Source organism: Glycomyces arizonensis DSM 44726 (genome assembly GCF_000482705.1).
GTDB lineage: Bacteria > Actinomycetota > Actinomycetes > Mycobacteriales > Micromonosporaceae > Glycomyces > Glycomyces arizonensis.
This window is the reverse complement of the sequence record NZ_AXWO01000002.1, coordinates 340,138-382,299: the sequence shown is the minus strand read 5'-3', so window position 1 is coordinate 382,299 and position 42,162 is coordinate 340,138. Positions and strand designations below refer to the sequence as shown.

Here is a 42,162-nt window from a genome sequence, read left to right as displayed (position 1 = left end):
ATCGGTGACAAGGGCTTCGACGGCCGCGAATGGCACCAAGCGATGAACGAGCTGAAGATCGTCTTCGCCCGCCCCGACAAGAAGAACGAACCGTTCAAACACGGCAGCCTCGGCGGTGTCCGACAACGCATCGAGGCGATCATCGACACATTGAAAGACCAGCTCACCCTCGAAGACCACGGCGGGCGCACCACCGAAGGCGTCTTCGCTCGCGTTGCCGCCCGCATCCTCGCCCTGACCGCCGCCATCTGGAACAACTGGAGGACCGGACAACCGGTCCTCCGCTCCCTCACGGCCTACGACCATTAGGAATCAATCATCTAGGCGCTCACGGCCTCCCGCTCAGTGCCCGCCTCGGCGGCGCGGGCGGTCTCGGCGCGGTCGAGGCGCCACACGGCGATCGACCCGCCGCCGGCCACCGCCGCCACGAACAGGACGAACGTCAGCGTGTACGGCCACGCCGGGGCGGCGTCGTCGGCGTTCTGCACCAGCGCGCGCTCCTCGCCGGCGGCCCACCAGATCGCCTGGCGGATCAGCTGGAGGAAGTCGCGCTCGCCCCAGCTCTCGTGGTCGCCGCCCGCCACGGAGTAGAAGACCTTCAGGTCCTTGGAGTTCCACGCCGCCGGGTCGCCGGAGTCGAGGGTCGCCAGGATGTTCTGGCCGGTCTCGCTGGGCTCGGGATCGAAGTAGTACCAGCGCTCGGTCAGCTTCAGTTCCTCGTCGAGGCCGTCGGTGATCGGCGAGCCGTCGTTGAAGCTGATGGGCTTCTCGGTGGCCGGCTCGATCGGCTCGCCGGTCGCCGTCGCGCCGAGCGTCTCGCCCCACCACGCCCAGTCCGGTTCGGTGACGGCGGCCGAATGCGTGGCGACGAGCCCGCCGCCGCCCTCGACGAAGTCCTGGAGCGCCGCCTCCTGGCCCGCGTCGAAGACGTCGCCCTCGGTGTCCAGGAGCATGACGACGTCGACGCCGGAGAGGTCCTCGACGTCGGACGGCTCGCCCTCGACCAGCTCGAAGTTCCAGCGCCGCGCCTCCATGGCGAGGCGTTCGAGCGCGAACTCGACGGTCTCGTCGTCGCTGTGGCCGGCGGTCAGCGCCAGCACTCGCGGCTCGTCGGCGGCGTGGGCGGCCGAGGCGGGGGCCAAGGCGGACGCGCCGGCCAGCATGACGACCAGGGACAGTCGCAGCAGGGTTCTCACGCGCCCACCTTATCGGGCCGCGACCCTCATCACTTGTAGAGGGCTTTGGCCAGCCGCCGCTGGGCGAACCACGTCCCGGCGACCGCGAGGGCCACGAGGTACAGCACGTTCACCACCATCATCGGGCTGAAGTCGCCCAGGCTGAGGCCGCGCACCAGCTCGATCCCGTGGTACAGCGGCATGACGTAGACGATCGGCTGCGCGAAGCCCGGGTAGGCCTCCACCGGCGTGAACGTCCCGCCGAACAGGAACATCGCGAACACCACGGCCATCATCCAGTCGAAGTCGGTCCACTCGCGGAAGAACGTCGCCAGGGTCAGGCCGATCCCCGAGAAGGCCAGCGCGATGAACACGCTGGCGGGCACGGCCAGCAGCGACCACCACGAGTCGAGGAGCCCGAAGGCGCCCATGGCGATCACGAACATGCCCACGTAGATGCCGCCGCGGATGAGCGCCCACCACACCTCGCCGAGCGCGACGTCGCCGGGCCGCATCGGGGTGTTGAGGATGCCGTCGTAGACCTTCATCCACTTGAACTTCGCGAACACGTTGATGGACGTCTCCAGCAAGGTCCCCATCATGGCCGCGTTGGCCAGGATCGCGGGCGCCACGTACGAGGTGTAGGAGATGACGGTGCCGTCGGGCAGGGTGATGTCGCCGACCATGGAGCCCACGCCGAAGCCGAACGCGAACAGGAACAGCAGCGACTCGACGCCACCGGAGACCACCAGGACCCAGGCGCGGCGCATGGCCACCCAGTTGCGGGCGAGCATGGAGCCCGAGGGCTCGAGGCGGGCCCGGACGAGGCCGTAGGAGATGACGGACACTGATGCTCCTAGAAGGACAGGCGTCGGACGATGACGCGCCTGGCGGCGAACCAGCCGCCGACGGCGAGCAGGGCGAGATAGGCGATGTGGGCGGCCGGCGGCAGCGCGGGCGCGACACCGGCGGTGGCCGCTCTGGCCAGCTCGGTGCCGTGCCACAGCGGGGAGACCCACACCAGCGGCTGGAGGAAGCCCGGCATCTGCTCGGCCGGGAAGAACACGCCCGAGAACAGCGTGATCGGCATGATCGCGAAGCGGAAGACCGCGTTGAGCATCGCGTCGTTCTTCAGGCTGGAGCACCAGGCGAACAGCCACGGCGCGATCGACGCCGAGACGAGCACCGAGGCGACCACGGCCAGCACCGCCCACGCCGAGGCGTAGACGCCGAAGAACGCGAGCACGACCGCCACGAGCGTGCAGGCGGTGAGCGGGCGGAAGGCCACCGCGTACAAAAGGTGCCCGTTGAGCATGTCGACCGGGCGCAGCGGCGTGGCCCGCTGGGCGAGGTAGGCCCCGCCCCACTCCTGGTAGCCGCCGAAGACGGGATAGACCATGTCGTTGCCGAGCATCATGACCGCCACCGAGCAGATCAGGCCCGGGGCGATGAACTCGGCGTAGGTGATCCCGCCGGTGGCGTCCGAGTCGATGTAGGAGCCGACGCCGATCCCGATGCTGATCATGTAGAGGATCGGCAGGAGCACCGAGGAGAACACGGTGCCGTGCCAGATGTGGCGGTACAGGGCCCATTGGAGCCCGAAGGCCCGCCAGGCCGCGGCGGTGGCCGTCATGCCTCGTCCTCCACCAGGGCCCGGCCGGTCAGGCGCAGGAAGACGTCTTCGAGGGTGGCGCGGCGGTCGAGCATCGAGGTGGGGCGGATCTCGCGGGCCTCAAGTGCGGCGGCGGTGTCGTCGGCGTCGTCGGTGTAGACGAGGATCCGGTCGGGCAGCGGCTCGATCTGGCCGCCGATGCCGTCGAGGCCGCGGGCGATCTCGGCGAGAGCGGTCGTGTGCTTGCCGCCGAAGCGCAGCTCCACGACCTCCTTGGTGACGTAGGTGTCGATGAGCTCGCGCGGGGAGCCCTGGGCGATGATCCGGCCCTCGTCCATGACCACGAGCCGGTCGCACAGCTGCTCGGCCTCGTCCATGTAGTGGGTGGTCAGCAGGATCGAGACGCCCTGCTGCTTGAGCTGGAACAGGCGCTCCCAGACGAGGTGGCGGGCCTGCGGGTCGAGTCCGGTGGTGGGCTCGTCGAGGATCACCAGGTCGGGGGCGTTGATGAGCGACCTGGCGATGGCCAGGCGGCGCTGCATGCCGCCGGAGAGGTCGTTGACCTGGTCGCCGGAGCGGGCGGTCAGCTGCACGAACTCGAGCAGCTCGGCGGCCTTGGCCCGGGCCTCCTTGCGCTTGATGCCGAAGTACCCGGCGTAGACGGTGAGGTTCTCGAACACCGTGAGCATCGTGTCGAGCGTGTTGTCCTGGGGGACGACGCCGAGGCGGGCGCGGATGGCCGGGCCGTCGGTGTGCGGGTCGCGGTCGAAGACCTCGAGGTGGCCGCCGCTGGGCTCGGAGACGCAGCCGATCATCCGCATCGTGGTGGACTTGCCGGCGCCGTTCGCGCCGAGGAAGCCGAAGGCCTCCCCCCGCTGGATCTCGAAGTCGACGCCCCTGACGGCCTCGTGGTCCCCGTACCGTTTGCGGAGGTCGCGCGCACGCACCAAGATCTCGTTTTCTAGCGGCATGCGTCGAGCCTAGAGCGAGGCGCCGACATTCGGCGACCCGATTTCCCGACATCACAGCTAGCACATCGGAGTCCGGAAACCGGCGCGACACGCCGGGGGGTGGGGTTAGCACTACCCCGATTGACGGGCCAGCGGTAGCGACAGGACAGTGCCCGTCAGGGCAGGCTTAAAGGAGCGAAACCAGATGTCTCGGAATCGACACGGCCGATCGCACCCTGTTATGACGTCCTTCGGTCTGGGAACGCTGAACACCACGTGCGATCACTCGACTGAACAATGGGAGTGCCAATGCCAACCGCATTGACCGAACGACCCGCCAAAACCGGCAGTGACTTCGCCGAGCTGAACCGCCGCATCAACGAAGCCGGCCTCATGCGCCGCCGCCCCCGCTATTACGTGCTCCGGTTCAGCCTCATCGGCGCCCTGTACGTCGGCACCTGGGTGAGCTTCGCGCTCATCGGCGACACCTGGCTCCAGATGCTCACCGCCGTCGTCCTCGCCGTCGTCAGCGCCCAGGTGGCGCTGCTGGGCCACGACATCGCGCACCGGCAGGTCTTCCGCACCCGCACTCCCTCCGAGCGCACCGGGTTCTTCACCGGCAACCTCGCCAACGGCATGGGCTACGGCTGGTGGAACGACAAGCACACCCGCCACCACGCCAACCCCAACCACGAGGAGCTCGACCCCGACGTCTCCCCGGGCCTGTTCGTCTGGTCCAAGCGCCAAGCGGGCATCGCCCAGGGGATCGACCGGTTCTTCGGCAAGTACCAGGCGCAGCTGTTCTTCCCGATCCTCACCCTGGAGGGCCTCAACCTCAACTGGTCGGGCATCAAATCCGTCCTCAAGCCGGGCCTGAAGCACCGGGCGCTGGAGGCGTCGCTGCTGGCGGTCCACTTCATCGCGTACACGGCAGGCGTGTTCCTGGTGCTCTCGCCGGGCAAGGCGATCGTGTTCATCCTCGTGCACAAGGCCCTGTGGGGCCTGTACATGGGCTCGATCTTCGCGCCGAACCACAAGGGCATGCCGACCTTCGCCGGCAAGCAGGAACTGGACTTCCTGCGCAAGCAGGTCCTGACGTCGCGGAACGTGCGCGGCGGCCGAGTGATCGACGCGGCCATGGGCGGCCTGAACTACCAGATCGAGCACCACCTGTTCCCGGGCATGCCCTCGCCGCACCTGGGCAAGGCCCAGCCGATCGTGCGCGAGTTCTGCGAGGAGAAGGGCATCCCCTACCACGAGACCGGCCTGATCCGGTCCTGGAAGGAAGCCCTCACCGAACTCCACCGCAACGGGGAACCGCTCCGGAACCCGCAACCGGCCAAGGCGCTGTGACGGACACCGATCGCGAGGAAGGCCGCCCACGGCACATGGGCGGCCTTCCTCGGTTTCACGGCTTCGGCGCGTTTCAGAGGCTGCCTCGAGGCGCGACCCATTCGGTCGGCTGACCGGTGACCGCGGCGATCCTGTCGTAATCGGAGTCGTAGTGCAGCATGGTTGCCCCGGCGAGTTCGGCCGTGGCCGCGATGAACAGGTCGGGCAGGGAGAAGTGGCGGTGCTGCGCCTTCTCCGCCAGAGCTGTGTGGACTTCCAAGGCCCTGTCCATCGACGCTTCGGTGACGGGCAGCCATCGAGCTGCGATCAGCGAACGCTGCAGCGACTTGTAAGACCGCTTGTCCTGGGCGTTGTTGAGGACTTCCGCGACCACCATGTGACAGGTGGCGACTCTGCCGGCGAGCCAGAGCTCGTCGACCCGTCGACGCACCGTCTCGTTCAATATCCGGTGGACCCAGGCCGAAGTGTCGAGCAGGTAGATCTCCGCCGACACTACGACTCCTCGGCTTCCGCCGCTTCCCGCCTGGCGCGCTCGGCCAACCCACCGAGATCTCGCCCGCCGTTGAACCGAAACGACCGTTCACTCCCAGAGAGGTCGAGCTCGACTGAGTCGAGCTCTGCGATCGCCTCTCGCACCTTCGCGCGCTCGGCCGCGAGCCGCAGTGCCTCGTTCAGCGTCGCCACCTTCGTGTCCGTGTGAAGCTCTCGCTGGGCGCCCGCCAGCAACTCCTCATCGATATCCACGGTAAACCTCGTCATGAGCCGATCATACACCAAATGATGTCGACCATCAGCACCATATTTCGATCATTCACGCACCAATATCCGGCAGAAGTGGTGCGTCCTTCGCATGGCGGCGAGCGTCGCTATTCCACGGCGTTCGCGGCCTGGTCACGCAGCGAGCGCGCGTGCTGCTCCAGGCCCATGAGCTTGCCGAACAGGCTCATGTACTCGTCCTTGTCGGTGCTCGGGTTGATCCGCTGCAGGCGGCGCTTGAGGTCGTCGACCTCGGCCTCGACGACCGGGCGCTGGATGCGGGCGAGCAAGGTGCGCACATAGACCGCGTCGGGTTCGCGGTCGAGCCGCAGCTCCTCCACGGCCAGCTCGTTCACCAGCGCCTGCGCCGCGATCTCGGTGCAGGCGCCGGACACGGCGGCGATCCAGTTCGCCCCCGCGGCGGCCTTCGCCGCTCCCCCGGCGGCCTCGACCGCCTCGCGCACCGCCCGGTAGTTCGGGTCGCTGTACGGCGTGGCGTCGACGACGTCGAAGTACGGCCCGGCCACCTGCGGGGCCTGGAGCGCCAGCTTGAGCACTTCGCGCTGGGCGCGCAGCTGCGTCGAGTCGGCGTCGCGGCTGCGCCTGGGGGCGGGCACCTGCTCGGCGGGCCGGTCGGCCCCGGCCCCCGCGACGGCGCGGCGCAGTTCGGCCTTCTCCTTGCCCAGGCGCCCGGCGTAGTCGCCGATGTACTCGTCGACCAGGCCGCGGTCCTTGACGCGGGCCAGGAGCGGTGCGATGGCGCGGGTGGCGTGGAGGCGGCCTTCGGCGGTGTCGAGGTCGTGCTTGGCGATCTCGCGGTCGAGCGCGAACTGGACCAGCGGCGTGTGCCGCTCGATGAGCTCGCGCACCGCCGCGTCGCCGCGGTGCTGGCGCAGCTCGCACGGGTCCTGGCCGTCGGGGGTGACGGCGATGTAGGTCTGGGAGACGAACCGCTGCTCCTCGTCGAAGGCCTTGAGCGCGGCCCGCTGCCCGGCCTCGTCGCCGTCGAAGGTGAAGACGATGCGCCCGTTCGCGCTCTCGGAGTCGAACAGGAACCGCCGCAGGATGCGGATGTGCTCGGCGCCGAACGCGGTGCCGCAGGTGGCGACCGCGACCGGGACTCCGGCGAGGTGGCAGGCCATGACGTCGGTGTAGCCCTCGACGATGACCACGCGCCCGGTCTTGGCGATCTCCCTGCGCGCCAGGTCGATGCCGTACAGCACTTGGGACTTCTTGTAGAGCGGCGTCTCGGGCGTGTTGAGGTACTTCGGGCCCTGGTCGTCCTCGAAGAGCTTGCGGGCGCCGAAGCCGATCGTCGAGCCGGAGGAGTCGCGGATGGGCCAGACGAGGCGGCGGCGGAAGCGGTCGATGAGGTTGCCGGTGCGGCTGGGCTTGGCCAGGCCCGCGCCGGTCAGTTCCTCGGCGGTGAAGCCTTTGGCGCGCAGGTGCTTCGTGAGGGCGTCCCAGGCGTCGGGGGCGTAGCCGCAGCCGAAGGTGGCGGCGGCGTCGCGGTCGAAGCCGCGGTCGGCGAGGAAGCGGCGGGCGATCTGCGCTTCGGGCTCGACCAGCTGGCCGGTGTAGAAGAGGGCCGCGGCGGTGTGGGCTTCGAGCAGCCGCTGCTTGAGGCCGGGCTGGCCGGAGGGGCCGCGCCGGACGCGGCCGTCGATGTCCTCATAGGTCAGTTTGAGGCCGGCGCGGGCCGCGAGGCGCTCGATGGCCTCGACGAAGGTGAGCCCGTCGAGCTCGGTGAGGAACGTGATGGCGTCACCGCCGACGCCGCAGCCGAAGCAGTGGTAGACGCCGCGCGCGGGCGTGACGTTGAAACTCGGCGAGCGCTCGTCGTGGAACGGGCACAGCCCCTTGAGATTGCCGCCACCGGCGTTGCGCAGTGTGACTCGCTCCCCGATCACCTCGGCGATGTCGACGCGTTCGCGCACCAGCTGGATGTCAGCGTCTCGGATCCGGCCCGCCACTATTCACCTCACTTCGAAGACTCCACCATTCTGCCCCCTGGCGCCGACGCTTCGGCCGCCGCCGCCGAACCGTGTGAGACTCGCGGCCGCAAGGCATGAGTGATCGTCATGTCACGGAACGCTTTCAGAGCGTCATGCGCCGTGCCGTGCCCATGACCGCATGCCGCAGAACGCTTCCGGCAGGCCGAGGCGCCCTACCATGTTCCTCAGTCGATGGTGTGCCGACCACGCCGCGCGGTTGCACAGCTCAATCCGCTAGAGTCGCCTATCATGCCGGACCCAACGCCCGAGCAGCCGCCCTCCTGGCCTCCGGCCAGCGAACCGGCGGCCACACCCACCAATCCTCCCCGCATCACCGCGCGCGGGGTGGGGCATCTGCCTTCCGCTCTGCCGGAAGACGATCCGGTGGAGGCTGCCGCTCACGAACCCGCGCCGACGTCCGGCGACTTCGCCGACCTCACCGCGGACGCGCCGCTGCCGAACCGGACTCCCGACCTCCCTCCCCCTCCCCCGCCGGTCGAACCCGAGGTGCCGCGCCAGCAGCAGTGGGGCGAGGCGCCGGACATGAGCGGCGAGTGGCCGCCGCGGGAGAACCAGGACTGGATCAGCCAGCAGGCCCGCAACGGCGGCTGGAACAGCGCCCAGAGCTCCCCGGGCGCCCCGCCGTGGCCCGGACCGGCGGTCGCCGAGCCGGAGCCCCCGGCACCGGCCGAGCAGTCGTACCAGCCGAACCCGAACGCCGCGCCGTACGGCTCCGAGCCGTACCAGGCCGCCGGGTCCGCGGCCGAGACCTTCGCGCCCGATCCGTACCAGACGGGCACCTACCAGGGCGGGCGGCAGGACCAGTACCGCGGCGCGCAGCAGGCCGACCCGTACGGGGCCGACCCGTACCAGGCGTCGCCGCAGGCCCCCGCGCCCCCGATATCCGAGCCTCCCCCGCCCGAGCCTGCCGCGGCCGAACCCGAGCCGCCGCGCTCGCAGACCAAGCCCGCGCCGCCGACGCACGCGGGCGTCCGCTACGCGATCTACGGCATCGGCGGGATCATCACCCTCGGCCTCATCATCGCCATCGTCATCATGCTCGGCGGGCCGCCCGCCAGCGAACCGTCGGATGACGGCGAGGACGACGGCGGCGGCGAGACCTCCAGCGATGGCAAGGCGAGCAGCGAGGGCCTCGACGCCGAGCGCTACGCCGAGCTGGCCGGTGCCGTGGGCACCGCCGAGTGGTTCGAGTACCGCTACGGCACGCCCGGCGAGAACGGCGCCTCCGAGGAGGTCCCGGCCGTCGAAGGCGACGCCGTCACCGCCGAGCCGCTGTTCGGCGACGCCGACCGCAGCGTCCAGGGCCAGCTCGCCTACCTCGCCGACGACGCCGAGCTCTCCGGGATCGACCACGTCTCCGTCCTGGAGTCCACCGACGACGCGCTGGGCATCGCCCCGCGCCCGGGGGGCCGGTTCTCCGAGGAGGGCGTCCCCGAGCTCGAGCTCACCGACGGCTCCACCGCGGACTGCGTCGCGGGCCTCGGCGGCGAGCTCGGCGCGCCGGTCGCCTTGGCGCGCCCCGAGCAGAGCGGCGAGATCAACGCGCACGCCGTCATCGCCTTCTCCAGCGGCATCCTCGCCACCACGGGCATCAGCGGCGCGCAGGGCGGCACCTGCCTCCAGCTGCCCGAGGGCCTGGTCCCGACCGACGTGGCCCTGACCGACGGCAACGAGCTCGCGCTCGTCACCACGTGGAACCCGGCGGACCAGACCGGCGCGCTGGTCGTGGTGGCGCTGGCCGACAAGGCCGGGTCCTACAACTCGAGCTGGTCCGAGCCCTATCCGGGGCTGCCGAACCCGGGGCACTTCGGGACGGCCGAGGTCGTCGGGCAGGTCGCGCTGCCGCTGACCGCGCCCACCTCGGTGGACGCCTGGTCGGACTCGTCCGGTTCGATGGACACCGGCCGGACCACCGTCGAGGAGGACGCGCACGCCGACACCGTGGCCACCGCCGCTTATGCGCTGATCGGCTCGCTCAGCGAGAGCGAGGCCGTCACGGTCGACCTGACCGCCGTCCTCACCGGCCTGGCCGCGAAGCACATCGAGGGCGCCGAGTTCGCCTTCGAGGCCGCCGCCTCCGAGCCCGTCGCCTTCGAGGGCGGCGTGGCGGACGTGGCCGTGAACGGCGAGACCTTCGCCGTGGCGACCGGCGACGGCGTCGTCCACGAGCTCGACGCCGCACTGTCCGAGACCGCCGCCGTCGAGGTCGGCCCGAACCCGACCTGCCTGGTGGTGGGGGCGCAGAGCGGGCAGTTCATCGCGACGAGCCGCGGGGATTCGGCGGTGCGCTGGGTCTCGGGCGGCGAGGTCGTCAATGAGCTGACCGACGCGCGCCTGACCGACGCGGTCTGCGCCTCCGAGACGCCGGCGCTCGACGTCCAGGGGTATGCGGGCAACGCCACGGTCCTGCTCGTCTCCGACTTCGAGGGCAAGGCGCTCCACACGTATCTGGTCGGGAAGGCGGCGCTCCCGAGCGGCGCCGAGGTCGGCGGCGAGGGCTTCGCCTACGGCGGCGCTTACACCGTCCAGGGGCGGCCGTTCGACGCCTCGGTGACACTCGACTTGGAGTAGGCAGCGCACACCAAGCGGAAACGAGACCGGTCGACGCCTCGATCGCCCTCGACTTGGAGCGGGCGGGGCTCGCGGGGATAATCGACCGGTGACCAAGCAGCTCTCACTCGCGGGCAAGCCCGTGGATCCGCCGGTGGTGCTGGCCCCGATGGCCGGCATCACCAACCTGCCGTTCCGCAAACTCTGCCGCGAGCAGGGCGCCGGGATCTACGTGTGCGAGATGATCACCGCCGCCGCGCTCGTCGAGCGCAACCCGAAGACGATGCGGCTCATCGAGTTCGACGCCGAGGAGGAGACGCGGAGTCTCCAGCTGTACGGCGTGGACCCGGACGGGATGCGCCGGGCCGTCGCGATGGTGGCCGAGGAGGACCTGGCCGACCACATCGACCTGAACTTCGGGTGCCCGGTGCCGAAGGTCACCCGCCGCGGCGGGGGTTCGGCGCTGCCGTGGAAGCGGGAGCTGTTCCGCCAGATCGTGACCGCCGCCGTCGACACCGCCGCGCAGGCGGGGATCCCGGTCACGGTGAAGATGCGCAAGGGCATCGACGACGAGCACCTCACGTACGTCGACGCGGGGAGGATCGCCGAGGACGCCGGGGTGGCGTGGGTGGCGCTGCACGGCCGCACGGCCGCCGAGCGGTACTCGGGCACCGCCGACTGGGAGGCCGTCGCCTCGCTGAAGGCGGCGCTGGAGATTCCGGTGCTCGGCAACGGCGACATCTGGGAGGCCGACGACGCACTGCGTCTGGTCGAGGAGTCCGGCTGCGACGGCGTCGTGGTCGGGCGCGGGTGCCTGGGGCGGCCGTGGCTGTTCGGGGACCTGGAGGCGGCCTTCAGGGGCCGTTCCGCGGCCGGCGGGCAGGGGCGTGAGGGCGGCTTCGAGCGGCGGCTGCCGACGCTCGGCGAGGTCGCGCAGGTCATGTCCAGGCACGCGGCGCTGCTGGTGGACTGGATCGCCTCTGCCGAGACGTACGAGACCAGGCGCAACATCCCGGCCGAGGAGCACGGCTGCAAGGAGTTCCGCAAGCACGTGGCGTGGTACCTCAAGGGCTTCCCGGTGGGCGGGGAGCTGCGGCGGTCGCTGGCGATGGTCTCGAGCCTGGCCGAGCTCGACGACCTGCTCGGCAAGCTCGACGCCGACGCGCCGTTCCCCGAGTCGGCGCTGGGCAAGCCGCGGGGCCGCACGAACAGCCCCGGGAAGGTGACGCTGCCGGAGGGCTGGCTGGACGACCGCGACGACTGCACCGTTCCGGAGGGAGCGGAGCTCGACACTTCCGGCGGCTAAAGAGCCTATAGGCTATAGAATATAGGGTATATTCTGCATGCAGACGCGAAAAAGGGAGCCTCCGGTGCCGGGAGGCTCCCTTCGTCCTTGTCGGCTGCGGCGCCCTACTCCTTGGGCGTCTTGCCGTACTTCTTGTAGAACTTCGCGACGCGGCCCTCGTCGTCCAGGACGCGGCTCTTGCCGGTCCAGAACGGGTGCGAGGCCGAGGAGATCTGGACGTCGACCACCGGGTAGGTGTTGCCGTCCTCCCACTCGGTCGTCTCGTCCGACGTGAGGGTCGACCTGGTCAGGAAGGAGTAGTCGGCGCCCTTGTCGCGGAAGACGACATAGCCGTAGTCCGGGTGAATGTCCTGCTTCATGGTGTCAGTTCCCCACCTTGGCGATGCTTGGACGGTCGGGCGGGCGATCGGCGAAGCGGCCCGCTTCCGGCCCTGGTTCTGGTCCTCGATCTGAGCAACCCGCCGACGCCCCGGAAAATTCCCGCCCGGCCCGCTCGGCGTCCGGCCGGAGGCTCGCGGCGGCCCCGACCCCCGCCCTGGGCGGCCCGTCCTCCGTGTCCGGTTTCCGCGCACGGAGTGCTTCGGCCCGGGATTCCCCCACCACTTACAGGTGAATCGGGGTGTCGCATGTGCGACTCAGAGAGATCGATCACATGAGTGAATTGCCGGTTATATGGAAATCCTCCTGGTAGACGGCGCCCCCAAGCGACCCCGCCGCGCAAAACGCGGTACATGACCATCGCACGGGAGCGCTACCCTGGTCGATGCGAGTGCGCTGTGAGACTGCTCTCAAGCCCGAAACCATACGAGCATCTCCTGCGTTTAGCTCGTTAAACGAACGGAGCATGACAGCTAATGGCCCAGCAAGTGGAGACCGTCTCTATCAAGACGGCAGAAGAGGACCTGCCCGGCGAGCAACCCTCGCCCGAGATTCCGACCAGCCCCGCATCGCTGTGGGCGTCGGAGAGCAAGGCTCACTACTCCATCACGCACACCGGTGAATGCGACACCCACGCCTGGATCGACTGCGACTGCGTCATTCACATCGACTGAGTGGCGCCGGCCGGCGGCCCTCATTGGGCGGCACGGGCGCGAACGGGCCGCCCGCGCCCCTCACTCGACTTCCAGCATCGCGCGGCAGGCCTGGTCCGCCTCGGACCCCCGCGTGAGGGTCACGCCGCCGTCCGCGTCGAACTCGGCATAGGTCCCCTCCATCCAGATGCCGCAGCTCAGCGTGGTCCGCCGCTCGCCGCCGTCCGCCCCGGTGACCACGGCCGCCACCTCGACCGAGCCGGGCTGCGTGGTGAACAGTGCGAAGGACTGCTCGACATCGCCCGTCGTGTAGGTGTACCTCGCGCTCACCTTCGGATACGCCGTGATCTCCCACGACGCGTCGTCCGGGATCGCGATGCGGTCGTCCTCCGGCGGCGGCCCGAACGGGCAGCCCTCGACGTGCGCATGCGGCGCGCAGTAGTCGAGGTACTCCCGGACCGCCTCGTCGAGGACCTCCCGCCCCGTCGCCGACACCTGCGGCCACGCCGCCGGAAGCCAGTGGCTCGCGTAGTCGCCGCCGAGCGCGATGAACTGGTCGCCGAGCGCCAGGACCGGGTACAGGCCGAGGTCCAGGGTCACCGGCTGCGACTCGTCCAGCTCGTACAGGCCGGGGAACAGCAGCACGTGCGTCTCAAAGCCCAAGTCGGCGGTGTACCCGTTGAGCTCGAGCTCCCGGAAGCCGCTGATGTCGTAGCTGGCGTGTCCGAGCGCGTTGACGATGACCGGGCCGCCCTCGCCGAGGGACACCTCGTATCGGTAGCCGAGCCGCGTGCCGTCGTACGCCTCGATCTCGGCGTACACCTCCGCCGTGGCGTCCGGCTCCTCACCCGATATGCCCTTTCGCGGGTGCTCGTCGTAGGCGACCTGGGCGACCTCGACGATGTCCCAGCGGCCGTCGAGGGCCTCCGGAACGAGGAACTGCTCCGAGCCGCCGGTCTCCCCGGCCAGCGCGAGCGCGGCATCCACATCGCCCGCCCGAACGGCCTCCAGAAAGGACCTGACGGCCTCCTCGCCGGCCGGTTCGCGGTCGGGCAGCCACTTGGCCGCCGCCACGCCTCCGGCGGCGAGCATGACGAGGGCGGCGGTGAAGGCCAAGGCGGCGTTGGGGATGCGGCGTCGCGGCGGAGTCCTCTCCGGTTCGATCTCACCGTCGAGGTCGATGGTGATCTCCGCATCCGGCTCGGGCACCGGGGCGTGCGACACCATGACTCCCTGGGATCAGACTGATACCGTTGAGAACACCAGTGTAGCGTTCTCACGAAGGACCCCCTCTATGCGCCCGATTCGCTGGATCGCCGACAACGCGCACTCGCTGCGCGGGTTCGCCGCTCGAGTGCACCGCCGCACCGAGCATCTCCCCCGGCTGCCGTTCGGGGTCGCCCTCGGCGCGGCGATCCTGTTGCTGGTCGTGGCGATCGAGACGGGGCCGGACCGGGACTCGGCCGTCACCGAGGTCGACGAATTGTCCCTTTTGGATGGCGATGAGGAGTCCCAGCGCTTCGAGAGCGAGTACTCCACGGTTCCCGCCTCGCTCGAGATCGTCGAGTTCGGCTTCGGGAGGGTGACCGACCCGCAGGGCGTGGAGCGCCTGGGGCTCGGGGCGGTCATCCGGAATCCGCAGGACTCCATAGTCATGCCGAGCACGCTCGCGGTGGTGGGCACCGACGAGGAGGGGGCGACGTTCACGCTCGAGCGGGTCTACCTCGATTTCATCCCGGCGGGGGCATCGGTGCCGGTGGGCTACATGCTGCTGGCGCGGGCCGGCGACATCGACGAGAGCACGCTCGACCTCGTGGCCGAGGACGTCTACATGTGGGACCCTCCGGCGGGGACCTCGAGCGCCGGGTCGAATCTGTACTCGATCGAGGAGCGGTCGCGCGGCCGCGCGGAGATCGACATGGTGGACGTCGAGCCGCTGTTCAGCCCCGAGGGGTACCGGATCACCTACCGGGTCGAGGCGGCCGAGGACTTCGGTTACCAGGAGACGCTGAAGATCGCGATCGTGTTCCGCGACGGCGAGGGCGCGATCATCGGCGGCATGCCGGGGTGGGGCGACCCGTTCGGCGGCGGCGACATGGTCGGGTACCGGTCGGTCCCTCCGGGCATCTCGATCCAGTACCTCGATCTGCCCCTGGAGTACATACCGGACGGGGCCGACCTCAATCGGATCGAGATCGGCCCCGGGGTCTAGGGCCTGTCCTGTGAATCAGGGCGAGGCGGTATCCGAGTCCATTTGTTCGCTCGCAGTGCCAATTTATGGCTCGCAAGCTTCGCCAAGGGCGCGGAGGGGCGCCCAGATCCCGGTGTTGGATCTGGGCGCCCCGACAACGCAGCCTTTATGCAGAGCGAGCACAGCGAGCGCGATCTCGGGTGGGGGCGGGCGACGGGCGGGACAAATGGGCCGGATACCGCCCGGTCTGATTCACAGGACAGGCCCTAGTTCAGCGGGACAACGCTATGCCCCTCGCGGTCGCCGTATGAGCGGCCGAGCCGCTACAGCCGCTCGAGGAGGTACCGCTCGACCTGGTCGAGGGCCACGCGCTCCTGCTTCATCGAGTCGCGGTCGCGGATGGTCACGGCCTGGTCTTCGAGCGTGTCGAAGTCGACGGTGACGCAGTACGGCGTGCCGATCTCGTCCGCGCGGCGGTAGCGGCGCCCGATCGCGCCGGCGTCGTCGAAGTCGACGTTCCAGCGGGTGCGCAGCCGCGCCGCGAGGTCCTTGGCCTTCGGCGAGAGGTTCTCGTTGCGGCTCAAGGGCAGCACGGCGGCCTTCACGGGCGCCAGGCGCGGGTCGAACCGGAGCACGGTGCGCTTGTCGACCCCGCCCTTGGTGTTCGGCGCCTCGTCGACGTCGTAGGCCTCGAGCAGGAACGCCAGCACCGAGCGGGTCAGACCGGCGGCGGGCTCGATGACGTACGGCGTCCAGCGCTCGCCCTTGGCCTGGTCGAAGTACGACAGGTCGGCGCCCGAGTGGGACGCGTGGGTCGACAGGTCGAAGTCGGTCCGGTTCGCGATGCCCTCCAGCTCGCCGAACTCGCCGCCGCCGAAGCGGAAGCGGTACTCGATGTCGACGGTGCGCTTCGAGTAGTGGCTGAGCTTGTCCTTCGGGTGCTCGTAGCGGCGCAGGTTCTCCTCGGCCAGGCCGAGGTCGACGTACCAGTTCCAGCGCTCCTGGAGCCAGTACTCGTGCCATTCCTCGTCGGTGCCCGGCTCGACGAAGAACTCCATCTCCATCTGCTCGAACTCGCGGGTGCGGAAGATGAAGTTGCCCGGCGTGATCTCGTTGCGGAACGACTTGCCGACCTGCGCGATGCCGAACGGCGGCTTCTTGCGGGCCGCGGTCATGACGTTCGTGAAGTTCACGAAGATGCCCTGGGCGGTCTCGGGGCGCAGGAAGTGCTCGTTCTCGGAGTCCTCGGTCGCGCCGAGGTAGGTCTTCATCAGGCCGTTGAACATGCGCGGCTCGGTGAAGGAGCCGCGGGCGCCGCAGTTGGGGCAGGCGAGGTCGTGCAGGCCGCCCTCGGGCTCGCGGCCGTCGTGCTTCTCCTGGTAGGCCTCGACGAGGTGGTCGGCGCGGAAGCGCTTGTGGCACGACTGGCACTCGGTGAGCGGGTCGGTGAACTCCTTGACGTGGCCGCTGGCCTCCCACACCTGGGAGTTGAGGACGACGGCCGAGTCGAGGCCGACCACGTCGTCACGCCGGCGCACCATCGCGTTCCACCATTCGCGGCGGATGTTCTCCTTGAGCTCCACGCCGAGCGGACCGTAGTCCCAAGCCGAGCGGGTGCCTCCGTAGATCTCCGAGCTGGGGAAGACGAAGCCACGGCGTTTGCACAGGCTGATGAGTGCGTCGGTGCGGTCTTGGGACACGATGATTCCTCTCGATCCGGCTGGCGGTCGGTGAGACTCGAATAAGTTCTCAGAACAGATGGTGTTCTCGGCCGATGCACGGCCGCAAGCGCTTTTGACTCGGCGGGGCCGAGAGTGCGTACGGGCCGCGGATCAGACCTGCCAAGGCTGGCCCGGTGGCCGGTTGATCCGGTTCGCAGCGGGCAAGAGCCGCCGCGGCCACCGCTGGACAAGCCTACCTCGCAGGGGCCGGGCGCCTGCTGGCTCCCCTCTCGGCAGGGCCCGGTGCGGGTCGGGCGGGCGCGGGGCGCTCCGAACCGAACCGCCTATCGATCGCCCTGCTTCAGGTCCGCCAGGTGCTGCTCGAAGCCCTCGCGGGCCTCGGTGAACTCCGGGGCGGCCAGCCAGCCGAGGGCCTCCTCCCCCACGCCGATCGCGCCGGGCACGTCGCCGAGCTCGGCGAGCAGCCACATCGTCTGGTGCGCGGTCAGACTCGCCCGCTCCAGCAGCAGCGGCCCGTCGCGGAAGACGGCGAGCGCGCGGCGCTGGAGGTCGAGCACCGGCTCGGCCTCGTCGCGGCGCAGCCCCGGTTCCCCGGCCTGGCTCTCCAGGAACTGGAAGGTCAGCTGGGCGTGCTGGCGGTAGGTCTCGCCGAGTTCGAACCGGCAGGTCTCCTTGACCTGGTCGATCACCTCGGGGTCGGAACGGACGGACTGAAGGCGCGCGGCGAGCTGGGCCATGGTCTGGAGCCCTTCGCCGAAGGCGGCGTCCCCGGCGACGGTGCGCAGCAGCCAGACCTTGGCGCGGCTCACGCGGGTCCAGGACGTGAGGTCGCCGAGCTCGTCGGCCGCGGCGGCGGCGCGCGTGTAGACCTCGAGGGCGTGGTCGTGCTCGCCGAGCTTCTCGAGCAGTTCGCCGGTGAGGAACAGCGTGTCGGCGTACAGACGGGCCGTGTAGTCGTCCTCGGCGGTCTCCATGAGCGCGAGGGCGGCCAGGCCGTGCTCGACGGCCTGCCTGGTGTCGTCGATGCGGTCGTAGGACTCGGCGAGGTTGAACCGCACGTTGCACACCCGCCACAGGTCGCTCCCGGGCAGGTCGGCGAGGGCGGCTTCGAGGACGGGCACGGCCTCGGCGCGGCGGTCCTGCTCGACGAGGGCGACGCCCATGAGGTGGCGGGCGATGGCCGCGGGGATGGTCATGCCCGCGGCGTCGCAGTGGACCGACGCCTTGAGCGCGTGCTCGTAGGTGCCGCGGTGGTCGCCCAGGCGCATGTTGAACTCGGCGGCCTGGAGGTGGAGCTTCGCGGCGATGGCGTGGCCGGGGTCGGCGTCGAGCGCGGCGATGCCTTCGCGGGTGGCCTCCAGGGCGGCCTCGAACTCGCCGGCGAGGGCGAGCTGGTCGGCCAGGTCGGCGTCGGCGCGGGCGACGGCCCATCCGGCCTCGGCGGCCTGGGCGATGCGGAGCCCGGCGCGCAGCAGCGCGGTCTTGGTCGCGGCGTCGTCGGTCAGGCGGGCGCGCAGGTCGGCGAGGTCGCAGCGGCGGATGAGCGCGTAGCGGCGCTCGGGGAAGGCGGCCAGTTCGTCGTCGAGGGCGCGGGCGCGCTCGTCGAGGCCGGCCGGGACGGGGCCGTCCCCGGCGGCGATGTGCTCCGCGCGGAGGGCGAGCACCCGGCTGGTGTGGAAGCTGCGGTCGTCGATGCGCTGCTCCTCGCGCAGGCGGCGGGCGGCGCCTTCGATGTCGGCCGCTCCGGCGCTCACGCGCTCGGGTTCGGTCTCGGCCAGGTGCAGCAGCGCGAACGCGTCGGCGACGAGGGCGCGGCCGGGCTGCCCGGCGAGGCCGAACAGCTCGGAGGCGCGCGCGAGCCCGGCGAGGATCTCGACGGTGTCGTCGGACTCGGCCGACTGGGCGTGGGCGATCTCGGCGCGGTGCTCGGCGATGAGTTCGATGCCGAGGGAGTCGGCGATGGCGCCGACGCGCAGCCAGGCCTTCCAGACGTCGGGCGAACAGCCGTCGTAGGCCGCATAGGCGGCGTCGATGGCCTTGTCGAGGTCGGGGCCCTCGACCTGCTCGGGGGCGACCGGCGGGGCGGGCTCCTTCGGCTGGAACTCCTTGAGGCCCAGGTGGACCGGCTCGGGGTAGGGCGTGGAGCCGATGACGCAGGCGGACATGCTGGAGTGGTGGTCGTTGCCGTTGCGGGCGTCGAACTTGGCGACGATGGCGGCCCGTTCGGCCTCGGCCCAGTCGTGGAGGTCGTCGGCGGTCCAGTCGCGGCCGCCGGGGCCGGGCATGGCGGTGTCGGCGAAGCCGAGGGCCCGCAGGCGGCGGCAGGTGAGGACGGTGACCTCCAGCAGCCGCTGGCGTTCGCTGACGCCGAGGTCGAGGTCGAAGAAGCGGGCGTGGTCGGCGAGGATCTCGACGGCGCGGGCCTCGTTGCCGGTGAGGGCGCAGAACTCGACGTGCAGGGCGATCATCGGGACCATGTCCTCCTTGCCCTTGCACATCATGTAGCCGCGCAGGTGGTTGGCGCGGGCCTCGTCTGGCCTGCCGAGTTCGACGAGCGGGATGAGGGACAGCGCGAGGGCGTAGTGGGGCTCGTGGGCGCAGCTGTACTCGCCGGCGAGGACGGGTTCGAGCATCTCCATCGCGGCGTCGGCGCTGTCCTCCTCGGCGTAGAAGACGATGGTGGCCAGGGAGGTGTACTGGCATGCGGCGCAGTCGGACATGTCGTCCTCCTCGGCTTCGCCGAGGGCCTCGATGGCGGTGGCGACGCGGTCGTAGTCGCCGATGTGGAAGGCCAGCTGCATGTCGTAGGCGGCGGGGGCGTGCATCGAGTAGCCGGCCTCGGCGTAGCGGGTGCGCATCTCGGAGAGCCAGTGCTCGATGGACTCCAGCGGCACGTCGGGCTGCTCGATCATCTTGTCGACGATCCACTTGAACGTCCAGTACAGCGAGCGGGTCAGGTAGGCGTCGAAGTGCTCGGGGCTGGTGTCGAAGTTGCGCAGCAGGCGCGCGAAGGGGATGAGGATGCGGGTGGAGTCGCGGGAGAACTCGTAGGCGTCGACGAGGCCGTTGAGCGCGTAGTTGACCAGTTCGGGGTCGCCGACGGCGTCGGCGGCCTCCACGGCCCGCTCCAGGGCCGCGACCTTCGCCTCACTCGCCTCTTCGAAGCGTGCCTCGTTGAGCAGTCGCCAGATCTCATCGGGGTCGGGAGTCGACATGGCCAGTCCTTAGTGACAGTGACAGTGACGTGTGCGGGAGGGTTGGTGTCCGGTCGGGTGCGGGTTCAGGGCGCCGCCGCTTCGCGGCGTGCGCGGACGGGTTCGGATCGGGTTCCCCGCTTCCTGGCGGGGAGGCTCGCGGCGGGTGCGGACGGGCTCGCGTTCAGGCCTCTACTCCTTCGTAACATGCTCGAGCAGGTTCATGAACGAGCGGTTGAGCAGCGCGGTGTCGGCCGCGCGCAGCGGGCGGTGGCTCATCAGGAGCGCCTGCCCGTAGAGCGATTCGACCGCCGTCCCGGCCAGTTCGGGGTCGCCGATGGCGCTGACGCGGCGGACGGTGGGGTTGCGGTGGTTGAGGACGAGCTGGGCGCGCGGGGCGTGCTGCTTGATGGAGGCGAGGATGCCGCCCCACAGGTCGTCGGCCTCGGCCTCGGCCTCGGCCCTCTGGCGTTCGCGGCGGGCCTCCCTGTCGTCGAGCAGGAGCGCGGGCACGGAGACGGGGTTGAACTCGCGGACCACGACGTCGACGTCGACCGCGTCGAGGTGGGCGCGGGCGGCGCCCAGGAAGGCCTGGAGGGACAGCTCGGTCTCGACCGGGAGCGCGTCGAGGGTCGCGGAGATGACGCCGGGCTGGAGGGACTCGACCTTGACCTGCGGGTCGAGGCGCGGGAGCGCCTGGACGAGCTCGGCGTCGTAGGTGTAGCCGCCGTTGACCACGCCGATGCCCTGGGCGGCGGCGATCTGGGCGACCTGGCGGTACTCGTCGACGGTGGCGGCGAGGTAGACCGGCCGGTGGGCGCGGGCGAAGTCGACGAGGTTCGCGCGGCCGTCGGTGGTCTCGAAGCGCAGCCACGGGAGCATGGCCTCCAGCAGGTCGGGGTCGTGGCGGGCGAGCGCCTTGACGCCGAGTTCGTGGACGGCGAGGAAGGCCTCCAGGCGCGCCGGGTCGGCCGAGGCGAGGCGGGCGAGCCAGTCGCGGATCTGGGCGCCGACGGCGTCGCGGGCGACGGCGAGGGCCTCGTCGTCGTAGAGGGACTCGCGGCTGGCGGTGGGGCGCAGCGCGTCGGTGTCGACGACGCAGCGGACGAAGAAGGCCCATTCGGGGACGAGGTTGTCGGCGGTGTCGGTCAGGAGCATCCGCTTGAGGTGGACGCGGTGGGCCGGGCGCGCGGACGGGGAGGTCGCGTGCGGCAGGACGAACGCGGCGCCTTTGATGCCCGCCAGGGGGACGTCGAGGTCGATGATGTCGAGCGGGGCGAAGCCGAGCGTCGCCTCGCAGTAGGCGTTGAGCGCGAGGCGGCGGGCCGTCGCGGTGGGCCAGGTGCGTTCCCACAGCGGCGGCGTGTCGGTGACTCGCACGGTCCGGCCGCCGCCTTCGACGGTGATGTCGACCGGCAGGAGCGAGCCGTATTCGCGGGCGAGCTCGGCGACCTTGCCGGGTTCGAGCCAGGCCTCGCCGGGCCGGGCGGTCAGTTCGACGACGGTGCCGGCCTCGGGCCCTTCGGCGGCGGGCAGTTCGGTGACGGTGTAGGAGCCGTCGTCGCGCGCCGACCAGCGCACGGCGGCGGCGCCGCGTTCGCGGGCCGAGCGGGAGGTGACGGTGATGACCGAGGCGACGGTGAAGCACGCGAGGAGGCCGATGCCGAACTGGCCGAGGAAGTCCCGGCGGGCCCCCTCGATCTCCTCGTCGCGTTTGGACGATCCGCCGATGGTGGCGAGCAGCTTGTGGACCTCGGCGACGGTCAGCCCCACGCCGGGGTCGGTGATCGTCAGGCGCTGCCCGTCGGTGGCGATGCGGACGGAGCCGGGGGCGTCGGGCTCGAAGGCTCGGCGCGCCGTGATGGCGTCGACGGCGTTCTGGAGGAGCTCTCGGACATACACTCTCGGAGACGAGTACAGGTGGTGGGACAGCAGGTCCACCAGGCCCCGCAGATCCACTTGGAACGTGTGGGAGGAGGTGGGCGTTATGTCAGACACGGTGCGTCCTGCTTCGCTCGGAGGTCTCTCGGCGTGAGTCAGACTAGCAAACGCGCGCACCACCGCCCGGTTGTCGACATCCGCTAGCCTGGGCATGCCGAACAGCCCGTACGCATAAGGAAACAGGGGCGAATCCGCGCCCGTGGAAGCCACGCATCGCGAGCGATCCATACACGCAAGGACACAAGTATGACGTTCCCACCCCAGCAGCCCCCGCCGCCCAACGGATACCGGCCGGGTTCTCCGCCGCCTCCGGCGATGGGCCCCGGCGGCGCCTACGGTCCGGCGGGGCAGCCGGGTTCACCGCCGCCCCAGACGATGGGGCCCGGCGGCGCCTACGGTCCGGCCGGCGGTCCGGCGGGGCAGCCGGTCCCCGGCCAGATGCCGCCGCCTTCGATGACGATGAGCAAGCCCGGCACGATCACCGGGATCCAGGCGATCCTGTGGATCTTCCTCGCGATCGGCGCGGTCGGCGACGTCTTCACGATCATCAACATGATCGACCTCTTCCAGCCGCTGATGCTGATCCCACTGGCGTACGCGCTGTACACGACGATCCAGTCGGTGCTGACGCCCGTCCACATCGCGCGCGGCAAGCGCTGGGCGTGGATCTGGAACCTGGTGTCGGCCATCCTCGGGCTGCTCTTCGCGTGCGTGGGCATCGTCTTCGGGATCATCTTCATCGACACGACGGTGATACCGCTGCTGTTCGGGCTCGTGTTCGCCGCGCTCGACGGCACACTGCTGGGGCTGCTGTGCTCCAAGTCGGCGCGGCAGTGGATCCTCATGCACCGCATACAGCGGGGCGAGGTGCAGGTGGCGGGCATGCCGGGGGCCATGGGCGGCATGCAGGGCGCGGTGGGCGCCCCGCAGCCGGAGCGCCCGGCGACCAGGCCCGGCGCCGCGACCTTCGCCGTCATCGTCGTGTGGCTGTTCGCGGCGCTGTGCGCGTGGGGCGCGTGGACGCTCATCGACCGGGCGATGGACATGGACGCCAGATACGAGTTCATGTCGCTGCCGGGGGCGTTCCTCGACCACCGGAACCTCTGGTGGGTGGGCATCCCGACCGTCATGCACGTGGTACTGCTGATCTGCGCCGTCATCTGCGCGCCCGGGTTGATGAAGGGCGCCGCCGGGGCCCGGATCTTCGGTGTCGTCTGGTCGATCGGCGCGGTCCTCATGGCGGGGTTCCTGCTCGTGCTCGTGTTCCTCGATTACCGCGACAACAGCGAATTCCTCCTGCCGTGGGCGCCGAACCCCTATCCGATGATGTTCGCCCGCCAAGGGGCCCTCCAGGTCTTGGCGATCGCCATCCTCGTGCTCATGCTGGTGCCGGGCGTCAAGAAGTGGACGCCGCGCAAGCCTCCGATGGCGATTGTCATGACCGTTCCCATGGGGCAGCCGGGCATGGGCACGCAGGCGCCGCAGGGTTACGCGCCGCAGCAGCCGCAGCAGGGCTATCCGCAGCAGCCGCAGTATTAGTAAGGAACGATTGGCGCCGCGCTCATCGCAAGGGGTGGGCGCGGTTTCGGCCGTCGTGGACTCGCGACCGCGCGAACCGCGGCACCGATCGCTATCCGTCGGTGAGGTCCCAGCCGCAGATGCTGGTGTCGACGGACTCGGTGCTCTGCTCGATGAGGATGCGGAGCTCCATAGTCGACCCGTCGGCGAGCTCGACCGGCACGTACGCCCCGCTCATCCCGTCGCGGGCATGCTGGACCTCGGCGCCGTCGGACGCCCAGGAGTCCCATTCCTCGATGTAGTCCTCGACCGGCTGCTCCTGCAACTTGGGGCACAGCAGTTCGTGGGCGTCGTCCCACTGCTCGTTGGCGACGTCGTACATGAAGGTCTGGGCCGTGTCCTCCACCTTCTCCAGGTAGGACTCGGTCAGGGTGTTGAGCGAGAGGGACAGCGCGACCACCACGGCGATGACGATGAGCAGGCCGCCGCCGATGCCGACCGACAGCTTGGCGGCGAGCCTGCCGCCGTTGCGCTCGGCGGGCGGGGCCGCGAACGGCACCGCGATGCCCTCCAGCGTCGAGCGGTGCTCGGGCTGCGAGGGCGGCGGCGGGTCCTGGCTCGTCGTGGTGGGCGGCAGCGCCAGCGTCTCCTCGGTGCGGGGCGGCTCGGTGGGCGGCCGCTCCTCGCGCGGCGGCTCGGGGGCGTCCGGTTCGCCGCGATCGGGCTCGGCCGCGCCTTCGAGGATCGGCGCGGCCCCCGGGTCGGGGGCGACCTGGATCGGGGCGGCGGGGTGGACGGGCACCGGCTCGACGACCGGTTCGGGCCCGCGCGGCTCGGGCTGCGGCACGTCCTCGGCCGGGGGGCGGTCGGGGCGGTCGCTCATCGCGAGGCCTCCTGTCGGGCGGTCTGGGGGTCGTCGGACCGGTCCGAGCCGGTCCGGGCCGGCTCGCCGCCGGGCGCGCACTCGGCGAACACCTCGAAGCCCGAGGCCTCCGGCAGGGCGCGCGACAGCAGCGGGGTGGACATCTTCACCTGGTAGCTCGACAGCGCGCGGCGGTAGGCGCCGATGCCGATCCACTCGGTCCACAGCATCCAGGTCGCGTCCTCGTCGACGGCGTGGCCGAGGCCGCCGCGGACATACCCGTCGCACGACGCCAGCGCCGCCAGTGCGGCCTCGGCGTCGCGGGAGAAGTCTTCCGTTTCGCTTTGGTCGACGGCGAAACGATACAGAACCAGCATCGCTCTAAGCCTACTTCGAGCATGTCGCGCACAGGCCGTGGAGTTCGAGCGTGTGTCCGACGTCGGTGAAGCCGTGCTCGGAGGCGACCTTGTTGGCCCAGCGCTCCACGGTCGGACCGGCGACCTCGACGGTCCTGCCGCAGCTGCGGCACACCAGGTGGTGGTGGTGTTCCTCGGCCGAGCACAGCCGGTACAGGTGGTCGCCGCCGGGCAGGCGCATGACGTCGACGACGTCGGCGTCGGCGAACGCCTGGAGGGTGCGGTAGACGGTGGTCAGCCCGATCTTGGACCCGGCGTCGCGCAGGATCGCGTGGAGGTCCTGGGCGCTGCGGAAGGCGTCGTCGGCTTCGAGCAGCTCGAGGATCGCGGTCCGCTGCTTGGTGGACCGCGCCATGTTCTCGGCCGGCGGCTTGGCTGCCACTGCGATTCCCTCCCGTGAGTGATTGACGGCGTCGGCCCGGGGCCGGCGCAGGACTCCCAAGTTACCGCTCCTCCCGGGCACGGTCGGCGGTGCCGGTCCGGAACGGATCCGGGGCTCCCGAATCACCGTTCGCTCCGGACGTGGTCGACCACACCGGTGCGGAGCGGAGCCGGGGCTTCCGGATCACCGCTCCTCCCGGGCGTGGTTGACCGCGTCCGTGACGATGTGGGCGATGTGGTCGTCGATAAGACTGTACGAGATCTCCCTGCCCGATCGGGTCCCGCGCACGATGCCCGCCCCTCGCAGGACCCGCAGGTGCTGGGAGACCAGCGGCTGGGTGACGCCGAGGACCTCCACGATCCGGTGCACGTACTTCGGCCCCTCGGCCAGCTCCATCACGATCGCGATGCGCAGCGGCGCGGCGAGCGCGCGCAGCAGCTCGCCCGCCTGCTCGTAGTCGGCGGGCGTGGACTCGGTGAGCTCGGTTTCAGTGCGCACCCCGCAAAAATATCGCGTCCCCAGTGGTCGGGGCGGTCCAGGTGTCGTCTCCCCCACGCCGCGTCATCCCTTCGGCGTCGCCTGCGGGCCGCCCGAGGCCTCGGTTCGCGGCAGCTCGACTTCGAGCGGCTCGCCTTCGGGCGGCAGGTGCCCCCGCCTGGTGCGGCGGAGGCCGCGCGCGAGCGAGGCGACGGCGGCGGTGGCGACGAAGCAGGCCACGCCGATGAGCACGATCGTGGCTCCGGGCGGGACGTCCTGGACGGCCGAGGCGAGGATGCCGGCCCCGGCGATGAGGAACCCGGCGGCCATGCCGCCGTACATGGTGGCGCGGAACGAGCGCGTGAACTGCTGGACGGTGACCACGGGGATGACGAGCAGGGCGCTGACCAGGAGCAGGCCGACCGCGCGCATCGAGACGGAGACGACGACGGCGGTGGTCATGAGCAGCAGCAGGTTGAGCCCGGCGACGGGGAGCCCGGCGACGCGGGCGTACTGCTCGTCGGTGGCGACGGCCGACATCCACGGCCTGAGCACCAGCATGAGCAGCGCGACGGCGGCGCCGCCGACCGCGATGGTCCAGACCTCGTCCCACCCGGCGGTGAGCAGGGAGCCGAACAGGTACTGCTGGAGGTTGGCGACGCCCTTGTCGGAGGCGATGCCGGTGAGGTAGACGCCCCCGGCGATGCCGCCGTAGAACATCATGGCCAGCGCGACGTCCCCGGAGGTCTTGGAGTGGCTGCGCAGCAGCTCCATGGCGATCGAGGCGACGACGGTGGTGGCGAGGGTCGTCCACATGGGCGATCCGCCGGTGAGGAAGCCGATGGCGACACCGGTCAGCGCGATGTGGCCGAGCCCGTCGCCGATGAGCGCGAGGCGCTTCTGCACGAGGAAGACGCCGACGGCGGGCGCGCACAGGCCGACGACGAGCGCGCTGATGAGGGCGCGCTGCATGAACTCGTAGCTGAAGATCGACATGTCCAGGCTCATCTGCTGCCCCAAGGATCGAGGACGGGCTTGTGGGGGCTCACTTGCCGCCCCAGAGGTCGTCGGTGCTCTCGCCGTTGGAGTGCGGATGCGCGTGCTGGTGGCGGGGGTCGGCGTGCTCGCCTACCGGGCGCGGGGGCGCGCCGTCGTGGACGAGGCGGCCGTCGGCGAGGACGACGGCGCGGTCGAGCCGGTGGGTGAGCGGGCCGAGCTCGTGGGTGACGAGCAGGACCGCGCACCCGGCGTCGATGCGGTCGGCGACGACCGCGGCGAGCGCGGCCTGGGTCTGGGCGTCGACGCCGACGGTGGGCTCGTCCATGATGAGCACGTCGGGCTCGGTGGCGAGGGCGCGGGCGATGAGGACGCGCTGCTGCTGGCCGCCGGAGAGGGTGTCAACTGCGCAGTGGGCGTGGTCGGCGAGGCCGACTTCGTCGAGGCTCTGGGCGACGGCGTCGCGGTCGCCTCGGCGCTGCGGCAGGCCGAGGAGGCGGTGGCCGAGGCGTCCTTGGGCGACGACCTCGGCGGCGGTGGCGGGGACGCCGGAGGCGGCGCCGGTGCGCTGGGGGACGTAGCCGATGCGCTTCCAGTCGCGGAAGCGGCGCTGCGGGACGCCGAACAGCTCGATCGCTCCGGAGGCGAGGGGCACCAGGCCGACGACGGCCTTGATGAGCGTGGACTTGCCTGAGCCGTTGGCGCCCATGACGGCGACGGCCTCGCCTGGTTCGACGGCGAGGTCGACGCCGCGGACGACGGCGCGGCCGCCGTAGGAGACGGTCGCGCCGCGGGTTGCTATGACGGGCATTGGTTCATTCTCGCTCAGGACGAGCCGAGCGCCACCCGCAGCGCTGCGAGGTTGTCGCGCATGACGCTGAAGTAGTCGGCGTCGGCGTCGTCTTCGGTCAGGCCTTCGATGGGGTTGAGGACGGCGGTCTGGACGCCGGTCTCGTCGGCGAGGGTCTGGGCGATGTCGGGCGAGACGAGGGTCTCGAAGAAGATCGTGGTGACCTGGTGGGTCTCGACGAATTCGGCGATCTCGGCCATGCGCTGGGTGTCGGGCTCCTGGTCGGGGCTCACGCCGGAGATGGCGATCTGGTGGAGCCCGTAGCGGTCGGCGAGGTAGCCGAAGGCGGCGTGGGAGGTGACGATGTCGTCGGAGGTGCGGTCCGCGAGCCCCTCGGTGAACTCGGCGTCGAGCTCGGTGAGCGCGGTGGTGAAGTCCTCGGCTCCGGCGGCGTAGGCGTCGGCGCCCGCCTCGTCGATGTCGGCGAGGCCGTCGGCGATGGCCTCGCCGACGGTGGCGTAGCGGAGGGGGTCGAGCCAGACGTGGGGGTCGGTGCCCTCGGTCGTGTGCTCGTGGTCGTGGTGCTCGCCCTCGGCGTGGTCCTCTTCGGCGTGCCCTTCCTCGGCGTGGTCGTGGTCTTCGAGGTTCTCGGTGTCCTCGCTGTAGTCGAGGAGGTCCACGGCGGAGCCGATTTCGAGGGCCTTGTCGGCGGCGTACTCGCTGACGGCCTGGTCGAATTCGGGCATGAAGCCTTCGAGGTAGACGATGTAGTCGGCCTCTTCGATGGCGGCGATGTCGCTGGGGGCGAGTTCGAGGTCGTGGGGCTCTTGTCCGGCGGGGGTCAGGTTGGTGACGGTGACGCCGTCGCCGCCGACCTGTTCGGCGGCGAAGGCCAGGGGGTAGAAGGCCGCGACGACGTCGAGGCCGTCTCCGGAGGAGGCGGTGTCGTCGCCGCAGGCGGCGAGGGTGGCCGCGGCGAGCAGCCCGGCTGCGGGCACTGTGAGCATTGTTCGGCGCATAGCGGAAACCTTGCCCAGAGATGACAATCATTGTCAACATCTAATGTGTGGGGGTTGCCAGTGCTCGCGGCGCTCACCAGGGCAGACGTCGGCGGCTGGACTGGGCGCGAGCGGCGCGCATGACCGGTATCACTGAAATTGATTACCAACAGCATCGATCGCGACGGTTGGCTCCGCTGCCGGGCGTCACTGATACTCGTGCTCAGGGGCCGCGATCGGCGTTGTGGATTCCACCTCGATGTACGGGATGAGCTCCCCGTTGATCGCGTCGCGGCCCTGCCGCGGCGAGTAGGCGCCGACGACCTCCACCCACTGGTCGGGCTCCAGGTCTTCCGAAAGGTCGCCATCGAGACCGATCTTGACCGGCCGGGCGTCGGCGGCGCAGCAGGAGACGACCATGCGGGCCAGCAGCGGCTCGCCGTCGCCGTAGAGGATGAATCCGCTCAGCTCGACGCGGTGGCCTTCGAGGGTGCGGCCGTCGTCGAAGATCGCGCGGGCGGCGTAGTCGAGCAGCGCCAGCGGGACGGGGTCGGCGTCGTCGGGCAGCTCGGGGTAGGCCGAGCGGTGCTCCTCGGCGCTGACGGCGGTGCCGCTGTGCTCGGCGTCGTAGGAGCCGAGCGCGCCGGGGGCCACCAGGAGCATCCCGGCGACCGGCGCGAGCAGCAGCCAGGCGACCTGGGGCTCACGATGGCCGTGGTCGGCCTCGGGACGCTCGCGCCACAGGTCCCGGACCGTCACCGCGGCGACGGCGAGCAGGGCGAGACCGGCCGGGACGATCAGCCAGAACGCGGAGGGCTTGACGTAGTCGAGGTAGTCGCCGGTGAAGGCCAGGCGGAGCAGGCCGCCGCCGAGCAGGAGCAGGACCACCGCTTGGGCGTCGCGTCTCACAGCAGCACCATCCCGGTGGCGGCGGCCGCGGCGAGGGCCGCGGCGAACACGGCGGGCGCGAACCTGGCGGCGAAGCCGCGCCCGAAGGTCGCCGCGTGCATCGCCGCGAGCTTGACGTCGATGAACGGGCCGACGACCATGAACGCCAGCTTCGCGGTCGGCGAGAACTGGGTGAGCGAGGCGGCCACGAACGCGTCGGCCTCCGAGCACATCGAGACCAGGACCGCCAGGACGGCGAGCGCGAGCACGCCGAGGACCGGGTGCTCGGCGAGCGGCGTCAGCCAGGCCTCGGGGATCAGCGTGTTCAGCGTCGCCGCGATCGCCGCCCCGATGACGAGGTAGCCGCCCGCGTGGAAGAAGTCGTGGCGCACGCCCGACCAGAACGCCGGCCACGGGCCGGCGTCGTGGTGGCGGTGGGCGGGCAGTCGCAGCCACTCGGTCCTGCCGAGCCTGACCCACAGCCAGCCGATGGCGACCGCCGCGCCGAGCGAGGCGGCGAGGCGGGCCCCGACCATCTCGGGCTGTCCGGGGAAGGCGGCGAAGGTGGAGACGACCACGATCGGGTTGACCGCCGGGGAGGCGAGCATGAACGTCAGGGCCGCGGCGGGGGCCACGCCGCGTCGCACGAGGGCCCCGGCGACGGGCACCGAGGCGCATTCGCAGCCGGGCAGGACCGCGCCGCAGACGCCCGCGACCGGCACGGCCACGGCGGTGCGGCGCGGGAGGACGCGGTGGAAGAACCCGGCGGGGACGAACGCCGCGATCGCCGAGGAGAGCACGACGCCCAGCGTCAGGAACGGGATCGCCTGGACCATGACGGCGACGAACCTGGCGATCCAGGCCCGCGCGGCGGGCTCGCCGAACAGCGCGGTGAGGCCGGGGCGGGCGGCGAGCCCGAAGACGAGGAGCAGTGCGAGGGCCTCGATGGAGGTCGGACGGCGGCGGGGCCGAGGGGGCGCGCTCTCGGCGCTGCGCTCGGCGACGTCTTGGCTCACACCGACCATTCTGCGGCATGGGGCGGGCCCGACCTCGCAGGCCGCGGGCGGGGCCGCGCTGGTGTGTCAGTTGTGATTACCCTGTCCCCGTGCAAGCTTCCTCCCCCAACTCGACGCCGTCGCCGCGGACCGGCGGCATGACCGTGCCGGGCGCCTGCCGCGCGGTGCTGCGCTCGGGCCGCTTCCAGCTCCTGTCGATGTCGGTGATCGTGCTCAACGGGGCGGTGCTGGGCGCGATGACGTTCGACGCGGCGAGAGCGGCGATCGGCCCGGCGCTCGAATGGATCGACCACGCCTGCCTGGTGTTCTTCACCTTCGAGGTGACGGTGGGACTGGTCTCGTTCGGTCGCAGGCCGTGGCGGTTCTTCCGCGAGGGCTGGAACGTGTTCGACTTCGCGATCGTGGCGGCCTCGTTCCTGCCGGGCCTGCGGGAGAACGTGACGATCCTGCGGCTGCTGCGGCTGGCCCGGGTGGTGCGGATCGTCAGGTCGATGCCGTCGCTGCGGATCATCCTGGTGGCCATGGGCAAGGCGCTGCCCAAGTCCGCCGGGGTGTTCGCGCTGACCGGCGTGTTCATGTACCTGTGGGCGATGATCGGCTGGATCGCCTTCGGCGCCGACGGCCGAGTCGGTCTGGAGCACTTCGATTCGGTGGGCACGACGCTGCTGGTGCTGCTCCAGGTGCTGACCTTCGACAACCTCGGGGACATCATCCGAGACGCCATGGTGCTCAACCCGTGGACGCTTCCCTATTTCATCGTCTTCCTGCTGTTCGCCGCGTTCGTGCTGATGAACGTCCTCATCGGCGTCGTGCTGGCCTCGATGGAGGAGGCGCAGCGGCTCGACGACGAGGACGGCCAGGTCTCGGCCGACACGGCGCTGCTGCTGCAGCGGATCGACAAGTTGCAGGCCGCAGTGGATGAGTTGGCGGAGCGGCGCGCCGAGGCCAGGGAGTTCACGCCGTTCAGGGACCGGCAGCGGCGCGCCGAGGAGGCATCGGAGCAGGAGGCCCATCAACAGGCCAAGGCCAACTGACGCGGCCCGGCGAGCCGGGGCATCCGACACCGGCCGACCGATTCATGGCCTCCCCGCTCGGAGCCCCGACACAACCTCCCCTCAGGCCACGGGGTTCGGCTCGGCTCCGCCGAAGCGGCGGTCGCGCCTGGCGTACATCTCGCAGGCCCGCCACAGGTGGCGCCGGTCGAAGTCGGGCCACAGGATGTCCATGTAGACCAGTTCGGCGTAGGCCGACTGCCAGAGCAGGAAGTTCGAGGTGCGCTGCTCCCCCGAGGGCCGCAGGAACAGGTCGACGTCGGGCAGGTCGGGGTTGTAGAGGTAGCGCGCGAACGTCTTCTCCGTCACCCGGTCGGGGTTGACCTTGCCGGCCTTGACGTCCCGTGCCAGCGCAGCCGCCGCGTCGGCGATCTCGGCCCGGCCGCCGTAGTTCACGCAGAACTGGAGCGTGATCTTGTCGTTGTGCTTCGACATCTCCTCGGCCACTTCGAGCTCGGCGATGACGCTCTTCCACAGCTTCGGGCGGCGCCCGGCCCAGCGGATGCGCACGCCCATCGCGTTCAGCTCGTCGCGGCGGCGGTGGATCACGTCGCGGTTGAAGCCCATGAGCCAACGCACCTCGTCGGGGCTGCGCCGCCAGTTCTCGGTGGAGAAGGCATAGGCCGACAGCGTCTCGACGCCCATCTCGATCGCGCCTTCGATGACATCGAACAGCGAGGCCTCGCCTCTGGCGTGGCCCTCGGTCCGCTTGAGGCCGCGTTCCTTGGCCCAGCGGCCGTTGCCGTCCATGACGATCGCGACGTGCCGCGGGACGAACTCGCGCGGCAGCGGGGGCGGGGTCGCACCGGACGGGTGCGGCTTGGGCGGCTCGTAGGTGCGGCTCACAGGTCCTCCATCGGTTCCGGCGGGACTCGATACTAATCGCGGCCCCACGGAGGGCGGCTCCCCTGTCCGGCACGCGTGACACGCCACGGCACACGAAATGATCGGAGCCATTTCAAATCTTTTGTATGCTCGGCGCATGCTAGAGAGCTATACTGCATCCATGAAGAACATACAGGTCAAAGAGGTACCGGACGACGTACACCGCGTCTGGCGGCAGCGGGCCGCCCTGGAAGGCATGTCCTTGCAGGAGTTCCTGCTGCGCAAGCTCATCGCTGAGGCGCGGCGGCCCACCGCCGCCGAGCTGTTCGAGCGGATCGAGCACCGCGGCGGCATCGACATGAGCGGCGAGGAAGCCGCCGAATTCATCCGAGAGGACCGCGACTCCCGATGATCGTCCTCGATTCCTCAGTTCTCGTCGAAATGCTGATCGGTGGGCACGAGCGCGCCTCCCTGCTGCGCCGCAAACTCATCGAGACTCCGGCCATGGCCCCCTACCACATCGACCTCGAGGTGTTCTCGGCGTTGCGCCGGTATGAGCGCCTCGGTCGGCTCAGCAAAGACCGCGGGGCCATGGCCGTCGTCGACCTTGGGGACTTCCCGATCGAGCGGGTGCCTCACCGGCAGTTCCGCCAACGAATCTGGGAGCTCCGCCACAACATGACCCCGTACGACGCGGTGTATGTCGCACTGGCCGAACTGTTCGATGCGCCGCTTTGGACCTTTGACAAGCGGCTGGCGAACGCCCCGGGTGCGCGCTGCGAGATAGTGGTGCCCTCGGTGTGAGTCAGCGCACCAGGGCCTGTTTGGGAACCCCGAACGGGCGCTAGTGCGGCACGTACTTGAGCGTCCGCAACGGGCGCTCGGAGTGCCATTGGAAGTGCGCGGCGATGAGTCCGGCCGCTTCGGCGCGCTCCCGGCCGTCGGCGCCGACCGCGTGGCTCCAGTCGCCGACCTCCAGCGCGCGCATGAGCTCGATCGACGAGGGCGCGGGCGCCGACGCGCCGCCGGGGCGGCAGTCGCGGCACACCGCGCCGCCCGCGGCGACGGCGAACGCCCGGTGGTCGCCGTCCTTCCCGCAGCTGGCGCATTCGTTCAGCGACGGCGCCCAGCCGGCGCTCTTCATGCCGCGCAGCAGGTAGGAGTCCATGATCAGCACGGCGGGCAGGTCGGTCTCGGCCAGGGCGCGGAACGCGCCGAGCGTCAGCTGGAAGACCTCCAGGTCGGCCTGGTGGTCTTCGGGCACGAGCCGCTCGGCGGCCTCGGCGATGACGCACGCGGCGGTGTAGGAGGCCCAGTCGGCGCTGATCGCGCCGCCGGAGAGGTGCATGCCGACGGCCTGGGTGACAGTGTGGAGCTCGCCGCGGCCCTCGATGAGCTGGAGGTCGACGTGCCCGAAGGGGGCGAGTCGGGCGCCGAACTTCGAGGAGGTGCGCCGCAGGCCCTTGGCGACGGCGCGGAAGCGGCCGTGGCGGCGGCCCAGGAGCGAGACGATCGAGTCGGCCTCGCCGAGTTTGAAGGTGCGCAGCACCACCGCGTCGTCGCGAAAGAGCTTCCTGGTACTGACCCCCACGCCGTAACTCTAACCGGCCCCACCGACCGTCCGCCGCGGCCGCGTGCGCGCCGAAATCGGATTGAAGCATTTGCCTCGCGCTCGCTATGCTCCCGCCCATGCGCATCCTCTCCGTCAACGTCGGCAAGCCTCGGGACAACCCGTGGAAGGACGACGCCGAGTTCACGGGCATCGACAAGCGGCCGGTCGCCGGGCCGGTCGCGGTGACCGCGCCGGGCCCGAAGGGCGACGGCAGCGTGGGGCTGGCCGGGGACCGCGTCGGCGATGTGCAGAACCACGGCGGCACCGAGCAGGCGGTGTACGCCTATTCGCGCGAGGACTACGGCCACTTCGAGGCGCTGCTCGGCTATGACCTGCGGGCCGGGATGTTCGGCGAGAACCTCACCGTCGAGGGCCATGACCTGAGCGAGGCGAGGATCGGCGAGCGCTGGAGCGGCGATGGCGGCCTGCTCTTGGAGGTCACGTGCCCGCGGATCCCATGCAACACGTTCCGCGGCTGGATGGCCGTGCGAGGCTGGTTGAAGACGTTCACGCGGGAGGCCAGGCCCGGCGCGTATCTGAGCGTGGTCGAGCCTGGGACGGTGGAGCAGGGCGGCGAGCTGGACGTGGTCGAGCGCCCGGACCACGACGTGACGGTCGCGATGTTCTTCAAGGCGGCCATGGGCGAGCGGGACCTGATCCCGAGAGTGCTGGAGGCCCCGTCCCTGGCCCCCGCGGATGCGGCCTTCCTCCGCTCCCGCGGATAACGAACGGCCCCGGCTCGGGAGCCAGGGCCGCCATGGAATCAGTTCATTCCGGGGGACGCCGTCGGGAGGCCCTGCTCCTCGGCGATCTTGAGCATGCGCCGGTCGTAACTGACCAGGACGGTCAGGTAATCAGCGATGCTGAGCGCCGTCGCGACGTGGATCGCGTCAAGGGTGCGGATGTTTCCGGGAATCTGCGCGGCGAGGTCTCTGATCTCCTCTGACAAAGTGAGTTCACCGTAGAAGGACTCGAGTTCCTCCATCAGTCTCGGGTACTGGCCGTGCTGAAGCGCGCCGCGCACCGTCTCCGTGAACCCGATGGTGCTCGTCCCGATCGGGACATTGGGATGCGACTCGATGAACTCGAGCAGTTCGTCGACCGGATCGCGCTCGACCACGAGCGAGATCAGAGCGCTCGAATCCATGTAAATCACGTTCGGGCTCCTCGCCGGCGATCTCTCGGAGGCGGGCGTCGCGCTCGGCGCCATCGTCCCGCATATCGAGGATCGTCTGGATCGGGCTGCCCTCGTGGTCGGTCTTGTGCCTCCGGATGCTGCGGATATCACTCGAGGTGAATCGCGTCAGGCGGAGCCGTCCTTCGGAGACGAGCTTCGCGTACTTCCCCATCGGTCCCGCCGCGGGCGTCACGATCGCGATCGGCTCGCCGCGTTTCGTCACTGTCATCGATTCGCCTCTTTCCGCCAACGCGAAGAACGCGCTCGGGTTACGTGAGAATTCACGTACTGTCACTTCACTCATGCTTTCCACCTCCCCAGTTCGAATCATGTACGTACAAGATCGTACCACATCGTTGTCAACGATCGACTTCAAGGGGTGATGATTCCGGTTCGCGCTTTCGGAAGTGGCGGTTGGCGCTCGGGGTGAACATCAGGGCGGTCGCCGCGAGGACCGCCGCTATGTGGGTCAGGCGGACCGCCAGGAAGGCTCCGCTGAGGTCGCCGTCGGAGCCGAAGGCCTGCGTGAAGCTCTCGCCTCCGGCCATCGCCGCCGCCGCGGACACGACCATCGAGGCCAGGCCGATCACCGACAGCAGGATCACGAGGCTGGTGCGGGCCCAGCGGCGCCCCTGGGAGAAGGCGAGGATCAGCAGCGCCGCCCCGGTGTAGACGAGGGCGCGCAGCCCGATGTTGGCCCAGACCCCGGCCTCCAGGGCGCCGTCGATCGCGATCTCGGTGACGGCCAGGCTCGTCTCGGTGACGCCCGCGGCCACCGCGACCGCCCACAGCAGTGCCGACCACTTGACAGTTGCGGATTCGTTCATGCCCTCAACGCTATGGTTGGGGCCCAAGCGGAACCATCCTGCGAGCGTCCGTCTTCGAAGTAGTGCAGGCACTACCCCGGCCGCGTCACCGCTCGGAGGCGGCCGCGAGTCTGCGGCGGCCGAGGTGGTCGGCCGCCCGGATCGGCTCGGGAAGGCGGTAGTCGGGGGCCAGTTCGAGGACGAGCTCGCGCGCGGTGTCCAATGTGCACCGGTGCCCCACCGAGACGTAGACCGGTTTGACCTCCTCGCGGGTCCGCAGCGCGCAGCCGATGACCTCCTCGCCGCCGTGGATCGGGCTCCAGTCGCCGCGCCTGGGCCCCGGCGGCGCCACCGAGACGTGCGGCGGGTTCTTCGCCACGCCGATCGAGGGCACGTCGAGGACCACGCCGAGGTGGCAGGCCAGGCCGAAGCGCCTGGGGTGGGCGAGCCCGTAGCCGTCGCAGACGAAGACGTCCGGGGCGACGCTCAGGGCCTCGACCGCCCGCAGCAGCATCGGCAGCTCGCGGAACGCCAGCAGGCCGGGGACGTACGGGAAGTCGGACCGGCCGCGCACCACCGACTGGTCGAGCACCTCCAGGTCGCCGCGGCGCAGCACGACCGCGGTCGCCACCACGTCGTCGCTGTTCTTGTCGTAGGCGATGTCGAGGCCCGCGACGGTCTCGACGGCGCCTGCTTGGTCGGCGACGACGACGCAGCTCGCCAGCTCCGCCTGCATCGACACGGCCTCGGCCTCGTCGGCCGGCGGGCGGGCATACCGCTGGACGGGATCGTGGGGTTCGTCAGCACTCACCAGGCAAGCCTAACGAAACACGGATGCGCACGTGAGACGCGCCTTCTGGGCGGCGCTGTCCCGGTCTTCCGCTCTCGGTGAACGCCCTTGCGCTCCATCGGAGCCGCGACGATCATCAGGGGATGACCGATCAGCAGCGCGTGCTCGTCCTCGGCGGCACCGTCTACCTGTCCAAGGAGATCGCCGCTCAGGCCGTCGCGCGCGGCCATGATGTCACCGTCGCCGCGCGCGGGGAGAGCGGCGAGCCTCCCGAGGGCGTGGAATTCGTCCGCATCGACCGCGGCGACGATGAGGGGGTGGAGCCGCTGCGCGGCCGGTCCTTCGACGCCGTCGTCGACGTCGCCCGCATCCCGGCGCAGGTCAGGCGGGTGCTCGACGTCCTGGGCGACTCGGCGGGCCACTGGACGTTCGTCTCTTCGATCTCGGTGTACGCCGACCACTCGCGCACCGACTCCGAGGTGCTGGAGCCGACCGATGCGGACAACGAGGACCCCGACATCGAGCTCTACGGCCGCAACAAGGTCGCCTGCGAGGACCTGGTGCGCGAGCGGCTTGGCGGCAAGGCGTTCATCCCGCGGCCGGGGCTCATCGTCGGCGCCGGGGACAATGTCGACCGCCTCGGCTACTGGCCGCTGCGGATCGCCGAGGGCGGCGAGGTGCTGGCCCCCGGCAGGCCCGAGCGGCTCGTCCAGTGGATCGACGTCGAGGACCTCGCGTCCTGGATCCTGGACGCCGCCGAGCGGGGCACGAGCGGCACGTACAACGCCATCGGGGAGCCGATCGGCATGGGGTCGTTCCTCGACGGGATCGCCGATGCGTTGATCGGCATCGGCGCCGCCGAACGCCCCGATTTCACGTGGGTGCCGCAGGAGTTCCTTCTCGAACACGGCGTCATGCCGTGGGCCGGGCCGGAGTCGCTCGGCTTCTGGCTGCCCGAGCCGGACTACGACGGGATGATCGCCCACGATCCGGGCCCGGCCGTCGGCGCGGGGCTCGCCCCGTCGCCGCTGGGGACCACGGTCGAGCGCTGGTGGCGGGCCAACGCCGCGGCGCCGCGGTTGCAGGCGGGGCTGTCGCGCGAGAAGGAGGGCGCGGTGCTCGGCGCCTGGCACGACCGCGAGCGGGGCTTCGACGTGCCGGACGAGCTTCCCGAGGCTTGAGCGCTGCTGGAGCATGCGACGGCGGCCCCGCCGCCGGGCGGGGCCGCCGTCTGCTCGGCTTACTGGCCCGGGTAGGGCGGTTGACCCGGGTTCGGGGGTCCCTGGTCGTGGGGCGGCTGGCCGGGGTTCGGCGGCTGCTGCCCGTACGGGGGCTGCTCCATGTAGAACTGCTGCTCCGGCTCGTCCTTGCGGAAGAACTCGTTCGAGGCCGGCACGGCCAGCAGGATGATGACGGCGAGCGACCCGACGATGAACAGCAGCAGCGAGATCCACTCCAGTGCGGTCACCCATGTGGGGGTGGCGTCCTCGATCGCCTTGGTGAGCTCGTCGTTGTACTCCTCGCCGTTGACCGTGTAGGTCGCGGTGCTGCCGCCGACCTGGTTGATCACGCCGCCGAGCCCGCAGCAGGCGAGCGCGATGCCCGCCAGGATCCAGCTGAGGATCCGCGCGGGCCGCTTGCCGGCGTTGTCGAGGAGGCCGAGCACGATGTAGAAGATCGCGAAGACGATGTAGACGGCGGCGACGGCGACGAAGATGACCGAGACGAGCGTGGCGATGTCGTCGGAGGTGACGCCCGCGTCGGCGAACGCCGGGTCCGACGCCACCTGGTCTTCGACGGCGTCCTTGACCGTGCCCTGCACCGAGAACGAGCCGATCGCGGTGGCGATGAGGGCGAGCGCGGTGAGGTACATGGTCCACACCGCGATCGTGACCGACATCGGCCGCTGCTTCGGCCCTTGCGGCGGCATCGGGTGCTGCGGGTACTGCGGCGGCGGTACGTAGGCCATGGCGCTCTCCGTTTTCGTTGTCTGACTGGCACCATCGTACGAATTCCAGGCGGCCCGCGCCACCGGTTGCCGCGGTAGAAGGCGATCGGAGCCGCTTCCGCGGCGGCCGGGGGCGCTCACTACGCTGGGCCAGATCACCGGTCACGGAGGCGAGATCCCATGGCGCTCCAGAAGAACCGCGGCATGCGGCTGCGCGGCATACCGGGGCCGATCCTGGCCGTGATCGCGATCCTGTGGATCTCGGCGGCCGTCGGACTGGTCGACTCGGGGCGGGAGTGGGCCGACTACACGCACCGCGGCGACTACGACCCGATCACCGGGCTCCTGCTGATCTCGTTGATCTTCGCCGACATCGTCAACGCGGTGCTCGGGTTCGCCATCCAGCTGCATCGGCGCCGGGCGCGCTCGTACGCCATCATGCTGAGCCTGGTCCGTGCCGCGGCGGCCGCGATCGCCGTGGTCACCGGCGACATGGCGGCGGCCGTCCTGATCGCGGTCTACCTGGTGATCGTGGTCCTCATGGTCATGCCGTCCTCGGCGGCGTGGTGCGACAGGTAGGACGCGGGCCTCTCAGGTCTCCAGGTTGAGGCGGTAGCCGCGTTTGATGACCGTCTCCACACAGGACCGCAGGTTCACCGCGTCCCGCAGGCGCGTCACGGCCATCTCGACGGCGTGGCCGTCGGCGCCTCTGGGCAAGTGGCCCAGCAGTTCGGCGCGTGAAAGGACCTTGCCGTCGGCGCTGGCGAGGGCGCGGATGACGGCCATCGGGGCGGGCGGGAGCTGGTACGGCTCGTCATCGAGCAGGACCATGTGGCCGCGCAGCTCGATCCGGTGGCCGGTGGCGAGCACGAGCCGGCGCGAGCGCTTCGGCAGCGCCGAGGCGACGGTGCGGACGAGGGAGCCGAGCCGGGCCCGCTGCGGCTGGGCGACCTCGACGCCCAGGCGCGTCAGGGGCGCGGCGGTCACCGGGCCCACCGCGACCGGGAGGACGCCGTTGTCCTCGGCCGGTGCGCGGAGCGCCTCCAGCATGTCCGCCGCCTGGTCTCCGGCGATGCGGAGCAGGGCGCCCGCGGCGGGCGCGGAAGTGAAGGTCACCGCGTCGATCCTGCGGGCGCAGACCGCGTCGACGAGGCGCTGGACGGGCGTGATGTCGGTCGGGAGCGTCCACCGGTAGACGGGGACGGGCACGGCCGCGCCGCCGCCCTCGCGCACGGTGCGCAGGAAGTCCTCGGCTGGGTCGCCGTGCAGCTGGATCGCGACCCGCTGCCCGGCGACGCCGCGTCCGGTGAGGTATTCGACGACCTCGGTCCCGGTCTCGGAGGGTGCGGTCCACTCCTCGGTGAGTCCGGCGGCGCGGACCGCGCCGAGGGCCTTGGGGCCGCGGCACAGGATCGTCGCGCCGTCCATGACGCGCAGCAGGTCCTCGCCCATGCCCCAGCCTTCGGCGGCCTCGAGCCAGCCGCGGAAGCCGATCCCGGTGGTCGCCACGATCACGTCGGGCGCTTCCCGGATGAGCTCCACGGTGGCGGCGCGCAGCGCCTCGTCGTCGGGCAGCGGCACGATCCGCAGGGTCGGCGCGACGACGGTGCGCGCGCCGCGGCGTTCCAGCAGCGCCGCGAGCTCGTCGGCGCGGCGCTGGGCGGTCACCGCGACGGTGTAGCCGGTGAGCGGCGCGAGGGTCGCTTCCGTGTCCGGTCGCAGCGGCAGGGCGGCGGCTCCGGCCATAACACGGCCGCTCGGACGTCCGCGCCGACGCGGACCTCGCCGTCGACCACTTCGACGGCGAAGACCTCCAGGGCGGTGCCCCCGTCGTCGAGGCACCGGCCGCTCTTGAGCGAGAAGACCTGCTTGAGCAGGGGCGAGGCGACGGTGGGTTCGCCGCCGCGGTCGCCGACGATGCCGCGGCTCATGACGTTCGCGCCGGTGAACGGGTCCCGGTTGGACAGTGCGAAGAGGCTGTCGTCGGGGAGCCGGAACACGGCGATCTGGGTGCCGTCGGCGAGCAGCGCGGCGGCGCCGCGTCCCGGGATCAGGCGGTCGAATGCGCAGATTGCTTCCATCACTGGTACTTCCTTTCGGGAATGCCGAGCAGCACCGGTCCGGTGTGCGAGCGGTCGGTGGTGGCCGCGGGGAACTGCTGCCCGCGGACGGTCTCGAACTCGATGGAGGGGTCGGGGGTGTCGGGGGCGTTGACGAAGGAGACGAACCGCTGGAGCTTCTCGGGGTCGTCCAGGACTCCTTTCCACTCGTCGGCGTAGTTCGCGACGTGCTCGGCCATGAGGGCGTCGAGTTCGCCGCAGATGCCGAGCCGGTCGTCGACGATGACCTCCCGCAGGTAGTCGATGCCGCCGTCGAGGGCCTCGACCCATTTGGAGGTGCGCTGGAGCCGGTCGGCGGTGGAGATGTAGAACATCAGGAACCGGTCGATGGTGCGCACGAGCGTCGCGGAGTCGACGTCGGCGAGCAGGAGGTCGGCGTGGCGGGGCGTGAAGCCGCCGTTGCCGCCGACGTAGAGGTTCCAGCCGTTCTCGGTGCCGATGACGCCGAAGTCCTTGCCGCGGGCCTCGGCGCATTCGCGGGCGCACCCGGAGACGGCGGACTTGAGCTTGTGGGGGCTGCGCAGGCCGCGGTAGCGCAGTTCGAGGTCGATGGCCATCTTGACCGAGTCCTGGACGCCGTAGCGGCACCAGTCGGTGCCGACGCAGGACTTGACGGTGCGCAGGGCCTTGCCGTAGGCGTGGCCGGACTCGAATCCGGCGTCGACCAGGCGCCGCCAGATGTTCGGCAGGTCGTCGACGCGGGCGCCGAACATGTCGATGCGCTGGCCGCCGGTGATCTTGGTGTAGAGGCCGAAGTCGCGGGCGACCTCGCCGATGACGATGAGCTTGTCGGGCGTGATCTCGCCGCCGGGGATGCGCGGGACGACCGAATAGGTGCCGTTGCGCTGGAGGTTGGCGAGGAAGTGGTCGTTGGTGTCCTGGAGGGCGGCCTGCTCGCCGTCGAGGATGTGGCCGCCTCCCAGGCTCGCGAGGATGGAGGCGACGGCGGGTTTGCACAGGTCGCAGCCCGCGCCGGTGCCGTAGCGGGCGATGAGCTCGGAGAAGGTGGCGATGCCGGTGACCTTGACGATGTCGAACAGTTCGGCCCTGGACTGGGTGAAGTGCTCGCACACCGAGGTGGAGACCTCGACGCCGCCTTCGGCGAGGAGCTGCCCCAGCATGGGGACGCACGAGCCGCAGCCGGTGCCCGCGCGGGTGCAGTCCTTGAGGGCGCCGACGTCGGTGCAGCCGTCGTGGATGGCGCCCATGATGTCGCCCTTGGTGACGGCGTTGCACGAGCACACCTGGGCGGCGTCGGGGAGCCCGGCCTCGACTTCGCCGGAGGAGAGGAGGTCGGCCAGCTGCGCGGGGACGGGGCCGCCGACGCTGGCTCTCAGCAGCGGGTACGGCTCGGCGTTGCCGACGAGCATGCCGCCCAGGAGGGTCTGCGCGTCGTCGGAGAGGATGAGCTTGGCGTAGAGGCCTTCGGCCGGGTCGAGGTAGGTGGTGGCGAGCGGGCCGTCCATGGCGCCGAACTGGGCGACGTCGACGCCGAGGAGCTTGAGCTTGGTGGAGAGGTCGGCGCCGGGGAAGGTGGCCTCGCCGCCCGCGAGGCGGTCGGCGACGACCTCGGCCATGGTGTAGCCGGGGGCGACCAGGCCGTAGCAGACGCCTTCCATGGCGGCGACCTCACCGATGGCGTAGACGTCGGGGTCGGAGGTCTGGCAGGCGGTGTCGGTGGTGATGCCGCCGCGCTCGCCGACCTCCAGGCCGCAGTCGCGTGCCAACTGGTC

Annotated in this window: 41 protein-coding genes and 3 pseudogenes (1 of these 44 only partly in view); 13 read left to right on the top strand and 31 right to left on the bottom strand. The window is 70.6% G+C overall.

The window, feature by feature from the left end; all coding sequences use genetic code 11:
* Positions 1 to 309 (top strand): annotated as a pseudogene (locus H613_RS0104530) (IS982 family transposase); the annotation flags it as partial.
* A gap of 11 nt (positions 310 to 320) precedes the next feature.
* On the opposite strand, the gene H613_RS0104525 reads toward H613_RS0104530, so the two are convergent.
* From H613_RS0104525 to H613_RS0104510, 4 genes are read right to left on the bottom strand one after another with little or no spacing between them, the layout of a single operon-like run.
* The gene (locus H613_RS0104525) at positions 321 to 1,196 is read right to left on the bottom strand and encodes a ThuA domain-containing protein (RefSeq protein WP_026922877.1); all 876 of its coding nucleotides are present in this window, start codon (positions 1,194 to 1,196) and stop codon (positions 321 to 323) included.
* 29 nt (positions 1,197 to 1,225) lie between these two features.
* Positions 1,226 to 2,023, bottom strand: coding sequence for an ABC transporter permease (locus tag H613_RS0104520; protein ID WP_026922876.1), 798 nt, complete (start codon positions 2,021 to 2,023; stop codon positions 1,226 to 1,228).
* An 8-nt stretch (positions 2,024 to 2,031) separates the two neighbouring features.
* Entirely contained in the window at positions 2,032 to 2,808 is a 777-nt protein-coding gene (locus H613_RS0104515) for an ABC transporter permease (RefSeq protein WP_051392931.1), read from the bottom strand.
* Positions 2,805 to 3,758 (bottom strand): ABC transporter ATP-binding protein, encoded by a 954-nt coding sequence (locus H613_RS0104510; RefSeq protein WP_026922874.1) that lies wholly within the window; start codon positions 3,756 to 3,758, stop codon positions 2,805 to 2,807. The genes H613_RS0104515 and H613_RS0104510 overlap by 4 nt, the downstream gene beginning before the upstream one ends.
* A 288-nt stretch (positions 3,759 to 4,046) precedes the next feature.
* Between H613_RS0104510 and H613_RS0104505 the strand changes: the two genes are divergently transcribed.
* Positions 4,047 to 5,090: a fatty acid desaturase family protein gene (locus tag H613_RS0104505; RefSeq protein WP_035736003.1), complete on the top strand. Its 1,044-nt coding sequence runs from the start codon at positions 4,047 to 4,049 to the stop codon at positions 5,088 to 5,090.
* A 73-nt stretch (positions 5,091 to 5,163) separates the two neighbouring features.
* Here H613_RS0104505 and H613_RS0104500 read toward each other — a convergent pair whose 3' ends face one another.
* The 3 genes from H613_RS0104500 to dnaG form a co-directional block, all read right to left on the bottom strand.
* Positions 5,164 to 5,583 (bottom strand): PIN domain nuclease, encoded by a 420-nt coding sequence (locus H613_RS0104500; RefSeq protein ID WP_026922872.1) that lies wholly within the window; start codon positions 5,581 to 5,583, stop codon positions 5,164 to 5,166.
* Complete coding sequence (locus tag H613_RS0104495; protein ID WP_026922871.1) at positions 5,583 to 5,849, bottom strand: type II toxin-antitoxin system VapB family antitoxin; 267 nt, start codon at positions 5,847 to 5,849, stop codon at positions 5,583 to 5,585. The genes H613_RS0104500 and H613_RS0104495 overlap by 1 nt, the downstream gene beginning before the upstream one ends.
* 107 nt (positions 5,850 to 5,956) lie before the next feature.
* Positions 5,957 to 7,819: a DNA primase gene (gene dnaG, locus H613_RS0104490; RefSeq protein ID WP_026922870.1), complete on the bottom strand. Its 1,863-nt coding sequence runs from the start codon at positions 7,817 to 7,819 to the stop codon at positions 5,957 to 5,959.
* Positions 7,820 to 8,089: 270 nt separating this feature from the next.
* On the opposite strand from dnaG, the gene H613_RS24350 reads away from it, so the two are divergent.
* Both H613_RS24350 and dusB read left to right on the top strand, forming a co-directional pair.
* Positions 8,090 to 10,432 (top strand): hypothetical protein, encoded by a 2,343-nt coding sequence (locus tag H613_RS24350; RefSeq protein WP_156925816.1) that lies wholly within the window; start codon positions 8,090 to 8,092, stop codon positions 10,430 to 10,432.
* Positions 10,433 to 10,520: 88 nt separating this feature from the next.
* Entirely contained in the window at positions 10,521 to 11,717 is a 1,197-nt protein-coding gene (gene dusB / locus H613_RS0104480) for a tRNA dihydrouridine synthase DusB (protein ID WP_026922869.1), read from the top strand.
* 104 nt (positions 11,718 to 11,821) lie between these two features.
* Here the strand turns inward: dusB and H613_RS0104475 are convergent, their stop codons facing one another.
* Positions 11,822 to 12,076: a type B 50S ribosomal protein L31 gene (locus H613_RS0104475; RefSeq protein ID WP_026922868.1), complete on the bottom strand. Its 255-nt coding sequence runs from the start codon at positions 12,074 to 12,076 to the stop codon at positions 11,822 to 11,824.
* Positions 12,077 to 12,571: 495 nt separating this feature from the next.
* Here H613_RS0104475 and H613_RS0104470 point away from each other — a divergent pair, with 495 nt between their 5' ends.
* Positions 12,572 to 12,769, top strand: coding sequence for a hypothetical protein (locus H613_RS0104470; RefSeq protein WP_026922867.1), 198 nt, complete (start codon positions 12,572 to 12,574; stop codon positions 12,767 to 12,769).
* A gap of 60 nt (positions 12,770 to 12,829) precedes the next feature.
* Here H613_RS0104470 and H613_RS0104465 read toward each other — a convergent pair whose 3' ends face one another.
* Positions 12,830 to 13,975, bottom strand: coding sequence for a hypothetical protein (locus tag H613_RS0104465; RefSeq protein WP_026922866.1), 1,146 nt, complete (start codon positions 13,973 to 13,975; stop codon positions 12,830 to 12,832).
* A 67-nt stretch (positions 13,976 to 14,042) separates the two neighbouring features.
* Between H613_RS0104465 and H613_RS0104460 the strand changes: the two genes are divergently transcribed.
* Positions 14,043 to 14,960, top strand: coding sequence for a hypothetical protein (locus H613_RS0104460; RefSeq protein WP_026922865.1), 918 nt, complete (start codon positions 14,043 to 14,045; stop codon positions 14,958 to 14,960).
* Between the two features lie 302 nt (positions 14,961 to 15,262).
* Here the strand turns inward: H613_RS0104460 and H613_RS0104455 are convergent, their stop codons facing one another.
* The 3 genes from H613_RS0104455 to H613_RS0104445 form a co-directional block, all read right to left on the bottom strand.
* On the bottom strand, positions 15,263 to 16,639 hold the full coding sequence (locus H613_RS0104455) for a glycine--tRNA ligase (RefSeq protein ID WP_026922864.1): 1,377 nt from the start codon (positions 16,637 to 16,639) through the stop codon (positions 15,263 to 15,265).
* A gap of 305 nt (positions 16,640 to 16,944) precedes the next feature.
* A complete protein-coding gene (locus H613_RS0104450; RefSeq protein ID WP_026922863.1) occupies positions 16,945 to 19,836 on the bottom strand; it encodes a tetratricopeptide repeat protein in 2,892 nt (963 codons plus the stop codon).
* 171 nt (positions 19,837 to 20,007) lie between these two features.
* Entirely contained in the window at positions 20,008 to 21,813 is a 1,806-nt protein-coding gene (locus H613_RS0104445) for an HSP90 family protein (protein ID WP_211234697.1), read from the bottom strand.
* Between the two features lie 189 nt (positions 21,814 to 22,002).
* On the opposite strand from H613_RS0104445, the gene H613_RS0104440 reads away from it, so the two are divergent.
* Positions 22,003 to 23,295: a hypothetical protein gene (locus tag H613_RS0104440; RefSeq protein ID WP_156925815.1), complete on the top strand. Its 1,293-nt coding sequence runs from the start codon at positions 22,003 to 22,005 to the stop codon at positions 23,293 to 23,295.
* Between the two features lie 91 nt (positions 23,296 to 23,386).
* Here the strand turns inward: H613_RS0104440 and H613_RS0104435 are convergent, their stop codons facing one another.
* The 9 genes from H613_RS0104435 to H613_RS0104395 all read right to left on the bottom strand — a co-directional run bounded on the left by H613_RS0104435 (position 23,387) and on the right by H613_RS0104395 (position 30,108).
* Positions 23,387 to 24,157, bottom strand: coding sequence for a hypothetical protein (locus tag H613_RS0104435; protein ID WP_026922860.1), 771 nt, complete (start codon positions 24,155 to 24,157; stop codon positions 23,387 to 23,389).
* Positions 24,154 to 24,513, bottom strand: coding sequence for a hypothetical protein (locus H613_RS0104430; RefSeq protein ID WP_026922859.1), 360 nt, complete (start codon positions 24,511 to 24,513; stop codon positions 24,154 to 24,156). The genes H613_RS0104435 and H613_RS0104430 overlap by 4 nt, the downstream gene beginning before the upstream one ends.
* Positions 24,514 to 24,523: 10 nt before the next feature.
* Complete coding sequence (locus H613_RS0104425) at positions 24,524 to 24,907, bottom strand: transcriptional repressor (protein WP_035736200.1); 384 nt, start codon at positions 24,905 to 24,907, stop codon at positions 24,524 to 24,526.
* Between the two features lie 210 nt (positions 24,908 to 25,117).
* Positions 25,118 to 25,432: an ArsR/SmtB family transcription factor gene (locus H613_RS0104420; protein ID WP_026922857.1), complete on the bottom strand. Its 315-nt coding sequence runs from the start codon at positions 25,430 to 25,432 to the stop codon at positions 25,118 to 25,120.
* Positions 25,433 to 25,495: 63 nt separating this feature from the next.
* On the bottom strand, positions 25,496 to 26,407 hold the full coding sequence (locus H613_RS24345; RefSeq protein ID WP_051392946.1) for a metal ABC transporter permease: 912 nt from the start codon (positions 26,405 to 26,407) through the stop codon (positions 25,496 to 25,498).
* A 49-nt stretch (positions 26,408 to 26,456) separates the two neighbouring features.
* Positions 26,457 to 27,218, bottom strand: coding sequence for a metal ABC transporter ATP-binding protein (locus H613_RS0104410; RefSeq protein WP_035735992.1), 762 nt, complete (start codon positions 27,216 to 27,218; stop codon positions 26,457 to 26,459).
* Between the two features lie 14 nt (positions 27,219 to 27,232).
* The gene (locus H613_RS0104405; protein ID WP_342673006.1) at positions 27,233 to 28,204 is read right to left on the bottom strand and encodes a metal ABC transporter substrate-binding protein; all 972 of its coding nucleotides are present in this window, start codon (positions 28,202 to 28,204) and stop codon (positions 27,233 to 27,235) included.
* 198 nt (positions 28,205 to 28,402) lie between these two features.
* Positions 28,403 to 29,104, bottom strand: coding sequence for a TIGR03943 family putative permease subunit (locus H613_RS0104400; protein WP_026922855.1), 702 nt, complete (start codon positions 29,102 to 29,104; stop codon positions 28,403 to 28,405).
* Positions 29,101 to 30,108: a permease gene (locus H613_RS0104395; RefSeq protein ID WP_026922854.1), complete on the bottom strand. Its 1,008-nt coding sequence runs from the start codon at positions 30,106 to 30,108 to the stop codon at positions 29,101 to 29,103. Before H613_RS0104395 ends, H613_RS0104400 begins: the two co-directional genes overlap by 4 nt.
* Before the next feature lie 80 nt (positions 30,109 to 30,188).
* Here H613_RS0104395 and H613_RS24340 point away from each other — a divergent pair, with 80 nt between their 5' ends.
* Complete coding sequence (locus H613_RS24340) at positions 30,189 to 31,133, top strand: ion transporter (RefSeq protein WP_169731946.1); 945 nt, start codon at positions 30,189 to 30,191, stop codon at positions 31,131 to 31,133.
* 81 nt (positions 31,134 to 31,214) lie between these two features.
* Here the strand turns inward: H613_RS24340 and H613_RS0104385 are convergent, their stop codons facing one another.
* A complete protein-coding gene (locus tag H613_RS0104385) occupies positions 31,215 to 31,997 on the bottom strand; it encodes an isoprenyl transferase (RefSeq protein ID WP_026922853.1) in 783 nt (260 codons plus the stop codon).
* A gap of 160 nt (positions 31,998 to 32,157) precedes the next feature.
* Between H613_RS0104385 and H613_RS0104380 the strand changes: the two genes are divergently transcribed.
* Entirely contained in the window at positions 32,158 to 32,388 is a 231-nt protein-coding gene (locus tag H613_RS0104380; protein WP_026922852.1) for a hypothetical protein, read from the top strand.
* Positions 32,385 to 32,780: a type II toxin-antitoxin system VapC family toxin gene (locus H613_RS0104375; RefSeq protein ID WP_026922851.1), complete on the top strand. Its 396-nt coding sequence runs from the start codon at positions 32,385 to 32,387 to the stop codon at positions 32,778 to 32,780. The genes H613_RS0104380 and H613_RS0104375 overlap by 4 nt, the downstream gene beginning before the upstream one ends.
* 40 nt (positions 32,781 to 32,820) lie before the next feature.
* Here the strand turns inward: H613_RS0104375 and recO are convergent, their stop codons facing one another.
* The gene (gene recO / locus H613_RS0104370) at positions 32,821 to 33,567 is read right to left on the bottom strand and encodes a DNA repair protein RecO (protein WP_026922850.1); all 747 of its coding nucleotides are present in this window, start codon (positions 33,565 to 33,567) and stop codon (positions 32,821 to 32,823) included.
* A gap of 98 nt (positions 33,568 to 33,665) precedes the next feature.
* On the opposite strand from recO, the gene H613_RS0104365 reads away from it, so the two are divergent.
* Positions 33,666 to 34,313, top strand: a complete 648-nt coding sequence (locus H613_RS0104365; protein ID WP_026922849.1) for an MOSC domain-containing protein — start codon at positions 33,666 to 33,668, stop codon at positions 34,311 to 34,313.
* A 38-nt stretch (positions 34,314 to 34,351) separates the two neighbouring features.
* Here the strand turns inward: H613_RS0104365 and H613_RS31940 are convergent, their stop codons facing one another.
* From H613_RS31940 to H613_RS0104350, 4 genes and pseudogenes are all read right to left on the bottom strand, one after another.
* Positions 34,352 to 34,735, bottom strand: coding sequence for a type II toxin-antitoxin system VapC family toxin (locus H613_RS31940; RefSeq protein WP_051392929.1), 384 nt, complete (start codon positions 34,733 to 34,735; stop codon positions 34,352 to 34,354).
* Between the two features lie 220 nt (positions 34,736 to 34,955).
* Positions 34,956 to 35,069: pseudogene (locus tag H613_RS32765) on the bottom strand (type II toxin-antitoxin system Phd/YefM family antitoxin); the annotation flags it as partial.
* 55 nt (positions 35,070 to 35,124) lie between these two features.
* Positions 35,125 to 35,592, bottom strand: coding sequence for a hypothetical protein (locus tag H613_RS0104355; RefSeq protein ID WP_026922847.1), 468 nt, complete (start codon positions 35,590 to 35,592; stop codon positions 35,125 to 35,127).
* 85 nt (positions 35,593 to 35,677) lie between these two features.
* Positions 35,678 to 36,382: an endonuclease V gene (locus tag H613_RS0104350; RefSeq protein ID WP_026922846.1), complete on the bottom strand. Its 705-nt coding sequence runs from the start codon at positions 36,380 to 36,382 to the stop codon at positions 35,678 to 35,680.
* Positions 36,383 to 36,504: 122 nt separating this feature from the next.
* Between H613_RS0104350 and H613_RS0104345 the strand changes: the two genes are divergently transcribed.
* Complete coding sequence (locus H613_RS0104345) at positions 36,505 to 37,542, top strand: NAD-dependent epimerase/dehydratase family protein (RefSeq protein ID WP_035735988.1); 1,038 nt, start codon at positions 36,505 to 36,507, stop codon at positions 37,540 to 37,542.
* A gap of 59 nt (positions 37,543 to 37,601) precedes the next feature.
* On the opposite strand, the gene H613_RS0104340 is transcribed toward H613_RS0104345, so the two are convergent.
* Complete coding sequence (locus H613_RS0104340; RefSeq protein WP_026922844.1) at positions 37,602 to 38,330, bottom strand: MFS transporter; 729 nt, start codon at positions 38,328 to 38,330, stop codon at positions 37,602 to 37,604.
* A gap of 159 nt (positions 38,331 to 38,489) precedes the next feature.
* On the opposite strand from H613_RS0104340, the gene H613_RS0104335 reads away from it, so the two are divergent.
* Positions 38,490 to 38,888 carry a hypothetical protein gene (locus H613_RS0104335; protein WP_026922843.1) on the top strand — a complete coding sequence of 133 codons (399 nt, stop codon included), beginning with the start codon at positions 38,490 to 38,492 and terminating at the stop codon, positions 38,886 to 38,888.
* 12 nt (positions 38,889 to 38,900) lie between these two features.
* On the opposite strand, the gene H613_RS0104330 is transcribed toward H613_RS0104335, so the two are convergent.
* From H613_RS0104330 to nirB, 3 genes and pseudogenes are all read right to left on the bottom strand, one after another.
* On the bottom strand, positions 38,901 to 40,055 hold the full coding sequence (locus H613_RS0104330) for a uroporphyrinogen-III synthase (RefSeq protein WP_051392928.1): 1,155 nt from the start codon (positions 40,053 to 40,055) through the stop codon (positions 38,901 to 38,903).
* Between the two features lie 23 nt (positions 40,056 to 40,078).
* Positions 40,079 to 40,393 (bottom strand): annotated as a pseudogene (gene nirD / locus H613_RS24335) (nitrite reductase small subunit NirD); the annotation flags it as partial.
* Positions 40,390 to 42,162, bottom strand: partial view of a nitrite reductase large subunit NirB gene (gene nirB / locus H613_RS0104320; protein WP_026922841.1) — the 3' portion only. 714 nt of this gene lie beyond the right edge of the window; 1,773 of the gene's 2,487 nt are visible here — the last part of the coding sequence; the start codon falls outside the window, past its right edge — the gene reads right to left on this strand; it ends in the stop codon at positions 40,390 to 40,392. The pseudogene nirD and the gene nirB, both read right to left, overlap by 4 nt.

Coding starts and splice junctions, on each gene's coding strand:
- H613_RS0104340 (WP_026922844.1), bottom strand. CDS start 38,330: ATGGCCTACGTACCGCCGCCGCAGTACCCGCAGCACCCGATGCCGCCG.
- H613_RS0104375 (WP_026922851.1), top strand. CDS start 32,385: ATGATCGTCCTCGATTCCTCAGTTCTCGTCGAAATGCTGATCGGTGGG.
- H613_RS0104430 (WP_026922859.1), bottom strand. CDS start 24,513: ATGCTGGTTCTGTATCGTTTCGCCGTCGACCAAAGCGAAACGGAAGAC.
- H613_RS0104495 (WP_026922871.1), bottom strand. CDS start 5,849: ATGACGAGGTTTACCGTGGATATCGATGAGGAGTTGCTGGCGGGCGCC.
- H613_RS0104410 (WP_035735992.1), bottom strand. CDS start 27,218: ATGCCCGTCATAGCAACCCGCGGCGCGACCGTCTCCTACGGCGGCCGC.
- H613_RS0104475 (WP_026922868.1), bottom strand. CDS start 12,076: ATGAAGCAGGACATTCACCCGGACTACGGCTATGTCGTCTTCCGCGAC.
- H613_RS0104330 (WP_051392928.1), bottom strand. CDS start 40,055: ATGGCCGGAGCCGCCGCCCTGCCGCTGCGACCGGACACGGAAGCGACC.
- H613_RS0104380 (WP_026922852.1), top strand. CDS start 32,158: ATGAAGAACATACAGGTCAAAGAGGTACCGGACGACGTACACCGCGTC.
- H613_RS31940 (WP_051392929.1), bottom strand. CDS start 34,735: ATGGATTCGAGCGCTCTGATCTCGCTCGTGGTCGAGCGCGATCCGGTC.
- H613_RS0104435 (WP_026922860.1), bottom strand. CDS start 24,157: ATGAGCGACCGCCCCGACCGCCCCCCGGCCGAGGACGTGCCGCAGCCC.
- H613_RS0104355 (WP_026922847.1), bottom strand. CDS start 35,592: ATGAACGAATCCGCAACTGTCAAGTGGTCGGCACTGCTGTGGGCGGTC.
- H613_RS0104345 (WP_035735988.1), top strand. CDS start 36,505: ATGACCGATCAGCAGCGCGTGCTCGTCCTCGGCGGCACCGTCTACCTG.
- H613_RS0104335 (WP_026922843.1), top strand. CDS start 38,490: ATGGCGCTCCAGAAGAACCGCGGCATGCGGCTGCGCGGCATACCGGGG.
- H613_RS0104510 (WP_026922874.1), bottom strand. CDS start 3,758: ATGCCGCTAGAAAACGAGATCTTGGTGCGTGCGCGCGACCTCCGCAAA.
- H613_RS0104505 (WP_035736003.1), top strand. CDS start 4,047: ATGCCAACCGCATTGACCGAACGACCCGCCAAAACCGGCAGTGACTTC.
- H613_RS0104460 (WP_026922865.1), top strand. CDS start 14,043: ATGCGCCCGATTCGCTGGATCGCCGACAACGCGCACTCGCTGCGCGGG.
- H613_RS0104470 (WP_026922867.1), top strand. CDS start 12,572: ATGGCCCAGCAAGTGGAGACCGTCTCTATCAAGACGGCAGAAGAGGAC.
- H613_RS0104440 (WP_156925815.1), top strand. CDS start 22,003: ATGACGTTCCCACCCCAGCAGCCCCCGCCGCCCAACGGATACCGGCCG.
- H613_RS24350 (WP_156925816.1), top strand. CDS start 8,090: ATGCCGGACCCAACGCCCGAGCAGCCGCCCTCCTGGCCTCCGGCCAGC.
- H613_RS0104395 (WP_026922854.1), bottom strand. CDS start 30,108: ATGGTCGGTGTGAGCCAAGACGTCGCCGAGCGCAGCGCCGAGAGCGCG.
- H613_RS24345 (WP_051392946.1), bottom strand. CDS start 26,407: ATGTCGATCTTCAGCTACGAGTTCATGCAGCGCGCCCTCATCAGCGCG.
- H613_RS0104425 (WP_035736200.1), bottom strand. CDS start 24,907: ATGGCGCGGTCCACCAAGCAGCGGACCGCGATCCTCGAGCTGCTCGAA.
- H613_RS0104515 (WP_051392931.1), bottom strand. CDS start 2,808: ATGACGGCCACCGCCGCGGCCTGGCGGGCCTTCGGGCTCCAATGGGCC.
- H613_RS0104405 (WP_342673006.1), bottom strand. CDS start 28,204: ATGCTCACAGTGCCCGCAGCCGGGCTGCTCGCCGCGGCCACCCTCGCC.
- H613_RS0104365 (WP_026922849.1), top strand. CDS start 33,666: ATGCGCATCCTCTCCGTCAACGTCGGCAAGCCTCGGGACAACCCGTGG.
- H613_RS0104465 (WP_026922866.1), bottom strand. CDS start 13,975: ATGGTGTCGCACGCCCCGGTGCCCGAGCCGGATGCGGAGATCACCATC.
- H613_RS0104450 (WP_026922863.1), bottom strand. CDS start 19,836: ATGTCGACTCCCGACCCCGATGAGATCTGGCGACTGCTCAACGAGGCA.